The sequence below is a fragment of the Paenibacillus sp. Marseille-Q7038 genome, from assembly GCF_965111595.1.
The window spans coordinates 2,425,074-2,482,744 of the sequence record NZ_CBCOOM010000001.1; the positions used below are offsets into that span (position 1 = coordinate 2,425,074).

66 protein-coding genes, 1 pseudogene, 1 riboswitch and 1 other annotated feature (2 of these 69 cut by a window edge) are annotated in these 57,671 nt (G+C 42.0%); of the genes and pseudogenes, 2 read left to right on the top strand and 65 right to left on the bottom strand.

What is annotated here, in order from left to right:
- The 40 genes and pseudogenes from ACWPWY_RS11455 to ypeB form a co-directional block, all read right to left on the bottom strand.
- Window positions 1-270 carry the 5' portion of a DMT family transporter gene (locus ACWPWY_RS11455; RefSeq protein WP_454191814.1) on the bottom strand. 81 nt of this gene lie to the left of the window's left edge, so only the first 270 of its 351 coding nucleotides appear in the window; it begins with the start codon at window positions 268-270; its stop codon lies off the left edge, out of view.
- A gap of 17 nt (window positions 271-287) precedes the next feature.
- Window positions 288-609, bottom strand: a pseudogene (locus ACWPWY_RS11460) (DMT family transporter).
- Between the two features lie 344 nt (window positions 610-953).
- Complete coding sequence (locus tag ACWPWY_RS11465) at window positions 954-2,063, bottom strand: prephenate dehydrogenase (RefSeq protein WP_454192864.1); 1,110 nt, start codon at window positions 2,061-2,063, stop codon at window positions 954-956.
- Window positions 2,064-2,073: 10 nt separating this feature from the next.
- Window positions 2,074-3,171 (bottom strand): histidinol-phosphate transaminase, encoded by a 1,098-nt coding sequence (gene hisC, locus ACWPWY_RS11470; RefSeq protein ID WP_454191815.1) that lies wholly within the window; start codon window positions 3,169-3,171, stop codon window positions 2,074-2,076.
- Window positions 3,172-3,211: 40 nt separating this feature from the next.
- Window positions 3,212-4,030 (bottom strand): tryptophan synthase subunit alpha, encoded by an 819-nt coding sequence (gene trpA, locus ACWPWY_RS11475; protein WP_454191816.1) that lies wholly within the window; start codon window positions 4,028-4,030, stop codon window positions 3,212-3,214.
- A complete protein-coding gene (gene trpB / locus ACWPWY_RS11480; protein WP_454191817.1) occupies window positions 4,027-5,223 on the bottom strand; it encodes a tryptophan synthase subunit beta in 1,197 nt (398 codons plus the stop codon). The genes trpA and trpB overlap by 4 nt, the downstream gene beginning before the upstream one ends.
- Complete coding sequence (locus ACWPWY_RS11485; RefSeq protein ID WP_454191818.1) at window positions 5,220-5,918, bottom strand: phosphoribosylanthranilate isomerase; 699 nt, start codon at window positions 5,916-5,918, stop codon at window positions 5,220-5,222. The genes trpB and ACWPWY_RS11485 overlap by 4 nt, the downstream gene beginning before the upstream one ends.
- Window position 5,919: 1 nt before the next feature.
- Entirely contained in the window at window positions 5,920-6,717 is a 798-nt protein-coding gene (trpC, locus tag ACWPWY_RS11490; RefSeq protein ID WP_454191819.1) for an indole-3-glycerol phosphate synthase TrpC, read from the bottom strand.
- Complete coding sequence (trpD, locus tag ACWPWY_RS11495) at window positions 6,701-7,750, bottom strand: anthranilate phosphoribosyltransferase (protein ID WP_454192865.1); 1,050 nt, start codon at window positions 7,748-7,750, stop codon at window positions 6,701-6,703. The genes trpC and trpD overlap by 17 nt, the downstream gene beginning before the upstream one ends.
- 21 nt (window positions 7,751-7,771) lie before the next feature.
- Window positions 7,772-9,334, bottom strand: coding sequence for an anthranilate synthase component I (trpE, locus tag ACWPWY_RS11500; protein ID WP_454191820.1), 1,563 nt, complete (start codon window positions 9,332-9,334; stop codon window positions 7,772-7,774).
- Window positions 9,335-9,853: 519 nt separating this feature from the next.
- Entirely contained in the window at window positions 9,854-10,231 is a 378-nt protein-coding gene (aroH, locus tag ACWPWY_RS11505; protein WP_454191821.1) for a chorismate mutase, read from the bottom strand.
- Window positions 10,232-10,237: 6 nt separating this feature from the next.
- Window positions 10,238-11,332, bottom strand: coding sequence for a 3-dehydroquinate synthase (aroB, locus tag ACWPWY_RS11510; protein WP_454192866.1), 1,095 nt, complete (start codon window positions 11,330-11,332; stop codon window positions 10,238-10,240).
- 2 nt (window positions 11,333-11,334) lie between these two features.
- Window positions 11,335-12,504 carry a chorismate synthase gene (gene aroC / locus ACWPWY_RS11515; RefSeq protein ID WP_454191822.1) on the bottom strand — a complete coding sequence of 390 codons (1,170 nt, stop codon included), beginning with the start codon at window positions 12,502-12,504 and terminating at the stop codon, window positions 11,335-11,337.
- Window positions 12,505-12,661: 157 nt separating this feature from the next.
- Window positions 12,662-12,841 (bottom strand): hypothetical protein, encoded by a 180-nt coding sequence (locus ACWPWY_RS11520; RefSeq protein WP_454191823.1) that lies wholly within the window; start codon window positions 12,839-12,841, stop codon window positions 12,662-12,664.
- A gap of 73 nt (window positions 12,842-12,914) precedes the next feature.
- Window positions 12,915-13,709, bottom strand: a complete 795-nt coding sequence (locus ACWPWY_RS11525) for a CheR family methyltransferase (protein ID WP_454191824.1) — start codon at window positions 13,707-13,709, stop codon at window positions 12,915-12,917.
- 34 nt (window positions 13,710-13,743) lie between these two features.
- A complete protein-coding gene (gene ndk, locus ACWPWY_RS11530; RefSeq protein WP_454191825.1) occupies window positions 13,744-14,187 on the bottom strand; it encodes a nucleoside-diphosphate kinase in 444 nt (147 codons plus the stop codon).
- Window positions 14,188-14,266: 79 nt separating this feature from the next.
- A complete protein-coding gene (locus tag ACWPWY_RS11535; protein ID WP_454191826.1) occupies window positions 14,267-15,241 on the bottom strand; it encodes a polyprenyl synthetase family protein in 975 nt (324 codons plus the stop codon).
- Window positions 15,238-16,098, bottom strand: a complete 861-nt coding sequence (locus ACWPWY_RS11540; RefSeq protein ID WP_454191827.1) for a menaquinone biosynthetic enzyme MqnA/MqnD family protein — start codon at window positions 16,096-16,098, stop codon at window positions 15,238-15,240. The genes ACWPWY_RS11535 and ACWPWY_RS11540 overlap by 4 nt, the downstream gene beginning before the upstream one ends.
- Window positions 16,095-16,703 (bottom strand): UbiX family flavin prenyltransferase, encoded by a 609-nt coding sequence (locus tag ACWPWY_RS11545; RefSeq protein WP_454191828.1) that lies wholly within the window; start codon window positions 16,701-16,703, stop codon window positions 16,095-16,097. The genes ACWPWY_RS11540 and ACWPWY_RS11545 overlap by 4 nt, the downstream gene beginning before the upstream one ends.
- Window position 16,704: 1 nt before the next feature.
- Complete coding sequence (locus ACWPWY_RS11550) at window positions 16,705-17,571, bottom strand: UbiA-like polyprenyltransferase (protein WP_454191829.1); 867 nt, start codon at window positions 17,569-17,571, stop codon at window positions 16,705-16,707.
- Entirely contained in the window at window positions 17,564-18,292 is a 729-nt protein-coding gene (locus ACWPWY_RS11555; RefSeq protein WP_454191830.1) for a demethylmenaquinone methyltransferase, read from the bottom strand. The genes ACWPWY_RS11550 and ACWPWY_RS11555 overlap by 8 nt, the downstream gene beginning before the upstream one ends.
- A 42-nt stretch (window positions 18,293-18,334) precedes the next feature.
- Complete coding sequence (locus ACWPWY_RS11560) at window positions 18,335-19,186, bottom strand: heptaprenyl diphosphate synthase component 1 (protein ID WP_454191831.1); 852 nt, start codon at window positions 19,184-19,186, stop codon at window positions 18,335-18,337.
- 94 nt (window positions 19,187-19,280) lie between these two features.
- The gene (locus tag ACWPWY_RS11565) at window positions 19,281-19,835 is read right to left on the bottom strand and encodes a hypothetical protein (RefSeq protein ID WP_454191832.1); all 555 of its coding nucleotides are present in this window, start codon (window positions 19,833-19,835) and stop codon (window positions 19,281-19,283) included.
- A 129-nt stretch (window positions 19,836-19,964) separates the two neighbouring features.
- Window positions 19,965-20,192, bottom strand: a complete 228-nt coding sequence (gene mtrB, locus ACWPWY_RS11570; RefSeq protein WP_454191833.1) for a trp RNA-binding attenuation protein MtrB — start codon at window positions 20,190-20,192, stop codon at window positions 19,965-19,967.
- An 83-nt stretch (window positions 20,193-20,275) separates the two neighbouring features.
- Complete coding sequence (locus ACWPWY_RS11575; RefSeq protein ID WP_191799240.1) at window positions 20,276-20,548, bottom strand: HU family DNA-binding protein; 273 nt, start codon at window positions 20,546-20,548, stop codon at window positions 20,276-20,278.
- 368 nt (window positions 20,549-20,916) lie between these two features.
- Entirely contained in the window at window positions 20,917-22,395 is a 1,479-nt protein-coding gene (gene spoIVA / locus ACWPWY_RS11580) for a stage IV sporulation protein A (RefSeq protein ID WP_213529587.1), read from the bottom strand.
- 403 nt (window positions 22,396-22,798) lie between these two features.
- A complete protein-coding gene (locus tag ACWPWY_RS11585) occupies window positions 22,799-23,560 on the bottom strand; it encodes a hypothetical protein (RefSeq protein WP_454191834.1) in 762 nt (253 codons plus the stop codon).
- A 45-nt stretch (window positions 23,561-23,605) separates the two neighbouring features.
- On the bottom strand, window positions 23,606-23,950 hold the full coding sequence (locus ACWPWY_RS11590) for a 2Fe-2S iron-sulfur cluster-binding protein (RefSeq protein WP_454191835.1): 345 nt from the start codon (window positions 23,948-23,950) through the stop codon (window positions 23,606-23,608).
- A gap of 38 nt (window positions 23,951-23,988) precedes the next feature.
- Complete coding sequence (locus ACWPWY_RS11595; protein WP_454191836.1) at window positions 23,989-24,588, bottom strand: hypothetical protein; 600 nt, start codon at window positions 24,586-24,588, stop codon at window positions 23,989-23,991.
- Window positions 24,589-24,635: 47 nt separating this feature from the next.
- The gene (locus ACWPWY_RS11600) at window positions 24,636-24,815 is read right to left on the bottom strand and encodes a DUF2768 family protein (RefSeq protein WP_191799235.1); all 180 of its coding nucleotides are present in this window, start codon (window positions 24,813-24,815) and stop codon (window positions 24,636-24,638) included.
- Between the two features lie 192 nt (window positions 24,816-25,007).
- Window positions 25,008-25,286: a stage VI sporulation protein F gene (locus ACWPWY_RS11605; protein ID WP_454191837.1), complete on the bottom strand. Its 279-nt coding sequence runs from the start codon at window positions 25,284-25,286 to the stop codon at window positions 25,008-25,010.
- A 96-nt stretch (window positions 25,287-25,382) separates the two neighbouring features.
- Window positions 25,383-26,423 (bottom strand): NAD(P)H-dependent glycerol-3-phosphate dehydrogenase, encoded by a 1,041-nt coding sequence (locus ACWPWY_RS11610; RefSeq protein ID WP_454191838.1) that lies wholly within the window; start codon window positions 26,421-26,423, stop codon window positions 25,383-25,385.
- Complete coding sequence (gene plsY / locus ACWPWY_RS11615; RefSeq protein ID WP_454191839.1) at window positions 26,416-27,036, bottom strand: glycerol-3-phosphate 1-O-acyltransferase PlsY; 621 nt, start codon at window positions 27,034-27,036, stop codon at window positions 26,416-26,418. Before plsY ends, ACWPWY_RS11610 begins: the two co-directional genes overlap by 8 nt.
- Window positions 27,037-27,048: 12 nt before the next feature.
- A complete protein-coding gene (gene der / locus ACWPWY_RS11620; protein ID WP_191799231.1) occupies window positions 27,049-28,371 on the bottom strand; it encodes a ribosome biogenesis GTPase Der in 1,323 nt (440 codons plus the stop codon).
- A 180-nt stretch (window positions 28,372-28,551) separates the two neighbouring features.
- Window positions 28,552-29,781 (bottom strand): 30S ribosomal protein S1, encoded by a 1,230-nt coding sequence (gene rpsA / locus ACWPWY_RS11625; protein ID WP_454191840.1) that lies wholly within the window; start codon window positions 29,779-29,781, stop codon window positions 28,552-28,554.
- A gap of 117 nt (window positions 29,782-29,898) precedes the next feature.
- Complete coding sequence (locus ACWPWY_RS11630; RefSeq protein ID WP_454191841.1) at window positions 29,899-30,489, bottom strand: lysophospholipid acyltransferase family protein; 591 nt, start codon at window positions 30,487-30,489, stop codon at window positions 29,899-29,901.
- Entirely contained in the window at window positions 30,486-31,190 is a 705-nt protein-coding gene (gene cmk, locus ACWPWY_RS11635; RefSeq protein WP_454191842.1) for a (d)CMP kinase, read from the bottom strand. Before cmk ends, ACWPWY_RS11630 begins: the two co-directional genes overlap by 4 nt.
- Window positions 31,191-31,287: 97 nt before the next feature.
- Window positions 31,288-31,521 (bottom strand): DUF5359 family protein, encoded by a 234-nt coding sequence (locus ACWPWY_RS11640; RefSeq protein ID WP_454191843.1) that lies wholly within the window; start codon window positions 31,519-31,521, stop codon window positions 31,288-31,290.
- A 92-nt stretch (window positions 31,522-31,613) separates the two neighbouring features.
- Entirely contained in the window at window positions 31,614-32,270 is a 657-nt protein-coding gene (locus ACWPWY_RS11645; protein WP_454191844.1) for a flagellar brake protein, read from the bottom strand.
- 127 nt (window positions 32,271-32,397) lie between these two features.
- Window positions 32,398-33,759 carry a germination protein YpeB gene (ypeB, locus tag ACWPWY_RS11650; protein ID WP_454191845.1) on the bottom strand — a complete coding sequence of 454 codons (1,362 nt, stop codon included), beginning with the start codon at window positions 33,757-33,759 and terminating at the stop codon, window positions 32,398-32,400.
- A gap of 70 nt (window positions 33,760-33,829) precedes the next feature.
- Here ypeB and ACWPWY_RS11655 point away from each other — a divergent pair, with 70 nt between their 5' ends.
- Complete coding sequence (locus ACWPWY_RS11655) at window positions 33,830-34,078, top strand: hypothetical protein (RefSeq protein WP_454192925.1); 249 nt, start codon at window positions 33,830-33,832, stop codon at window positions 34,076-34,078.
- A 21-nt stretch (window positions 34,079-34,099) separates the two neighbouring features.
- Here ACWPWY_RS11655 and prsW read toward each other — a convergent pair whose 3' ends face one another.
- From prsW to ACWPWY_RS11680, 5 genes are all read right to left on the bottom strand, one after another.
- Entirely contained in the window at window positions 34,100-34,804 is a 705-nt protein-coding gene (gene prsW / locus ACWPWY_RS11660) for a glutamic-type intramembrane protease PrsW (protein WP_454191846.1), read from the bottom strand.
- A gap of 47 nt (window positions 34,805-34,851) precedes the next feature.
- The gene (locus ACWPWY_RS11665) at window positions 34,852-35,469 is read right to left on the bottom strand and encodes a genetic competence negative regulator (RefSeq protein ID WP_454191847.1); all 618 of its coding nucleotides are present in this window, start codon (window positions 35,467-35,469) and stop codon (window positions 34,852-34,854) included.
- Between the two features lie 193 nt (window positions 35,470-35,662).
- Window positions 35,663-36,022: a hypothetical protein gene (locus ACWPWY_RS11670; RefSeq protein ID WP_454191848.1), complete on the bottom strand. Its 360-nt coding sequence runs from the start codon at window positions 36,020-36,022 to the stop codon at window positions 35,663-35,665.
- Window positions 36,023-36,143: 121 nt separating this feature from the next.
- Entirely contained in the window at window positions 36,144-36,566 is a 423-nt protein-coding gene (locus ACWPWY_RS11675; protein WP_454191849.1) for a hypothetical protein, read from the bottom strand.
- Window positions 36,563-37,156, bottom strand: coding sequence for a CPBP family intramembrane glutamic endopeptidase (locus tag ACWPWY_RS11680; RefSeq protein WP_454191850.1), 594 nt, complete (start codon window positions 37,154-37,156; stop codon window positions 36,563-36,565). The genes ACWPWY_RS11675 and ACWPWY_RS11680 overlap by 4 nt, the downstream gene beginning before the upstream one ends.
- Window positions 37,157-37,385: 229 nt before the next feature.
- Window positions 37,386-37,623, top strand: a binding site (T-box leader).
- 201 nt (window positions 37,624-37,824) lie between these two features.
- Here ACWPWY_RS11680 and serA point away from each other — a divergent pair.
- Complete coding sequence (gene serA / locus ACWPWY_RS11685; RefSeq protein ID WP_454191851.1) at window positions 37,825-39,420, top strand: phosphoglycerate dehydrogenase; 1,596 nt, start codon at window positions 37,825-37,827, stop codon at window positions 39,418-39,420.
- Between the two features lie 188 nt (window positions 39,421-39,608).
- Here the strand turns inward: serA and ACWPWY_RS11690 are convergent, their stop codons facing one another.
- The 20 genes from ACWPWY_RS11690 to lysA form a co-directional block, all read right to left on the bottom strand.
- Window positions 39,609-41,075, bottom strand: coding sequence for an ATP-binding protein (locus ACWPWY_RS11690; RefSeq protein WP_454191852.1), 1,467 nt, complete (start codon window positions 41,073-41,075; stop codon window positions 39,609-39,611).
- The gene (locus tag ACWPWY_RS11695) at window positions 41,075-41,791 is read right to left on the bottom strand and encodes a response regulator transcription factor (protein WP_454191853.1); all 717 of its coding nucleotides are present in this window, start codon (window positions 41,789-41,791) and stop codon (window positions 41,075-41,077) included. Before ACWPWY_RS11695 ends, ACWPWY_RS11690 begins: the two co-directional genes overlap by 1 nt.
- Before the next feature lie 79 nt (window positions 41,792-41,870).
- The gene (gene ccsA, locus ACWPWY_RS11700; protein WP_454192867.1) at window positions 41,871-43,130 is read right to left on the bottom strand and encodes a cytochrome c biogenesis protein CcsA; all 1,260 of its coding nucleotides are present in this window, start codon (window positions 43,128-43,130) and stop codon (window positions 41,871-41,873) included.
- Between the two features lie 2 nt (window positions 43,131-43,132).
- Window positions 43,133-44,809 (bottom strand): cytochrome c biogenesis protein ResB, encoded by a 1,677-nt coding sequence (gene resB, locus ACWPWY_RS11705; protein WP_454191854.1) that lies wholly within the window; start codon window positions 44,807-44,809, stop codon window positions 43,133-43,135.
- A gap of 23 nt (window positions 44,810-44,832) precedes the next feature.
- Entirely contained in the window at window positions 44,833-45,360 is a 528-nt protein-coding gene (locus ACWPWY_RS11710) for a redoxin domain-containing protein (protein ID WP_454191855.1), read from the bottom strand.
- A gap of 115 nt (window positions 45,361-45,475) precedes the next feature.
- Window positions 45,476-46,222 carry a pseudouridine synthase gene (locus ACWPWY_RS11715; RefSeq protein WP_454191856.1) on the bottom strand — a complete coding sequence of 249 codons (747 nt, stop codon included), beginning with the start codon at window positions 46,220-46,222 and terminating at the stop codon, window positions 45,476-45,478.
- 118 nt (window positions 46,223-46,340) lie between these two features.
- Entirely contained in the window at window positions 46,341-46,874 is a 534-nt protein-coding gene (locus ACWPWY_RS11720) for a spore maturation protein (protein ID WP_191799212.1), read from the bottom strand.
- A 4-nt stretch (window positions 46,875-46,878) separates the two neighbouring features.
- A complete protein-coding gene (locus ACWPWY_RS11725; RefSeq protein ID WP_454191857.1) occupies window positions 46,879-47,520 on the bottom strand; it encodes a nucleoside recognition domain-containing protein in 642 nt (213 codons plus the stop codon).
- A gap of 27 nt (window positions 47,521-47,547) precedes the next feature.
- A complete protein-coding gene (locus ACWPWY_RS11730; RefSeq protein ID WP_454191858.1) occupies window positions 47,548-48,747 on the bottom strand; it encodes a D-alanyl-D-alanine carboxypeptidase family protein in 1,200 nt (399 codons plus the stop codon).
- A 148-nt stretch (window positions 48,748-48,895) separates the two neighbouring features.
- On the bottom strand, window positions 48,896-49,333 hold the full coding sequence (gene ytfJ / locus ACWPWY_RS11735; protein ID WP_454191859.1) for a GerW family sporulation protein: 438 nt from the start codon (window positions 49,331-49,333) through the stop codon (window positions 48,896-48,898).
- 106 nt (window positions 49,334-49,439) lie between these two features.
- Complete coding sequence (locus ACWPWY_RS11740; protein ID WP_454191860.1) at window positions 49,440-50,123, bottom strand: DUF2953 domain-containing protein; 684 nt, start codon at window positions 50,121-50,123, stop codon at window positions 49,440-49,442.
- A gap of 135 nt (window positions 50,124-50,258) precedes the next feature.
- Window positions 50,259-50,864, bottom strand: coding sequence for an SMC-Scp complex subunit ScpB (gene scpB / locus ACWPWY_RS11745; RefSeq protein WP_454191861.1), 606 nt, complete (start codon window positions 50,862-50,864; stop codon window positions 50,259-50,261).
- Window positions 50,833-51,633 carry a segregation and condensation protein A gene (locus ACWPWY_RS11750; RefSeq protein WP_454191862.1) on the bottom strand — a complete coding sequence of 267 codons (801 nt, stop codon included), beginning with the start codon at window positions 51,631-51,633 and terminating at the stop codon, window positions 50,833-50,835. The genes scpB and ACWPWY_RS11750 overlap by 32 nt, the downstream gene beginning before the upstream one ends.
- 104 nt (window positions 51,634-51,737) lie before the next feature.
- Complete coding sequence (gene ribH / locus ACWPWY_RS11755) at window positions 51,738-52,205, bottom strand: 6,7-dimethyl-8-ribityllumazine synthase (protein WP_454191863.1); 468 nt, start codon at window positions 52,203-52,205, stop codon at window positions 51,738-51,740.
- Between the two features lie 25 nt (window positions 52,206-52,230).
- Window positions 52,231-53,472, bottom strand: coding sequence for a bifunctional 3,4-dihydroxy-2-butanone-4-phosphate synthase/GTP cyclohydrolase II (locus tag ACWPWY_RS11760; RefSeq protein ID WP_454192868.1), 1,242 nt, complete (start codon window positions 53,470-53,472; stop codon window positions 52,231-52,233).
- A 28-nt stretch (window positions 53,473-53,500) separates the two neighbouring features.
- Complete coding sequence (gene ribE / locus ACWPWY_RS11765) at window positions 53,501-54,190, bottom strand: riboflavin synthase (RefSeq protein WP_454191864.1); 690 nt, start codon at window positions 54,188-54,190, stop codon at window positions 53,501-53,503.
- Between the two features lie 6 nt (window positions 54,191-54,196).
- Complete coding sequence (ribD, locus tag ACWPWY_RS11770; protein WP_454191865.1) at window positions 54,197-55,312, bottom strand: bifunctional diaminohydroxyphosphoribosylaminopyrimidine deaminase/5-amino-6-(5-phosphoribosylamino)uracil reductase RibD; 1,116 nt, start codon at window positions 55,310-55,312, stop codon at window positions 54,197-54,199.
- Window positions 55,313-55,556: 244 nt separating this feature from the next.
- Window positions 55,557-55,722: riboswitch (FMN riboswitch) on the bottom strand.
- 128 nt (window positions 55,723-55,850) lie between these two features.
- Window positions 55,851-56,291, bottom strand: a complete 441-nt coding sequence (locus ACWPWY_RS11775; protein WP_191799201.1) for a peptidylprolyl isomerase — start codon at window positions 56,289-56,291, stop codon at window positions 55,851-55,853.
- A gap of 154 nt (window positions 56,292-56,445) precedes the next feature.
- Complete coding sequence (locus tag ACWPWY_RS11780; RefSeq protein ID WP_454191866.1) at window positions 56,446-56,937, bottom strand: nucleoside 2-deoxyribosyltransferase; 492 nt, start codon at window positions 56,935-56,937, stop codon at window positions 56,446-56,448.
- Window positions 56,938-57,139: 202 nt separating this feature from the next.
- Window positions 57,140-57,671, bottom strand: partial view of a diaminopimelate decarboxylase gene (gene lysA, locus ACWPWY_RS11785; RefSeq protein ID WP_454191867.1) — the final stretch only. The gene runs 800 nt beyond the window's last position; only the last 532 of its 1,332 coding nucleotides appear in the window; its start codon lies off the right edge, out of view — the gene reads right to left on this strand; it ends in the stop codon at window positions 57,140-57,142.

The following is a 57,671-nucleotide window of genomic DNA, read 5'->3' on the forward strand; positions in this document are numbered from 1 at the left end:
GACACCCGTTAAAATGCCAAAGGGGTCGTTCCAAATGACAACCCCTATCAGTGCCGTTAAAGCCGTTCCTACTCCAGACCAAATCGCGTAGGCTAAGCTTAAAGGAATTGTCTTTAAACTTAATGATAAAAAATAGAAGGCGAGTCCCATCCCCATGATTAATCCTAGACTAGGTAATAAATGGGCGAACCCCTCTGACATTTTAAGCATGGTTGTACCAAAAATCTCACCCAAAATCGCTATTGATAAATAAATATATCCCTGTCTCATGTACGGATCTCCTTTCATTAATCTGTCGCAAGTTTCATTACAACTACTCCAACAATAATCAATAATATTCCAATCATTTTTCTTGTGGTTACTTTCTCCTTATATACGAAGGTCCCAACTAATACAGTAAGTGCAGTACCTACTCCAGACCATATTGCATAAGCAGTACCTAATGGGATTGTTTTTAAAGCTAAAGATAATCCGTAAAATCTTCATGACCATCCCCGCTATTACCCCAAGCGTTGGGTACAGTTTTTTAAATCCATTAGATAATTTCATCATTGAACTTCCGAACACTTCCGCAATAATGGCAAATGCTAGGATTACATATGCATTCATTTCTAACCTCCACATGTGTGTTTTATAATCTCTTTTCTTATTCTTTCTTTAATAAAGCAATACAATTACTAAACATATTAAGTATACCGTCCGGACGGTTTATTTGTAAAGTTTTTTGTCTTATTTAAATTAGACAAAAAAAGAGCTGTGAACAATGTTCACAGCTTGCCGTAATGATATGCAACCAGTTATTGGATAGGAGTGGAGAGAAACCATACTGTACTTTTATTATATGTATCCGTTTTCATTTTGTCAACCATAATTATACATTTATCTATTTTATTGCATATTTACTTAAATAAAGCGATTTTATAAACAAAGAAGAGAGGGCTTTTCCCTCTCTCTTAGCTTCGTACGGTATATCCCAGATTGGTAAGAAGTTCAATTGCTCTCTCCATATCATCTTCCTGTCGAAAGGACAATCTGAGAATGCCTGGTACATCTTCTCTGCTTTCAATAATCTGCATGTTGCTCAGGTTGATCCGAGCCGTCCCCAGTTCCGTAGCAATTTTGCCAATAATTCCCGGGGTATCCGGAACATCAATATAGATGTCAAATAAAGCATTGATGATTCCTTTTCTTCGCTCTGGTAATTGATCTCGAAATAAACCAGCTTCACGAAAAGCAGCTTCAAGCGCTTCCCCATTGCTTTCCTCCAGCACCTGAGTGAACTGTCCTACTTGCTTATTCCAGTCTCGAAGAAGTCGCAGTAATACATCACGGTTACTAAGTAAAATATCACGCCATACGACCGGATCGCTCGACGCAATACGGGTAATATCACGGAACCCCCCCGCTGCAAGCAGCTGATATAAAGGTTCATTTTGGTTATAGCTGCTGATCTGATTGACCAGGGCTACCGCAATAATATGAGGTAAGTGACTAATAGCTCCCACAATATCATCGTGATGTTCAGGTTCTACCCTGATGACTTGTGCTCTAGTATAAGACAGCAGATTATCAAGCTTATTATAGACGTCTTCCTCTATCTCCGGCTGAGGCGTGAGCACATAATATGCATTTTCGAATAGCAATGGTGAAGCTGCCTCTACACCAGATCGTTCAGAACCTGCCATAGGATGCCCGCCAATAAAATAAACATCACGGAAATCGAGTGTCTTCGCAGCTTCTGTTATCGAGGTTTTCGTACTGCCTACATCCGTAATGATACAGCCTTTCTTTAGCGGAAGTTTATTCAGTTCTTGAAGATAATAATTTAACATGCCGACCGGTACACTTAAAAAAATGAAATCCGCATCCAGTGCCGCTTCTTCCATGGATAAGGTTGCATGATCAAGTACGCCGCTCTTTAGGTATCTTTCTTGAATTTCCGGCTCATGCGCGTAACCAACTACTTCTATTCCCGGCTTCCCTTTAAAACAAAGGGCGAGAGACCCTCCAATGAGTCCCACGCCAAAGATTGCAATTTTGCAATTTATTTCTTTTGTTTTCATTCCCAATGTACTATACTTCCGAGCGTTCAGGGGTAAGCGCATGCTCTAGAGCTTTGATGAACGCTTGATTCTGTTCCGGTGTACCGACAGATACCCGGATGTAGTCAGGATAAACCTGGAACCCAGAACGAATAATGATCCCTTGTCGCAGTAAGATGTCAAACATCTCGGCAGCCGGTCTGCCGATTTGTACAAGTACAAAGTTACCTTGTGAAGGGAAATAGTGAAGACCTAAACGATCAAATGCAGTTTGTAGATAAGTGACACCTTCACGGTTCTTATCACGGCACGCTTTTACAAAATCTTGATCCTGCAACGCAGCACGAGCAGCAACTTGACCAAATCTTGTTGTATTAAAAGGTTCTCTGACTTGATTAATTAATGAGATCACTTCGGGACTCGCGATACCATAACCTATTCGTAAAGACGCAAGTCCGTAAATTTTGGAGAATGTTCGCAATATAACAAGGTTAGTGTATCTCTCCATCATAGGAATCGTCTCCGGATAGGATTTATCTGTAACATATTCATAATAAGCTTCATCAAGAACGACCATCACTTCAGAAGGAACACGATCCATAAAGGAAGTAAGCTCTTTCTCAGTGATAATGGTACCTGTTGGATTATTCGGATTACATACCCAGATGATTTTTGTTTTGGAAGAGACTTTTGATAACATACCTTCCAGATCATGCGTACCGTTAACAAGCGGAACTTCGATACTTACTGCTCCTTCGATATCTGCATTACTTTTATATACTGAAAAAGTTTGATCCGCCATGATTGTCTCGTCACCTTGAACGAAAAAGGCTCTAGCGATCAGGGCAATGATTTCATCCGAACCTGCGCCAAAAATAATTTGATCATTTTTCACACCCAGATGTACGGCCAAATCGGCTGTAAGTTCTCCTGCAGAACCATCCGGATAAATACTCAGATTTGCAAGTTCTGCCTGAATTGCATCCCCCACAAGCTTCGAACTGCCATAAGGATTTTCATTCGATGCAAGCTTAATCACTTCACTGAGTCCCAGCTCTTTTTTCACTTCTTCAACGGGCTTTCCTGGTTTATATACGGGTAAATTACCAATAGTAGATTTATGTTTCATAAGCAAGCCCTCCCTTGTGGATAATGAAAAAAATCCAAAATTATACTTTTAATTGTGCCACAAACTGGCGTATTTGCAAAAGTCCTTCTTCCTTCGTATCTGGTTTTGATAGCAAAGGAATCGTATTCTCGATCTCTCTAACAATTGCACTGCCTACGATAACCCCGTCACAAATTTCAGAAAAATGTTCTACCTGTTCACGGCTGGATATCCCAAAGCCAACAGCAACGGGAAGAGTTGTATATGATTTTACCGTTGTAATAAATTCATCTACTTCTTGGTGGAATGCAGCTCTCTCCCCTGTTACCCCAAGTGATGATACACAGTAAATAAATCCTCTTGCGCTCGAGACGATTTTCTTTATTCTTTCCTTCGATGTCGGCGCAACTAAGGGAATAAGATGAATATTGGCACGATCCGCATACTCACGAATCTGTGCAGATTCTTCAATCGGAAGATCCGGAATGATCATACCGCTAATATCATGCTCTACTAACAAGTCGAAGAAAAGTTCCAGACCTGTCTGAAGCACGGGATTGTAGTATGTAAAGAGTACAAATGGCAGCTTCACTCCTGCTGCACGTGCACGTTTAGCGGTCTCCATACATGTACGAATCGTAATCTGCTGTTTTAGTGCTCGTTCAGAAGCACGCTGAATGACGGGTCCATCTGCAAGCGGGTCAGAATAAGGTACGCCTAGTTCAATCACATCAGCCCCTGCCTTTTCGAGTTCACGAATGATCTCAACAGTCGTGCTCAGATCTGGATCACCCACTGTTATAAAAGGAATAAGTGCTGTTTTTCCGCTCATTTGTAGGGTTTGGAAGGTCTCATCCATCCGGTTTAATCGGATACTCATGCGAGTCCACCTCCGGTATATTTCATAATGGATTCCACATCTTTGTCTCCCCGGCCTGAGAGACATATGATAATGATCTGATCTTTCTTCATGGTTGGAGCTAATTTCACAACTTCTGCAACCGCATGTGCGGATTCAAGTGCAGGAATAATTCCTTCAATTCTGCTGAGTAGCTGTAGTGCATCCAGCGCTTCTTGATCTGTTATAGGAACATACTGAGCACGCTTAATGTCCTTCAGATAGGAATGTTCTGGACCTACACCCGGGTAATCAAGTCCAGCTGAGATCGAGTGAGCCTCTTGAACTTGCCCATATTCATCTTGAAGTAAATAACTCATTGAACCTTGGAACACTCCTTGTGTTCCCTTGCTCATCGTTGCAGCGTGGAATTCCGTATCCACCCCTTTGCCAGCAGCCTCACAGCCGATCAACTGCACTTCTTCATCTTCAACAAAAGGATAAAACATACCAATGGCATTACTTCCGCCGCCAACAGGTGCAACTACAACATCCGGAAGTCTGCCTTCGCTATCCAGGATCTGACGACGGGTCTCATCACCAATCACACGCTGAAAGTTACGGACCATGAGCGGATACGGGTGAGGTCCGACTGCAGAACCTAATATATAGAACGTATCTTCCACGTTACTTACCCAGTATCTTAAGGCCTCGTTGCCCGCATCTTTCAGCGTGCGAGAACCTGACGTAACCGGAATGACTTCCGCTCCGAGTAAGTTCATACGGAACACATTCAGTTGCTGCCGTTTTGTATCTTCTTCACCCATGAATACTTTACACTCAAGACCTAACAGCGCTGCAACGGTGGCAGTAGCTACTCCGTGCTGTCCTGCTCCTGTCTCCGCGATGACTTTCTTTTTGCCCATCCGTTTTGCAAGAAGTCCCTGTGCGAGTGCATTATTAATTTTATGAGCGCCTGTGTGATTCAAATCTTCTCGCTTCAAATAAATTTTTGGACCACCCAAATGATGACTAAGGCGTTCAGCGTAATAGAGAGGTGTTTCTCTGCCTGAATATTGTTTTAACAAATAACGGAGTTCCTCATTAAATTCATCATCTTCGGAAAAACGTTTAAATTCCTCTTCCAGTTCAATCAGGGCATTCATCAATGTCTCAGGTACATAACGTCCTCCAAAAGGTCCAAAACGACCATATACATCCGGTACTAGTGTCATGCCTTCTTCACCCTTTCCACAAAAGCTGTCATTTTATTTATGTCTTTTATTCCATTTGTCTCTACACCGCTTGATACATCAACACCATCTGGTGCATAACCAATAACAAGTTCATGTACATTATCAGGCTCTAATCCTCCGGCTACAAACAGCGGAATTTGCATATACCGTGCCCATAACTGATAGGGAGTGCTTCGTTCCCAGGAAAAAGTTCGACCAGAACCGCCTCCGTATACAGGATCAAAGGTATCTATAAGAATGGCATCTACTACTCCTTCATAGGGAGCGAGACTTACATCTATATCTTCAGCCGCTTGGTTAGGATCGTTATTCAAAGAAAACACTTTGAATACATTTACACCAAACTTAGCTCTTAGTTCTCGGCATAATGCTGGAGATTCATCACCATGTAACTGAATCACATCGAGCGATACTTGACGAAGAATTTCTTCGATCTCCTCCACTGTGGGATTTACGAATACCCCGACAGATCTTGGTAATGGACGCACTTCCCATGCTGATAATACATTCACTAGGTCTGCTGCTTGCGCTGCAGTCACCTGACGCTTTGATCTTGCAAAAACAAATCCAATAAAATCGACAGTTAAGTGTTTCATAGATTTTAGCACTTCAACGTCCTGAAGTCCACATATTTTTACAAGCGGCTTCTCGTTTTCTTTACGAATAGACATCATTTCAGTTCCCCGTTCCCATCATCTCAAGCACGGCTTCACGTACATTTTCGTTACGCATAAACTGTTCTCCAACCAAAATTCCTTTTGCACCTGTTGTTTTTAAAAAATCAACATCCGCCTTTGTTCGTATGCCGCTTTCACTAATCAAAGTGATGCCCACAGGAACCTGTTGCGATAGGAGAGCGGTTGTATTCAGATCCGTTTCAAAAGTCTTCAGATTTCGATTGTTAATTCCAATTAGAGTGGCAACATGTAGATCAAGTACCTGTGTAAGTTCCTGCTCATCATGCACTTCAACTAGAACGTCAAGACCAAGGTCTTTTGCATACTGGTGATAGGCCCTCATCTGCTCTTGTGTCAGAATGCTGGCAATAAGTAAGATCGCATCTGCACCAATCAAGCGTGCTTCCGTAATCTGAAGCTCACTGATGATAAAATCTTTACGAAGTAAGGGAACATTCACTTCGTTTCTAATCTCCGTTAAATAGGCGGCCTGGCCTTGAAAATACAATTCGTCTGTCAAAACGGATATACAATCCGTTCCTGCCTTTTCATATGCTTTAGCAATACGCACAGGATCAAAATCAGGGCGAATCAGACCTTTTGAAGGGGATGCTTTCTTCACTTCTGCAATAAGTCCCATCCCGCAACTGTGCGATCTCGATAAGGCCTGCTCAAATCCTTTTGTGTTTGGCATTTGTGCAATCTTTCTTTCAGCTGCAGTAAGATCAAAGCTTTGCTTAAGCTTTGCTACTTCTTCTATTTTGGTGGCTACAATGCGATCAAGATACGTACTCATGGTCATACTCCCCCGTTTTCTGAATAAGTTGTGTCAGCTTTGCATAGGCTTTGCCGGAATCAATAGCACCCTTTGCCATATGAACGCCTTCAGCCAAACTTCCCGCAAGACCGGTTACATAGATTGAGGCACCGCTATTTGCAAGAACAATATCACGATAAGGGCTTATTTCCCCTGATAAGACATTTTTTATAATCTCTGCATTATCAGCCGCATTGCCTCCAAGCACACTAGTTAGCGGATGTACACGAAGACCAAGGTCATTGGGATGAATGTCATACGTATGAACGGCTCCATTCTTAAGTTCAGATACCTTTGTTTTGTCTGAAATGCTAATCTCATCAAGACCATCATAACTTGCCACCACGAGTGCTCTTTTGAGACCAAGCCTTCCTAGTACTTCAGCAATAATCTCGGTCTTGTTGATATCATATAGTCCTAATACCTGCCGATCCGCTCCAGCCGGATTGGTAAGTGGACCTAGCATATTAAATACGGTACGAAAACCTAATTCTTTACGAGGCGCTGCGGCATACTTCATTGATGGATGATAAAGCTGGGCAAATAAGAAGCAAATATTAATTTCATCTAAACAGGCCTTAGCTTGCGTATTGTTCAGCTGAATATTTACGCCTAACGCTTCAAGTACATCCGCACTACCTGCTTTACTACTTGCGGAACGATTACCATGTTTAGCTACCCGTACCGATACGGAGGAGGCAATGATCGCTGAAGCTGTAGAAATATTAAATTTACTGATACCGGAGCCTCCGGTACCGCAAGTATCGAGCAAATTTTCCTGGTCCGTAATCATCTTATTAGCAGAACTCCGCATAGCCTGGGCAAAACCTGTAATCTCATCCACCGTTTCGCCCTTCATGCGAAGTGCAGTTAACAATCCGCCAATCTGTGAGGAGGTCGCCTCTCCATTCATGATACAAGACATAACAAGCCTTGCCTCTTCCTGTGACAGATGATCCCCACCTAATATCTTATGTAGACCCTGCTGGATGGCAGTCACGCTGCTTAGCATACTCATATGTTCTCCTCCTCCTTATCCTTTTTGATTTGATGACATACAAATGTAGTCTTGGTTAGCATACGCTGGAGCTGATGGCTGTACAGGAAACATCGCTTCTGCGTAGCGAATGGCGGTCAGCAAAGCTTTTGCCTTATTTACAGTTTCTTCATATTCTTTTTCAGGTACCGAGTCCCATACAATTCCAGCCCCTGCTTGCACGTAAGCTTTACCCTCTTTAAAAATAATGGTACGAATTGTTATGCATGTATCCATATTGCCTGTAAAACCGAGATACCCGATTGCGCCTGCATAAGCTCCTCTCGCTTCTCGTTCCAATTCAGCAATAATCTCCATTGCTCTCAGTTTAGGAGCCCCAGACACCGTACCTGCGGGCAGACATGATAGAAATGCGTCAAAGAAATCACGATCTTCTCTGAGTTTGCCAGAGACATTCGATACCATGTGCATCACATGCGAATACTTCTCGATTTCCATAAACGAGTCACATGTGACACTGCCAAACTCACTGACTTTTCCGATATCGTTACGACCAAGATCCACTAACATAAGATGTTCAGAACGTTCTTTCTCATCAGTAAGTAAATCTTGTGCTAATTCAGCATCCTGTGCTTCTGTCTTTCCTCGTGGCCTAGTTCCCGCAATCGGTCTTGTTTGCACGCGGCCTCCATCCACTTTTACAAGCGGTTCAGGTGAAGTACCTACGATGATCTCTTCCTCCATTTTCAGATAATACATATAAGGAGAAGGATTTAGTGTTCGGAGTACACGGTATACTTGAAGAGGTGATACTTCCGTCTCGATATGAAAACGCTGGGATAATACCACTTGAAAAATGTCTCCGGCTCGAATATACTCCTTTGCCTTCTCCGTATTTTCGAGAAACTTTTCTTTCGTCAGATTCGAGTGCACCGTCCCCAGCTCTACACTGTCTGGAATCGATCGACGATTCACATTCTCCGAAGGTCCTTCTTCTGCGAGCTGACTTGCGAGCTGTTCCAGCCGATCTGTCACTCTTTGGTAAGTTTCAAGAATATCTTGATCCAGATCTCCCGGATTCACATGTACATTGCCCACAAGGAGGATCTGCTGCTTCACATGATCGAAGACAATAACTTCATCACAGAACATAAACTGAATATCTTCCATTTGAAGGTCATCCACTTGATGTTTCGGAAGTTTTTCATAATATTGAAGCAAGTCATATCCAAAGAATCCGATAGCTCCACCAGTAAAGGGAGGCAAATCCTTTATTTTTGGACTGCGGTATTGCCTCAGCAGTGCCTTCAATTCTTCAATCGGTTTTCCTTTCATTTGTGATTTTTGACCTTTATGCGTGAGTGTTAATACACCATTTTTCCCTGCTATCGATAAAAAAGGGGCTGTGCCAATAAAAGAATATCGAGCCCACTGGCTTCCTCCTTCAACACTTTCCAATAAAAATGCATATTCCTCATTTGCAAAACGGCTAAACAATCGAATGGGTGTCTCCATATCGGCTAAAATCCGTTTTACAACAGGAATCAGATTATATTCTGTTGCTAATTTTAATACTTGCTGTGCTTCGCTATTCATCATAAAACACTCCTTTTAATTAAAATGGGCAGAGTGTAGATGGATGAAAGTAGTGGGGTGCTTACGCAAAAAAACCTCTACGAGAACGTAGAGGTTCATAAAAACAATAATAAAGTTAAGTGTAAACAGCATGATCCGATCATGGAGGTTTATCTATCTATGTACAAAAAAGAGTCTTATCCCAAGATACTTGATCGAAGGAAGCATATAAACTCTTATTCACAGCATCCATATTTCTATAAATATGGCCCATGCTGTGATTCATAAGTACACGATATCGCTAAAATCCATGTTCATCTCTCCACATTGGTCCATACATTAAAGTATGAATTCAATGATTGTTCCTCACTCTTTATGCTACCCATATGCGCTGCCGCACATAAGCCATAAATCATAGGAACTCGTCTCAGCTCTGCTATACTCTACTCAATTAAAGTTTTATCTAAACTCTAAACTCTTCTCATCTCTGCTAACAATCACTATACATTATATCTACATGTCTTGGCAAGGAGCCATTTTCACCTATGTATTCGATGATTCTGCTAAATCCGGCCGCAAAGCCTTAGCCCCATTTAGATATACGTGAACCATTTCCTTTTGCGTTTTGTCCGTATTCACATGAATCATGAATCGAATACACTTCTCCAGTGATCCCTTGACAGGTACCTCCTGGGAACACATGAGGGGAACCAGCTCCCATCCCTGTAATTCACGAATAGACTTGGCTGGAAATGCAGCATCAAGATCCTTAGTCAGTGTAATCCATACACTGCAGATCGACTCAGGATCAAGTGAATTCTTTTGGACGATTTCTTTTAGAAGTTTACTCGTTTCATTCACAATATCTGCTTCCGTATTACTTACAACGGTTGTTGCACCGCGAATACCTCTTGTGTACATCCGATCTCACACCTCCTTCTTCAGTTCCTCAAGCACCAGTCGAACATCCTCGGCCCGCACATCTTTGGCAATGATGACCTCACCAATTGCTGTTGGAATAATAAAGACCATATGACCTTCTCTGAATTTCTTGTCATGCATCATCGCAGACATAATATCCTCAGTACTCAGATGCTCGGGAAGGGAAGTCGGTAGTCCAATCGCCTTAAGCATCCGCTTTGTATCTTCATATAGTGAAGCATCTGCTCCCCTCATGACACCAAGCTTAGCTGATCCTACCATCCCGATAGAGATGGCTTCTCCGTGAAGGAACTCACCATAACCCGCAATGGCTTCAATCGCGTGACCAATGGTATGACCAAGATTCAGGATAGCGCGAATTCCGTTTTCTTGCTCATCCTGAGAAACAATCTCTGCCTTGATCGCACAACCTTTGAGTAGTCCATACGCTAAGGCATCCTTATCAAGAGATAATAACTGATCCGCATTTTTTTCACACCAATGGGCAAATGCTGCATCCCTAATCAGTCCATGCTTTACCATCTCTGCGAGACCTGCTGATACCTCACGATCCGGTAATGTCATTAGGGTGTCAACATCATAAAGGACTAGCTCCGGCTGATGAAAAGCACCGATCATATTTTTAGCGAGTGGATGATTAATTGCGACTTTCCCACCTACACTGCTGTCATGAGCTAGGATCGTCGTTGGGATTTGTACAAATTTGATTCCTCGCATATAAGTAGCGGCTACAAATCCAGCTAAATCTCCAACCACTCCGCCTCCAAGCGCAAGAATAGCCGAGCTGCGATCCAGCTTTGCTTCAATAGCACTTGTCATCATCTCTTCATAAACCTTCAGCGACTTAGAGGTTTCACCGCTCGGTACCACAGCAAATGCTACTTCATACCCGGCAGTCTTCAGAGAAGTGAGAAGTGTGTCCAGATAATGAGGAGCAATTTTCTCGTCCGTAATAACAAGCAAGGGACTTTTTATGCTGATTCCATGCTTTTGAACATAATCTCCTGCTGTTTCAAGAAGACCACTGCCAATATAGATGGGATACGATCGTTCTCCTAGATCAACCTTTAACTCCCGCATCATTAGTAACGCTCCAATTGTGCATTATAGTTATCGAGGTTAGCCCGGATCTCCTCTATAGAATCTCCACCGAATTTTTCTAAGAATGCTTTAGCTACTTCAAAAGCAACTACGTGCTCCATTACAACGCTCGCAGCTGGTACAGCGCAAGCATCTGAACGTTCCACCTGAGCGGTAAACGGCTCTTTAGTATCAATATCTACACTTTGCAGCGGTTTGTAAAGCGTCGGAATGGGCTTCATTACTCCGCGTACAATAATTGGCATGCCATTCGTTACCCCGCCTTCAAATCCGCCAAGGCGATTCGTTGCACGGTGGTACCCTTTATCTTCTGTATGCAGAATTTCATCATGAACCTGGGAGCCAGGAATCGTACCCGCCTCAAATCCAATTCCAATCTCTACACCTTTAAATGCATTGATTGACATGACCCCTTGTGCAATACGTCCATCTAGCTTCCGATCATATTGAACGTAGCTTCCAAGACCAACAGGAACTCCTTCTACAATACATTCTACGATTCCGCCGATGGAATCGCCTTCTTGCTTAATTTGATCAATGTAAGCTTCCATCTTTTTCTCTGTTGCTTCGTCCGTAACGCGAACCGATGAAGCTTCTGTACGAGCACGAAGTTCTTCGAGCGGAAGATCTTCGTAAGGAGCTTCTATCTCTCCGATCCGAAGCACTCTACCGGCAACCTCTATACCAAACTCCGAGAGTAGTTGACGTGCAAGCGCGCCCACAGCAACACGTACCGCGGTTTCTCTTGCACTAGAACGTTCTAGTACATTACGGAGATCTTTCAAATTATATTTAAGCCCGCCATTCAAATCTGCGTGACCTGGACGTGGACGATGCACTCTGCGCTTCTCTTCATCACTGCCTTCAATCGGTTCAATGTTCATAATATTACGCCAATGCGTCCAGTCTTTATTCTCAACAACGAGCGCCACTGGTGCCCCGGTTGTATATCCGTGACGAATTCCACCAACAAACTCAGCGGTATCTTTCTCAATTTGCATACGACGTCCTCGGCCATATCCTTTCTGACGGCGATGAAGCTGGAAATTCAGTTCCTCAAAATCCACTTTCATATTGCTCGGAAGACCTTCAACGATTGCGGTTAATTGGGGTCCGTGCGTTTCCCCTGCGGTTAAATAACGAAGACTCATAATACGTTCCCCCTTTATACTGTTAAGCTTTAAACTGCTAAAACCTTTAATCTTTGATCATTATAGTATAGCATGATATCTTTGACAAGAAATGTTCTTATTCATAAAAAAACACGCAGATTCAAATTCATGAACCTGCGTGTTTTTCATGTTGACTTTACTTGCTTCCCATCAGACTGGTCTGCCTCGATCTCTTGCTATTTTGCAGAATAATATCGGGCTTTATACTGCCAAGGACCTGTTTCATTTGAGAAGGATCGAGTCCAAGAATCTGAGCACATTCCAAAATACTAATCGTTCCCTGCCGGTAGGCAGTAATCACAACTCGTTTATCCATAACTTTAGCCTCCAGATCTATCCATCCTATCTGATTGCTACAGTATGAGACATTTCAGCTGTTCTTTATGCATTTATTTTTTACGATAAAAGAATGTCTCTGCTCCTTCAAGGCCGTACTCTCCCGGTGAAAAAATTTGTTCTGTACTCCCCACAAATAAAATCCCGCCAGGACGAAGTGCATTTGCAAATTTCTGATAAAGCACATGCTTCGCTTCTTCAGTAAAATAGATCATCACATTTCGGCACACAATCAAATCAAACCCGTCCTCAAAGGAGTCCAATAGCAAGTTTTGTTTACTAAAATGGACAGCTTCCGCAAGTTTAGGATCAATTTTATAATGCAATCCCTCAGGTTTGAAATATTTTTTGACTACCTGCTCAGGAACTTCCTTTAAGGAACGTTCCAGATATGTACCTTGCTCTGCCCTCGCCAAAGCCCCATCATCAATGTCAGTGGCTATGATTTTACTACTTGAAAGCAAACCCGCCATATCAAGAATCATTGCCAGTGTATAGGGCTCTTCTCCCGTAGAACAAGCGGCACTCCATACTTTAAGCGGAAGATGGGAAGTAAGGGAAGGAAGCAATGTGTTTTGCAGTACTTCCCACCGATTCCGATTCCTCCAAAATTCAGACACATTAATCGTCATTCGATCTAGAAAATCTAGAAATAGTGCTTTATTCTGTTCCATCCCTTCAAAAAAAGCGGCAAAAGAATCGTACCCATGTCTTAACCTAAGGGTAGTCAATCGCCGCTTCATTTGAGCTTCTTTATACTGGGCAAGATCAATTCCAGTAGCTGTCTTGATCTTATGAATAAACAGGACATAGTCATCCTGTTCCGAACCTTTTTCAAGCAGTGACATTTGATTCCTTCCTTCTTACGGAAAGATCACTCGTTTATGTCCAGGCAGCAATCGTTTTACTGTAAGTTACCAGTTCATCCTCATTAAAGAAGTTAGAAAGCTCACGAGCTGCACTTTCAGGAGAATCAGCACCATGAATCAGATTATGCGGAGTAACTGCCGCAAAATCCCCGCGAATCGTTCCAGGGAGCGCCTCTTTCACTTTGGTTTTCCCAATGACCACCCGAGCAAGTTCAATTACATCTTCGCCTTCCCATACCATGGCAAAGACCGGCCCAGATGTAATAAAGGACACGAGTTCCTCAAAGAAAGGCTTGCCTTCATGTTCTGCATAATGACGTTTTGCTTGTTCGTCAGTCATCTGTACGAATTTCCCTGCAACCAGTTTAAAACCCTTATCTTCAAACCGACTAACAATTCGTCCGATTAGTCCACGTTGTACGCCATCTGGTTTCACCATCAAAAAAGTACGTTCCATGTGTATTCTCCTCCAGGCTTAGTTATGAATGCGCTGCTTAGGTAAGCTTTCGACTTGGTGAGAACATCTTCCTGCCTGATTAATATGAACGTTTTACGACAAAATGAGCGATATCCCGCAAATTTTTCTTTGTCTTGATGTCAGGAAGTCCTTCCAAGGCATCAAGAGCTTTATTCATATATCGGTCAGCAAGCTCCTCCGCTTTAGTCATTCCCGCACTCTCTTTAATCATACCCACTGCAGCGCGAACACTACCAATATCATTCTGATCACGAATGTTAGCAATCAGCTGCAACAAATCGGGTCTAATCTTCTCATCCTGTAACGCATAAATGACGGGTATTGTAATGTTGCCTTGAAGCATATCACTTCCCGGCGGCTTACCAAGCTGTTTCTCTGTACCTCTAAGATCCAGCAGGTCATCTTGAATTTGAAATGCCATCCCTACATTGTAGCCATAGCTGTATAAACGTCTGCAAATGTCACTGGAAGCTCCCGCAGCCACGGCACCTAGCTGGCAGCTGATTGCAATCAGTAGAGCTGTTTTACGGCGGATACGAAGTAGGTAATTCCGAATGCTCTGATCCGTATTAAAGAAATCTCGGATTTGTTCCATTTCACCAATCGTCATCTGAACCATCGCTTTTGCCATGGTCTGATGAATCAGTGGATTCGGGAGTTCCGTAATCATAAGCATGGCTCTAGCATAAATATAATCTCCTGTGTACATTGCAATCCGATTATCCCATTTGGATTTCACAGTCAATTGTCCGCGGCGTGTCTTCGCGTTATCAATAACATCATCATGGACAAGAGAAGAAGAATGAATGAGTTCTAGCGGAACAGCGATATGTTTGAGGACTTCAATATCGTAGGTTCCGAATTTACCGCCTAGCAAAACAAAGACGGGACGCAGCCTTTTACCGCCCGCTTTCAACAAGTGTAAGGAAGTCTCATCAAGCAGCTTCTGATCCGTTTCCACACTTTTATACAATTCTTTTTCGATATACTTCATATCTTTTTTTAGTTCAGTCAATATATCCAGTAGTTTCATTCCGTCACCCGTATCAGCTTATTCTCATTCCAGAGATCCAGCCGGACCTCATGCTCCATGAGACCAAGCTCATGTGCATAACGGAAATACAGTTGCAGACCCTGCAACTCATTTTCACCAAAATCGTAACATAAATTCGTAAAGTAATCATACCAATAAGATTTTGTTCCTCCGATTTTTTCTATCGCTTCATCGATAACCGGAGTAAGTTCTTTTAAAATCTTTTCTTTACTTGCTATAAAAGCATCTGTGATCTCATGAATCACTTCGCTATGACATTTCGCATAATCAGATGAAACAGCCCATACCGCAAAAGTCATGCTGTGGTTCGTGAAATGGTACCATCTCTCGCCCAGATCGTATACATAATAACCATGATCTGTCCAAGATGCCTGTATCGCAGAATCGCCAATCAATAAAGCTGCATCTGCATGCTCCATCATAGAAGGAAGATCCGGTTCTAACGATATATATTCAGGACTCAATTTATAAAATTTCGTCATTAGTATTTTCAATAAATTCACAGAAGTAGCTGACGTATTTGTCAGAGCGATTGTTCCGCTACCCAGATCTTCTATCTTCTTTTTACTAAAGAGCAAAATCGATTTCACTTCGCCTATACTGCTTACCGATATATCTGGCAATACCATTAGACGCTTTGATTCCATACCATAAGCAAAAGAAGACATGGCACTTAGATCAAGTGTACCTTCCTGTATTCTTTGATTCAGTACAGCAGGGACTTCCGTAACCATCTCGACTGGATGGGTAAGTTTCTTGGGATCAAAGTAATGAAAAATAGGCCAAGCATTGGTATAACTAATTTTACCGAGAACGGTTTTGCTGTGTGTATTCATGTTGTCTCCCCCCATCTCGTAAACAGGTCATGCTCAATATGAAGAGTATCTAGTACTTTTCCAACAAGGAAATTAATTAAATCATCCATCGTTTTTGGATGGTAATAAAAGGCCGGCATCGCAGGAATCATCTTGACTCCAAGGCGAGACAGCTTCAACATATTTTCGAGATGTATCGCATGAAGCGGCGTCTCTCTCGGAACCAGAACTAAGGAACGCCCCTCTTTCATCATCACATCTGCTGCGCGAGCCATCAGATTATCCGAGGCTCCATGAGCAATGGCTGATAAGGTACCCATAGAACAGGGCATGATGATCATCCCGTCCATTAAAAATGACCCGCTTGCGATTGAAGCACCGATGTCATTTACGGGATGATAAACAAGAGAACCGGGACGGCTCCCGAACTTCTCGTTCAAAATCCCTTCCCGGTCCGTAACGTTCCAGCCTAGTTCTTCTTTTATGACACGCCAGCCTGCATTGGATACGACAAGGTGCACTTCATAGGCCTTATCAAGTAAAGTTTCAATCAGCCGTATTCCGTATATACTGCCGCTTGCCCCTGTAATACCAACGGCAAGTCTTTTCAACCGGTTTGCTGTCAAGTTAAAACACCACCACATCAATCAAAGTAAAGACAAAGATTACGATGCTGACTACACTGTTCAGAGTAAAGAAGGCCGTCTGTAAACGACTTAGATCACTCGGTGTCACAATGTAATGCTCATATATGAGCAGCGCACAAGAGATCAAGATTCCTACTGCATAAATCCAGCTTAAACCTGTAATAAAGAATAAGGCAATAAAGCCAGCCGCGGTAATAATGTGAAATATTTTGGCAATCGTCAATGCCCCAGCGATACCAAAGCGCGAAGGAATGGAATACACGCCTTCTTCTCTATCAAATTCAATATCCTGGCACGCATAAATAATATCAAAACCTGCTGTCCAAAAAGCGGCAGCTACAAAAAGAACAAGACTGCTCAGGTTAATTTCTCCTGTTACTGCAACCCATCCGCCAAGCGGAGCAAGGGCAATAGTAAAACCTAGTACGATATGGCAAGCCCATGTAAACCGTTTTGTATAAGAATAAATAACGAGCATGAATACGGCGATCGGAAGAAGTTTCACCGAAAGCGGATTAAGCTGTGATGCTGCCCAAAATAATAAAATAAAAGAGATAATGACAAAAATAACAACTTCACTAATTCTGAGAAGTCCTGCTGGAATGGCTCGTCCAGCCGTTCTAGGATTCTTGGCGTCAATCACTCTATCTATCATCCGATTGAGTCCAAAAGCGGCACTACGCGCACCAATCATAGCGAGCAGTACCCAGCCAATCTGAGCCCAACTCGGTAAATGGCCCGTTATTTCTGTCGATCCAAGCACAGCACCCATAAACGCAAAAGGCAACGCAAACAGCGTGTGCTCAATTTTAATCATTTCTAGAAATATACCTATTTTCTTAAACATGCTGACTCTCCTTGATCCCGATATGTAATGCTGCTATTCCGCCCGTCAAGGCGAAGGAAGTGACGTTTTGTAAGCCGGTCTCTTTGAAAATCTGTTCGAGTTCCGCTCTTCCAGGAAACATCATAAGGGAGTCAGGTAACCATTTGTACTGTTCATAACGCTTTGCTAACAGCTTGGCAATAAAAGGGAGCATATTTCTGAAATAAAAATAATACAAACCTTTAAACGGCTGCCAGGTAGGTTTGGAGAGTTCCAGACAGACGACCTTCCCTCCTGGTTTTACTACCCGCTTCATTTCATTTAATACTTGTTTGATATCCGGCACATTACGAAGACCAAAGCCAATTGTTACGTAATCAAAGCTATTATCTTCATAAGGCAAACTCATCGCATTCCCTTGAACGAGCGTAATCTGCTGTTTACGGCCTAGTTTTTCAACTTTACGCTGACCTACCTCCAGCATATTGCTGCTAAAATCAAGTCCTTCGATGTGACCTGTTTCACTTGCTTCTGCAAGTGCAAGCGTCCAGTCACATGTACCACAGCAGACATCGAGTGCTGTTTGTCCAGGCTGTACATTCATTTTTTTCATTGTAAATTTGCGCCAGGCCTTATGACGTCTAAAGCTAAGCGTGTCATTCATTACATCATACTTACCAGCAATACTCTGAAAAACCGAATGGACGTACTGCTCCTTCGGCTTGTTCCCCCCATGCTGCATGTATAAATACCACCTTTATTCACTTTTCATCGAACAATAAACTTATGCACTTGCCCTATGTAAGAAATAGGGTTCTAAGAGGGTCTTTAGTTCTTCACGAAGCACATGATCGTGCACATGGTTCTCTAATAGACCTTGAACCGAAAGTACGGACTGATCTATCTTCTTCGTCAGTATTTCGATTGTTTTATGCTTACTGATCAGTTCATTCCACTCGGACGGTGTAACCTTTCCTTTTGCCAAGGCAGAGCGTACATCCGAATTTTCATTCTCATAAATGTGTAAATAGGCGAATCTTGATTTTGAACGTTCAACATCGTTTGCAGCTTCTCGTTCTTCAACAAGCGTATCTAAAAGACAAATTGACGTTAGAAGCTGGTCATACAGCTCCGCTTGTTCTTCCGAAATGATGTTCTGAAAAGAAAGAAACAGCTGCTTCTTCAGCTGTACCGATTCTTGTACATATTCTTCGGAGGAAACCTTTTGTTTCTTCATACGGTCATAAAGGCTCATCTTCCGTTCATTTAATCGGCAGATCCCATCACTGAGCGAAGCAATAACCGATATATGACCGGCTTGCGCTAGCAATTGATAAAACCGCGAACTAAAAAAATCGCCTCCAAGCACTTTTAACTGACGAGAACGCATATCTTGCTCTCCAAGATTTTCTTCCTGAACATCAATCATTTCATGCGTATCTAGTCCCATTTGTACAAGTGCTGTAACTAAGGAAAAGAGTTCGCTGTCCTCAATTGAATGTCTCTGCCCTTGGTTCAAAAACGTGTAAAGCAATTGTACACGGCTATTAGGAAACGTCGGCAAATCCGTATGCCGCTGTATCATATCATAATCCGTATATTTTTTTGCGAGATTTGCTACGCGGTATGAAATCATTATAAATCCTCCGAGCGTTCATTCAAAAATATTCAATCATCTTCGTCACAATCTTATCTATTATAACATATGTTTCTTATGCCCGCACAGGGCATCAATAACCGTTTTCAGAGGAAATAAACTGCTCACGCCATAGATTTGTCTCTGTCATATGGAACCTTTGAATCAGTTCGTCAGGTAACGCCGGATTTTTCCATTCTCTTAACTTCATCAATGCTTCTCTGTTCCATTCGGTGCGTTTTATATCTGCAGAGAGGAGTAAATGTCTCTTCCCTGCCCATTCATCTTCCGCAAGTACACGGAGCATAAGCTGATTTACATTGTTCGTTCGTTCCATGGAAAAGGACGCGATACTAGCAATATCTATATAAATGTCGGAGGGTATGATGGAGTTCCCGGTTGCTTTAAGATCCAGAGTCAGCACATTTTCACTCCATTTCACTTTACTGATCGGCGTATGTAAAGAAAGATCATGTAAAGCGTCAACCAAATTTTTATCCGTTAGTGTTAGTTGTTCATTTGCCGAAAGCACTTCTTTTGATTCTTCTGCCATCCACTTCGCACTTTGCCCCGTAACAAACGTGGACAAAAGTACCGCTGCACCAAGCGATACGACGAGAACAAGGGGTAATACTCTTCTCTTTTTCAATAGATAGACCTCCTGTCCTTCTTAGTGTAAACATCTAACAGAAGGCCCATACTCTATTGTACAACGAAAAAAACAGGCTATGCCTGCTTTTTAAAATCAAGAGAAGGGATTCATATCTCCCCATTCTTCTTATTGATCTGATTCAATAACACCGTGTTTTGTCATGACTTCTGCTTTGCCCCGAATTTTAATAGCAGAAGTATGATCTGTAAATTGTGCGATGAGAACTTCACCCTTATCGAGCTTCTCCGTATGGTGGAACCGGGTATCATGACCTCGTGTCAAACCAATGACATGAACACCGTTTTCTTTTGCCTTGATCACGATATAATCCCCGCTGTTGATCGGACCTTCCATGAACTTCACCCCTTCCTAATAAAAAGAAAAAAGCCGTGAACGAATTCACGGACTTTTCGATTACATAAGAGTATGTAGAAATCTTATTTGATTCCGTCTTTGAGCGCTTTACCTGGTTTAAAAGCAGGAATTTTGCTCGCTGGAATTTCGATTTCCTCACCTGTTTGCGGGTTACGTCCTTTACGTGCAGAACGCTCGCGTACTTCAAAGTTACCAAAACCAACGAGTTGTACTTTGTCACCTTTTTGCAATGCTTCAGAAATTGCTTCAAATACGGCATCAACCGCTTTAGTCACATCTTTCTTAGGCAATTCAGTAGATTCAGCTACTTGTGTGATCAGATCAGATTTATTCAAGTCAATTCACCTCCTGAGATTATTATCTAAGTGTTATACTTTGTTCCCGTTTCATCACAAAATATACATAAGATATACCTATCCCCATTGATATTGTTCATAGGTTCATACTTTCTCCGCATGAAATCAAATTTTTCTCTGCTACTTCAAGAGAATCTATAATCCCTCAAGCGGAACAAGGTTTATAGTAATACAGTCAGAACACAATTTCAAGTAGAATCAACGTTCTTGGGTTAAAATTGATAAAAAGCCACACTACTTATTGCTTATTTTCCCTATTTTGGTAGTGACGTAAGATACACAAAATAACCGAAAGGGAGATACCCTTACGGTTATTTTGGTGGTAAATCTATGGGCCAGGCCATGAATTACAGTATTATTGCTATAAGTCCGCCAGAACCTTCGTTGATAATTCGTCCAAGAGTTTCTTGGAGTTTATACCTTGCATTATCCGGCATCATGGCGATTTTACCTTGAATACCTTCCCTTACAATGGAATGCAAGGAACGGCCAAACATATCTGAATCCCATACCTTGATCGGATCATTCTCGAAATCCTGCATGAGGTATCGGACCAGTTCCTCACTTTGTTTCTCTGTACCAATGATTGGTGCAAATTCAGACTCTACATCGACACGGATCATGTGGATCGATGGTGCTGTCGCTTTCAGTCTAACCCCAAATCTTGTTCCTTGACGGATAAGTTCAGGTTCATCCAAAGCCATTTCAGCAAGCGATGGAGCCGCAATTCCATAACCTGTTGTTTTGACCATTTCCAGTGCTTCTGCAAAACGATCATATTCTTTTTTGGCGTGGGAGAAGTCCTGCATCAGTTGCAAGAGATGATCCTTACCTCTGATCTCAATTCCCACTACTTCATATAAAATTTGATCATAAAGCTCATCTGGTGCATAGAGATCAATCTCGGCAACACCTTGCCCCATATTCATTCCACTAAGTCCTGCTCGGTCGATAAATTCGTATTCCATAAACTGAGACACCACGTGATCCACATCTCTTAATCTGCGAATATCTTTTACCGTATCCCGAACTGAATTCTCGTAACTTGCACGCAGCCAGTGATTTTCATTCAGCACCATAACCCAGCTTGGTAAATTAACATTTACTTCGTGAACTGGGAATTCATATAATACCTCTCGAAGTACACCGGTAACATCCTCTTCTGTCATCGTTGCCGCACTTAGCGTCATGACAGGGACATCATATTTTTCAGCAAGTTCAGCACGAAGCTGCAATGCTTCTTCGCCCTTAGGCTTTGTTGAGTTTATGATGAGAACAAAAGGTTTACCTACTTCTTTCAGTTCAGCGATGACTCTTTCTTCGGATTCCACATAGGATTCACGTGCAATCTCTGCAATGGTGCCATCTGTTGTAACCACTACACCGAGTGTAGAATGTTCCTGAATGACTTTTCGTGTCCCAATCTCTGCTGCTTCTTGAAAAGGAATCGGTTCTTCAAACCACGGTGTAGAAATCATACGAGGGCCATTTTCATCTTCATAACCTTTGGCTCCTTCCACCGCATATCCTACACAATCCACAAGACGGACATTAACGTCAAGGCCATCGGCCACTTTGATCTGTACGGCACTGTTAGGAACAAATTTAGGTTCGGTGGTCATAATTGTTTTTCCAGCTGCACTTTGCGGAAGTTCATCGATTGCCCTTACTCTGTCTGCCTCGTTAGTAATGTTAGGTAAAACAATAGTTTCCATAAATCGTTTGATGAATGTTGATTTTCCTGTGCGAACTGCACCGACTACTCCGAGATAAATGTCTCCACCGGTTCGCTCAGCAATGTCTTTGAAAATGTCTACTTTTTCCAAATGAAATCCCCTCCTAAACATACTCCGAAGGAAAAATGCTAAAGAGCATCCGCTTCGTTTTCAATCAGAAGACGTTAATCCCTGCAACGGTAGAGCAGTTATAACGATTGCCCGGAAGTCGTCCGCCGCCGACATATCACATTCTGATGAAAGAAAGATGAGCGGCGTAACTCGTACATGCTTTTGGACTAGTATCATAGTATGTACATGACCTGCGCAGTATGACGTCTTTTCTATTTTTTTAGTGGTTAATCTTGAAGCACTCTCTTTTTTAAGAAGATTCACTATCTTCAAAGACCATCCACACTTAATATATGAATGCTAGCTATCAATTATGACGATTGGGACTCTAATATATAAAAAAACCGCCCCTCAAAGGGACGGTATTCATGCTAGACCATGATTACGGAAGGGTAGGAACAGCAATGGGCTGACCATCAATCCACGTATAAGGAAGTGATTTTACAGGCACAAAATGAGATTCTTCTGTTAGGTATTTCCTTAAGTCTTCAGATGTTTTCGGCTTGATTTCTTTTCGATCAATGAGCTGCATGATGTCAAAAGCATAATCTGCATAAACCGTTCCTTCGGCATCTATGATATAAGGAAGTATTTCACCAGAGTACACACTTGCCAAATCCTCAATCCGGTTTCCCGAGCTTTGAATGGCTTCTGTATCCACTAGATGAATGTTTGGGTACATTTCTTCCTTCGCTGGCCATGTTCCGTGAGAGGCGTAATAAGAATCAACTAGACGCTGAACTAGAGTTACTTTTTGGACGGTTAGGAGATCCATTACTTTAACAATCGGATCGACTTCTTCATTTTGTACGAGAAAATACGCACTTCCGCCTTTTTCAAAGGCCGCCTTTGGAATATCATCAACATATCCCTCTCGTTCAAGTTTGCTCAAATCAATTCGAAATTTCTCATATTTAGGGACTTCTGCCCCAGCAGTAATCAGCGGCAAAATACCGTTCGATTCCTGAAAGGCATCCATTGCACTTTGAACCCTCGAGACACTCCCATCATAATTCGTAGCCCACGCGTCTTTGTTACTTTCACCTGAAGAGTGCATACAGCCCGTCAGTAATAACAGAATCGCAGTCATAGCAGCACATAGAAAAACACGTTGTTTTCTGATGATACCATACACTTTCCTCATTTAAGCCCATCCTTTATTAGAATCTAGCTATCATTTTCAGGAATCTTACCAAAGGGTATCTTCTTCTGCTTGTCTTTCGAGCTGTTTCCGAATTGCTGCTTTTAGCTTGTCCTCAGGTACTTGAACTGTGACCGAGTCCTGAACTGTAGCCTGACAAGCTAGACGTGTCCCATGTTCGAGCCATGTGCCCAGCTTGTTACGTTCAGCTCCTCCTGGTTTACTCAGATGACATTCTTCCCCCACTGGAACGTCGACTTTGCACATCATACATCCAGCCTTGCCTCCGCACCTGGTAGGGATCGTTATCCCCGCTAAACGACTTGCTTGAAGTAAGGTCACTCCCTGCTTCACTTCAACCTGTTTGCCACTTGGTAAAAATGTTACCTTCATTCACTTGCCCCCTTGCCTGTCCGTGCATTCTAGCTGTATCAGAGCCAACCCTGTTCTCGTAGTGAATCGCCATTCAATCCTAGCACATCCTCCAATTGCTCCAGATGTTCTGCTGACCACACATTACGGCGAATCAATTCTTGTAATAAAGGGGTATGGGCTTCTATATTCTCATTCATTTTCTTAGCTATAAGATCATATCGATCTGCCCGCTCACGAAGGATGTTAAACAGGAGCTCATGACTCAGCGGTGTCATAAAAATGGAGTGATGCGTACCTGGAATATTATATTTCTGTGCATAAGGAATCAAAAAAGCAATATCTGTACGATAAAGTGAATCCGAGGTACAAATTTCAAATCCTCCAGATAATTCTAAAGAAGCTTCACCGATCTGATAATGACTGAGCAAAGAAGTATAGGTACCGCTTCGATCAAGACGCTGCTCATCGACTGAATATGAACTGATCTCTTTATGTAATGGTTTGGCGATTTCAAAATCAGCATACACATCAATATCATTTGGCGGGTCCGTTAGTTCTACTCCCTGCAACAGAAGGCTGCAGCTTCCTCCTAACAGCCATTTGTATTGCTTCGGGTTCCATGCCATACCTAAGACGTTTAAAGCTGTATCAAGCACTTATCATGACTCCAATCGTATAATGAATTCAGACTTCCTTGTTATAATTACATAATGGATACCAGACCACTAAGAAGCCCAACCAGCATAATTATAAAAGCAAGCAGAGATAAAACTCCTTTTATTATACCCTTTGTCTTCGCACGTGCAAAAGTAATCAAGAAGACAGACAATCCCATAATTAAAACAGCGATAATCGAAAGCCACATCTTGTCCATTGCATCCATGTTTCATCCTCCAATGCCTCTATAGATCCAGAAAATAATGTATTTCCCATCTTTTCTCAGATATAGTGATTATAACATGAAAACACGCCTATTCCTCTTGTAAAAAGAAAAAAGAACAAAGATTATAGGCAGAAGCCCATCTTTGTTCTTCATCACAAGAAAGAGGTAAAATACTCTTTCTCAGCAGATATATTATTTCTTTTTCATCATCATTTTCATGATTGCTTCCATGTTGCTCGGATTCATACCGCTTTTCTTGATCGCATTCACGATTTCTTGAATCGTTTCTTCACTGACAGGTATTTTCGCCATTGCAGAAACTTGTTTGATCAACGTTCTCAGCTGATCCTCATTTTGTAAAGTTGAAGGTTTCACCGTACTAGCCAGCTTTTTCACTGCGCCTTCCGAGATCTTCTTCCCTGTCTTTTTATTAATTGCATTTAGAGCATCCTTAGAAATATGATCTGCCATTTATTCCCCTCCTTAAGACAAAAACTCAACATATTATATGAGCTGTCTTATCGAAGGGTGATGGAAACTAGAGAAATGAGAAAAGAGCCCATTAACTTAAGTGTGCCACTGTTCCCACGTCTCAAGTTTCATAACTTCCATCTCTGTCTTAGGATCACGGCCCATCAATGCTTCTACCGCAGTACGACTGTCTTTACCTGTAAAAAGCACTTTATAAAGCTGATCAGCGATCGGCATTTGTACTTTATACTTTTGTGATATTGCATGAGCTGCTTCTGTTGTACGAATTCCTTCAACAACCATGCCCATGGCATCCAGTACTTCTTGTAGTGGCTTGCCTTGACCAAGTGAATATCCAGCACGCCAATTACGGCTATGCTTACTTGTTGCGGTCACGACTAAATCCCCTACGCCAGCGAGTCCCGAAAAGGTAAGCGGGTTAGCCCCCATCTCAACTCCAATTCGGGAAATCTCCGCAAGGCCGCGGGTTATGATCGCTGCTTTGGCGTTATCTCCAAATCCAAGACCGTCCGACATTCCAGCACCTAAAGCAATGATATTCTTAAACGCACCTGCTAGTTCAACACCAAGCAAATCTCGATTGGTGTATACTCGAAAGTTCACATTCATGAACAAATCTCTAGCACGATTAGCAAGCTCATCATTTAAAGATGCCACCACAGTTGTCGTCGGTTTTTTCTGAACGACTTCTTCCGCATGACTCGGACCGGAAAGCACTACAATATCTCCTTCCGGACAGCCGAGTTCCTCCGAAATGACGACAGACATTCTTTTGAGAGTTGCCGTTTCGAATCCTTTTGTTGCATGTACAATAAGTGTGCCCTTTTTGTAAAAAGGCTTCAGCTGTTGTACCACGGAACGCATCGCTGATGAAGGAGCTACGATAATAATAGCCTGACTGTCTTCTACCGCTTCTTTCATATCACTTGTAGCCATAATCCGTTCGGATAAGATAATACCAGGTAAGTATCGAGCATTCGTATGCTGTTCATTAATCTCAGCAGCTTGCTCGTTACTTCGTGTCCACATGTACACATCATGGCCATTGTCTGCAAGAACACTTGCCAGTGCAGTCCCCCAGCTTCCAGCTACCAGTAACGTTACTTTGTTAGACAACCCGTTTACCCCCTTTTGATGAACGAGATCCCAGCTTATTTTCTTCCCCACGTATAAGTTTCATGATATTCGTCCGATGCCTCCAGAAGGCAAGTATACAAATAATGAGACTACACCAAAATAAAGGCCATGGATAAAGAAGGATAAATAAGAACAGAGGTGTTAGGAATACAAAAATTAAAGACCCTAAGGAAACGTATCTTGTGATTACAATACACATAATCGCTATAATGCCTGCATATAAAGCTGGTAAGAAACAAAGGGTTGCAAGCACGCCAATAGCGGTTGCAATCCCTTTCCCTCCACGAAAACGGAAAAATACGGGCCAGTTATGACCAACAATGGCAGCGACTCCACACAGAGCTGGAACCCATAGTGATTCACCGCCAAGCCATTTACCGATCCATATCGCTGCGACCCCTTTTGCAACGTCAAGTACAAGCACAAGAATAGCCGGTCCTTTTCCAAGGACACGTAATGTATTCGTTGCGCCTGCATTGCCGCTTCCATGATCCCGTATATCTATGCCTTTTGATAGTTTACCAAGCAAAAAGCTAAAGCTTACGGAACCTAGAAGATAGCTGATGATTATAGCCATAATAGCATAAATCACATTGTTTCTCCCCTAACCTTCGTCGGACTTGCGCCGAGTAAATATACGAATAGGTGTACCTTCAAAATTGAAAGCAGCACGTATCTTATTCTCAAGGTAACGCTCATAAGAGAAGTGCATCAGTTCCGGATCATTTACAAAAACAACAATCGTAGGAGGCTTGACTGCTACTTGAGTTACATAGTTAATACGCAGTCGTCTTCCTTTGTCTGTTGGCGGCGGATTAATAGCCACTGCATCCGATACAACATCGTTAAGTAAATGAGTCTGAACACGCATTACATGCTGCTGTGATACATGCTGTACTACAGGAAGCAATTTTTGTAAGCGCTGTTTAGTTTTAGCAGAAAGGAATACGATCGGTGCATAGGTCATGAATAGGAAATGATCCCGAATGTTCTTTTCGAATTCACGCATGGTTTTGTCGTCTTTATCTACGACGTCCCATTTGTTGACCACGAATAAGGAAGCTTTACCTGCTTCATATGCATAACCAGCAATATGTTTGTCTTGGTCAATGATTCCCTCTTCACCATTAATGACAATTAGTACGACATCAGCACGTTCAATCGCACGCATCGCGCGCATTACGCTATATTTCTCAGTCGTTTCATACACCTTACCGCGCTTTCTCATACCTGCCGTGTCAATAAGGACATAACGCTGGCCATCTTTTTCAAACGGAGTATCAATGGCATCTCTTGTTGTTCCCGCAATATCACTTACAATAACGCGTTCTTCCCCAAGGATGGCATTGACAAGTGATGATTTCCCTACATTCGGTCGTCCGATGAGAGCAACTCTGATTACATCTTCATCGTACCCATCTTCCTCGAGTTCAGGAAGATTAGTAACAATTGCATCAAGCAAGTCACCAATGCCTGTACCATGGCTTCCGGAGATGCCAATAGGATCACCAAAACCAAAAGAATAGAATTCATAAATGAGGTCGCTTCGACCCATATTGTCTACTTTGTTAACTGCAACGATAATCGGTTTACCGGATCGATACAGAATTTGAGCTACTTCTTCATCAGCTTGTGTAACTCCCGTCATCGCATCACACATAAATACGATAACATCAGCTTCTTCAATAGCGAGTTCTGCTTGCATACGGATGGATCTCAGAATGATATCTTCACCATCAATTTCGATTCCTCCCGTATCAATAATACTGAAAGGTTTGCCGTTCCATTCCGCCACACCATACAAACGGTCACGCGTAATTCCCGGTTTATCTTCCACAATGGCCAACCGGTCGCCGATGATCCGGTTAAAAATTGTTGATTTCCCTACATTCGGACGTCCGACTATAGCCACAACGGGTCTTGCCATAAAATACACTCCTCCTGTCACTTCTTACGCTTCATCATAGCAAAAAAAAGATAATTAAGCTAATGCTTTCCTTATCCAAAAAACAGGTTCTAACAACAATCGGCGAACCCCGAAGGGTCCGCCAATCGTGATTAGCAACCTGTTTGTTGCCTGTATGAAGATAAGCTTAACGCGACTTCATTATTTGAATTTACTTAATTTATCTCCGAAAAGATCGCCAAGTGTAACGCTCAATCCTTCGTTGCTCATGGAAACGTTAGGGTTGTCGATTACTTCACGTGGTGCATGTGATTTTCTGGATTTTTCAGGACGAGGCGCTGCATCAGCAGGAGCTTCTTCTGTTTCTTTGATGCTCAGGCTGGCACGTTGCTCAGCAGAGTTCAATTCCAGAATTTTCACTTGAACTTCTTGTCCTTCTTTCAGTACTTCATGCGGAGTACCGATGTGTTTGTGAGAAATCTGGGAAATGTGAACCAGACCTTCTACACCTGGAGCGATTTCTACGAAAGCACCAAATTGAACCAGACGTTTTACTACACCTGTTACGATGTCGCCCGTTTTAAACTGCTCTGTAGCAGTTTCCCAAGGACCTGGTTGTGCTGCTTTAATACTTAGGCTGATTTTTCCTTTTTCAGGATCAACTTTTAGTACTTTAACATTCACTTTTTCACCTTCGGAAAGAACGTCAGATGGTTTATCCACATGGCTCCAAGCAATCTCGGATACGTGAACAAGACCGTCAACGCCACCTACATCAACAAAAGCACCAAATTGAGTCAGGCGCTGTACAGTACCTTCAATTTGTTGTCCTTCGGTAAGTTCAGCAATCACTTTTTGTTTGTTAACTTCATGTTCTGCATCGAGAACATCTTTTTGAGAAAGGATTACTTTATTTGCTTCACGATCCAGTTCTTTAACTACAACGCGAAGAGTTTTTCCTTTGTAATCACTGAAATCTTCTACAAAATGACGCTCAACCATAGAAGCAGGGATGAATCCACGTACGCCAACGTCAGCTACTACGCCGCCTTTAACGACATCAGATACCACAACTTCAAATACTTCACCAGACTCTTGGTATTTAACAAGTTGTTCCCAAGCATTTTCGCTGTCGATTGCACGTTTAGAAAGAACTAGCTTTTCTTTCTCGTCATCGATGCTAACTACTTTACATTCCACTTCTTGGCCAACTTCTACTGCTTCGCCGATATTATCCACTTGTACAGAGGAAAGTTCGCGAACCGGAATTACACCGTCATATTTATATCCAATACTTACATAAGCTTGGTTATCTTCCAATTTGACAATGGTTCCTTTTACAGTATCGCCTTTTTTTAATGATACGAATGAATCCAATTCATCTTGGGTTGCTGCTTCTGTTACTTCTTGATTTTTAGTTTCTTCCGACATAATCAATACCCTCCTCAATTCAAAAACCCCATTTATTTAAACCTGCCGTAGCAGAGTTCAAAACATAACCTGGTAATGCTTAGCTTACCATAAAATATGGTGTGTCATTCATTGGCTTTATGGCTTAGATGGTACACCAGTTCTCGCCATTTCATCAATCTTAGACATAATTTTTTCCGTTGCCCGTTCAAGTGACTCTCCCGAAGGATCATCTCTGAATTCATCCAGGTTAACGGGTTCACCGTAAACAATTTTCATTTTTCTGAAAGGTTTGTATTCACCGATTACAGCAGCAGGTACTACAGCAGCTCCGCTTCGCAGCGCAAAGCTAGCAGCTCCTTTTTTTCCCATACCACCATCATTATGGCGACTGCCTTGCGGAAAGATTCCCAAGACTTCTCCACCCCGAAGAATGTTAAGCGCTGTCTTGATTGATTCCTTGCTCACACCGCCCCGTTTCACTGGGAACGCTCCGAGACCTCTTAAGATCGGACCAAGCACCGGAACTTCAAACAATTCGCTTTTCGCCATAAATCGAATTTTGCGGTGAATCTTAATTCCAAGAGTTGGCGGGTCAAAGTTACTAATGTGATTGCAACACATTACCACGCCGCCTTCGCGGGGAATATTCTCTCTCCCAATGGCCTCTAAACGAAATATAACCGTGTAAATTACGTTTAACAGAAACCGACCAATTGAATAAATCATAATCCAACCTCTCCCCTGACTTCCATACAGCGCGTTACAATGTGTTCAACAACCACATCAATACTCATTGATGTGGTATCAAGAACGATGGCATCTTCTGCTTGACGCAGCGGCGAAACTTCACGTTCCTGATCCAGCTTGTCCCGAGCCGCAATCTCTCTTTCGAGCTGATCGAGTGTTACCTCTTCCGTCTTATCGAGTTCCTTGAACCTACGAAGTGCACGTTCCCTAACGCTTGCGGTCATAAAAATTTTCACTTCTGCATCTGGTAAAACCGTCGTTCCGATGTCCCTTCCATCCATAACAACGCCCTTGCGAAGTGCCATCTTTCTCTGCATTTCAACAAGGTGATGACGCAAATCTTCGATTTGCGAATATAAGGATACTACTCCAGTAACTTCTCTCGAACGGATCGGCCCTGATACATCTTCCCCATTAAGGTATACCTTCTGCCCGCCATCAGCTGGTATTAGTTCAATATCCAGTTTTTTAACGTGCGCAAGTACGGTATCTACCTCTTCCGGTTTAATCTCATGGCGAAGCATATAATAGGTTACAGCACGATACATAGCGCCTGTATCCACGTACACATAAGACAGTTTGCTCGCCACGCGTCTAGCAACGGTACTTTTCCCAGCTCCTGCGGGACCGTCAATAGCCACATTCATTTTCCCGTTCTCTGCTGTATTCTGGCTTGTCAACGGGGCATTCCTCCTCAAACTTAAGCCTCAAGAAAAAAGCAGGCATTGCCTGCGACGAGAAAATTATACCACACAACCAGCACTGATGCAAAAAGGGTCACTCTTTATTCAGCATATTTGAAGTCTGGAAAGAAGCAGGCAGGGGTGTTCCCTCAAGCCGAAACACGCCCGACATATAAGGTGCTGTGTATCTGTTATGAAGCAAAACTTGAAAAACGAGAAGTAACAGAAAAAGACATATCAGCAATTTCTGTAGGCTGCGTTCAACCTGAATACTGAATTTCATAAATAAAGCTTCATATCTGCGGGCTTCCTCACCTGACTGTTTCATTCTCATCTCTCCTGCAGAACAATTTTGTTCATTGTGCCCAGAGAAATAAATAATCATTCCCTGATGAGTAATTTAATACTGTACGAATTCATTTATCTACCTTTAAAATCAAGTTGGCGTTCAAAACAGTATTTTATTATTTTTTGACGCTCCATATCTGAGATTTGTGTAAATTCAAGCATAGCTTTTTGCCGGCCACTTTCGAGGGTCATACTTCGAACCACGACTCCTTCAAAAGGTACATGTTCGAGCTCTCCGTTCTTATAAGGAAGCAACAACCAACAAGAAAGAGTCTGTCCTTCCTTTACTACATGTTTGACGTCTCCTAAAAAAGAAACGCCTCCTCCGCCTACATCATGGGTATAGGTTAGAAACCGTGTAAAATCATGTTTAAACTTAACAGCGAGTTCTAATTCGGACTGGACTCGTAAAAAGTTACGCCGCTGTATTTGAAAAATTTCTTCTGCAGATGGCTTGCGAAACTTCACCATTCTGATTACATCTTCTTTAAAACCAGTCACGTATGTATTAAAGTAATGCTTTACTCCACCCTCTGTTAGAAAGTAGATCGCCAACTCATCGCCCATATGAAGTTTCTTCAGTTGCCCGCTCCCTTCACGAATCGGAACTTCCATATAGATATCATCTTCATCTGTTTCGGCAATTCTCGAACGAAATTCGTAATTCGCTTCTTTCTCACCTTCTGAGGGTAACTGTATGAACAACACATCATTTACTTTCGGATACAAACTTCATTCACTCCCTGTCTATAGTCGCACAACCTTGAAATATAACAGGAATATTATACCATGCGTTTATGAATTTACATTCAGAAAAATGCAAAAAAAAAGCTTCTCCAAAGGAGAAGCTTCCGATCTACATTTTAGATCCTGCGGTTGGTCTAGGGATTTCTTCTACTGCTTCTTCTACACCAGTTTCCGCATTAATGTATATACGGTACATGGTATCATTGATTTTTCCGCCAAATTGATAGCACAACACTTCTTCACTGAATTCATTTTTTATTAACGCTTTCCGTGTAAAGGATACTTTAAAATCAGGATTCAGCTGTGCTCTTGCATCTTTCAGCTTGATTTTCGGCTCTGCAAATTCACGGTCATCTTTATGTTCGTTAAGGAATTCAGATGCTTGAAACCCAATCACCTCTCCGTTATCTAGACCTACACGGACCGTGATTTTCTCAGGATAAACGAGCACATCATCATGTTCTCTTACATAAGTGAAGTTACCTAGATTGTCATATTCATTGTAAGCAACAGCTTTCATCTCGCGATATCCTTTGTTCTCAAGGAAACGATCGGCTTTAGACATTGCTGTATCTCGATTCACTTGTCTTGGACCTACTTCTCTTTCATCGTTATATGAAATCAGCAGGCCGCCATCCACAGTAAAATCCATACGAATCAAATGACCGTCTGGTGCGGTAAGGTTTGCGGTATAGGACCTGTAATCTGTCCCTTTCCCGTTTTGAATAACCTGAATTTCGGGACTATCTATGTCCGTGAACTTTTGTGCTTTTCGTTTAATATCTTCTGGAGTAACCGTTACTCCGCCCAGTTTACGGACAGTACGATGCTCGTAAAGACTCGAGACGGATGGTCCCCAATCCATAGGAGGATAGTTGCCTACTTTTTGATCCAATGCACTAAGACCATCCACTATTACATTCTGCTGCTGATTCTGATTGTTGCCCCCGGCGGTCAAAGCAGCTTCTGCATCGCCCCACTTCAGGTTGTCAGAGAGTACAGAAAATTGTACCTGATCCAAATCTTTATTGATTTCAGCTGAATTCTTGTACAACGTTCTAAGATTCTCTTTTTCTTGAGCTGTTAACGGTTTCTCATGAAGATCTCTTAGTGATGTCTGATACGCAAATTTAGATATGCGAGACAAAAGCTCTTCTGTCTTGTTTACTGGAAGCGATGTGAGTGGAAGATCATTAAGTTCACTCTGTGCCTGACTCGCAAGCATCCATACATTCATAAGCCCTTTTTTATGCATTCCATCAGATGCGCTGCTAACCGCAAGCGTATTCCCTAGCTCTGAATGAATCCGGTCCATGTGGTACGAGAGATCATGAAATGATCGTTGATATTGATTCTCTGATTTTAAAGCTACTGCATTACGTTGTTGATATTGTTGATACCCCCAGATCAAAGAACCAATGAGCAGTATTGATACAATTGGGAATAACACCGAGCTTATCTTTTTATACATCTTTTGTGTTGCTCCTTTCTTCAGGTACGATGACCTTATTGTGACAAGAAGAAAGGAAGGTTATACATGAATGATCGCAAAATCAGAAGCTTTCTTCCTCAATATCAAACATGTCCCTGTTATCACAGACACACTGCTTGAATCCTGTTTCAATTCTTCCCCGTTCTTTTTTACCGCGCAAGACAAACCTTTCACCGCATTGTTTGCAGCGAATCTTCACTTTTACTCTCATGATTCAAATCCTCACTCCCTGGTTGATTTTGGTCATAAACATAAAAAAACACTTGCCTCTACTAGACAGAAAAATACTGCCAACTAGAAACAAGTGTATCCAAATCAATTACAGGTTAACCTCTTCCTCACGTTTTACAAAACGAAACGGAGAACGATTGTTAGCACGGTAAACTTTTCCCATACCTCCATACCAAAGGATGAGCATAACAGGTACGATAAACCAATACCACGCCTGTTCCACACCAAGAATCAGATCGTAAAGTCCATGCCAGAAAATCGGAAGAAGAATCGACATGACAAGAAACTTGCGTTGCAAGTTCTTTTTGTCGCTAAATTTAGCCCTGCCCATATAATATCCCATAATAACACCAAACATCGCATGACCTGAAACAGGGAGCAACGCTCTATAAAGCATGAAACTCATAGAAGCATTTCCAGCCCATGCATATAACAAATTCTCCACTGTAGCAAAACCAAGCGAGATGGCTACCGCATATAATATTCCGTCATAGGGCTCATCAAATTCAGTGTGATGATAGATAACGAAAAATAAAACAAGCCACTTGAGTATTTCCTCAATCCCCGCAGAAACTACGGATGCATGCAGAAACGGCTGATTTCCGATATCTCCAAGAAAAAGCATCAACCCTCGCTGCAGGAACATAACGGGAAATACGATAAGTAGTCCGAAAAAAAACATTCGAATAACCATATGGAGAGGTTCGGCATCGTAACGGTCTTTGAGATAAAAATACGTAAGCAGGGAAAGCCCCGGCGCAATTGCTGCCGTCAAGACCGAGAACAAAAGCACCGAACATCCCTCCAACATAATGGTTTCACATACTTACTCATTAAAATCTAAGAATCATGACGTTTGAAGTGTTCACAAATCGTTCCTACTGCATTTTCTGCCATAACAAGCTTGCCATATTCTCCGAGTACGGCACTCGTAACAGAACTTCCCTCGCCAAATTCAGCAAGAAGGGCAATGAGCGCTCCGTGCTGTTCAGTGTCGACTTCGTCCGGTTCAAGATGCAAGAACCATTTGTCCTTATAATGATACAAACGTCCAGCTTCCGTTACTTTAGCTTTCAGCATGTGAGCAGCCTCAATCAATACTTCAAAATCCTTAAAGACATACATCACAGAATCACTCTGCTCAAGTGTTACTTCCATTTCGTATATTTCATCTGCTATATCATCTTCGTGTAATGCACCATATCGTTCACGATCATATTTGCCTCTTGTGACAATAACGACCATTCCTTGAGCTGGTAACGCGAAGACCTCAACGGCCAAAGGGCCAGTAGCATCAAATCCAAGTTCGCTGTAGGCCTGGTCCATCATTTCCGTAAACAGTTCATGAACTTTAGGTTCTTCCTGCCACATATCTTCCTTCTGGATACCACGCTCGCTTAAATCATCAAAAGTCAGGAAAATCCGTATCTTGTCATTGCTTAAGCGTTCTATTTTCATACAGGATCTCCCCTTTATTAAGCATGTGTTATAAACAGATTATGTTGTATTCTGTGAGTATGTGATCAAAATGGATTATGTAAGTATGTTATCATTTTATACCCACAAATGCACGTAATAAAAACGATAAAAAAGAATCATTTACAGTCCAATAAGGATCTGCAAATGATTCTTTCTTCAAATCCTTATTTCATTACAACCCAGGAATCGCTGTATGGGATTCCGCCAGTACTTTTTCTACTTCTTTTTTCACGTCCGGATTCGAACGGATAAAAGATTTGATCAAATCTAAATTTTCGGCTTTTTGTTCTGGTGTCGATACTTTATTTGCCGAAGATTTAGAATTTGACCCCGCATTCGTTGTGTTCTCATCTGTCAATGCTTTACTCAGCATGCTATCCATGCCCGGAAAGGTGATATCCATCACCTTTTCTTTAGCATCATGCAGATATTTTTTCGCTTGTTTTGCCGTAGGCATATTTCCTTTTTGAGAAAGGACAGAACAAGCTACAGCACCAACAGTTAAGCCCATTAGAAACGAAGAAGTTCTCATTGATAAACCTCCTTGTATGTTAGGATGCATTCCTTATTGTTCACGTAAATAGGAAAAGTCATGCGTCAATCATACAAGAAAACTTTCTAGTGCACCGTATCACGTGATAAATCTAGGATTGCTAAGGGACTAATGTATTCAGTGGAGGAGCTCCTATAATCCCCCAATAAACAAGAAATCCAGTCAGAAGAATAAAAATAAAAATAAGTGAGTTGATGAACCACTTGCTGAGTCTTACTCTTCGAGATGGAAACAGTTCTGCTCTTGTCGGAAGTGTTTCTGCTTCTTGAATACGACCGCTTGCTTCCTTATTTTGCTTTTGTTTTTGTTCAGCCTGGAGTTTGCGCTGCATCCTTGATAACTCAGGAACGGGCTGAGTTTTACTCACAGGCTTCTTGTGTACTGGCTTATTCGTAACTGTTTTACTTTTCGGTTTACTATTCTCAACGACATTATGAAACGACTTAGAAGGTTTTATTTCCTTTCCCTCTTTACGACGACGATGATGACCATACTTTTGTGATCTACTTAGTTGTTGGTTCATGTTTCCCTCCGAAAACGAATGGCGAGTCCGGATATTAAATCAATTACAAAATGGCACAGTATGGGAGCCCATAACGTTCCAGATTGCTCATAAATATATCCTAAACCGTAACTGGATACAAAAACCCAGCCTGTAGGAAGCCAATGATTTAAATATCTAAAGTGAATTAAGGCAAAAATGATACTTGTCCAATAAGGACCGAAGGAATGCTGAATGGCACCTCTAAATAAAAGCTCTTCACAAACGGACACAACGGCAGCGATGATTATGATATGCCATATAGGTCTTTTGCGAAATAACATACGGTTAATACCGCCATCGTCCATACTATCCTCAGGCATAACCGCCGATAACAAGAAATCAACTACGAGCATGAGTGCAGCTAGTCCAAGACCATACATTACAAATTGCCAGCCTTGAGGTAAACTCAGTAGCTCCAGGGGATTTCTCTTTTGAAAAAAAATCCAAATAATACCTATAATTAATGTTAATGCTTGTGTTAAATAAAGGTTGATAAGAAGAAGGCGATCCGTTAGCTGATGAGGCTCAATTTTTTGAAATTTTAATTTCTTCCACTGTTGTTTTTTCATTCTCGCCTATTCTTACTCCTATTCTATAAATGATGTCTCTATCTCTGATGTAAATAAAGGGAATATTTAAATGATATCTAAAATACTTAAGAGATTCAAGAACCTTCAAGATATGGAGGAAAAATTTAGGAGGAAGCGTTGGGTTTTCTTCCTCTTTTTAGTAGATACAACTATTGACATGGCGATGTTACACATGATACATTATGAAAAATTGTTATTTAACAATATCTAAACAACGATGACGGAGAAAAGAACTGTACCGATTGTTCAGAGAACTGATGGTTGGTGAGAATCAGTAATCATACAGTATTTTTTAGCGCTCCCGAGTTACTATATCGAATTTAAAGTAGATATAGTCGCGTGATTCACGTTATGAATCTGGTCTATTGTAGACCATTAAGGCCGTTGCTCTTCTAACAAGAGCGATAGCGAATTAGGGTGGCACCACGACAACTCTCGTCCCTTACTACGGTAGTAGTATGCGGATTGAGAGTTTTTTTGCGTTAATTCCTTCAGGTTCTAGGAACAGATTATTTTGTTACAAAGCTGCACTATGTCACTTCAACGCATTAATTTTTTACCGAGTTTAAGGAAATGGCTTAGCTTTATACGTGAATGCCGCTTCTTATTCTATACATGTTGTTCAAAATCAAGGAGGACGATGATCAATGTTAAAAGTTTTGGTATCTGATCCAATCAGTGATTTGGGAATTCAGCAACTTATGGATGCTGAGGATGTTGTTGTCGACAAAAATACGGGTCTTTCGGAAGATGAACTTATTCAAATTATTGGAGATTATGATGCACTTCTTGTACGTAGTCAAACCCGTGTAACTCCTGCCATTATGAAAGCCGGCACACGCCTCAAAGTTATTGGTCGTGCCGGAGTTGGTGTTGACAATATCAATCTCGAAGCAGCTACTGAACGAGGTATTATCGTTATTAACGCACCCGATGGGAATACAATTACAACTTGTGAGCATACATTTGCGATGATGATGGCTCTAGCGAGACATATTCCTCAAGCTTATGCTAAGACGATAAACGGTACATGGGACCGTAAGACGTTCCTTGGCGTAGAACTTCGCAACAAGACACTTGGTGTCCTTGGTATGGGTAGAATCGGCAGTGAAGTAGCAAAAAGAGCCAAAGCGTTTGGAATGAACATTCTCGGCTACGATCCGTTCTTAACGAAAGAACGTGCTGAAAAAATGGGCGTTACCCTTGCTTCCGTTGACGACATTATTCGTAATGCGGATTTCATGACGGTTCACACACCACTGACTCCAGAAACAAAACACATGATTGCTCGGCCGCAATTCGAAGTCATGAAAAAAGGTATGAGAATTATCAACTGTGCGCGTGGTGGAATTATTGATGAGATGGCTCTAATTGAAGCTATTGATGAAGGGATTGTAGCAGGTGCTGCCTTTGACGTATTTGAAAGTGAACCTCCTGCAGCAGATCATCCATTCTTAAGTCATCCGAGTATCATCGTTACCCCTCACCTTGGTGCATCCACAGTAGAAGCACAAGAGAACGTAGCGATTGACGTGTCTGAGCAAGTGCTTCATATTTTACGGAACGAACCTTTCAAAAATGCGGTTAATATGCCTCCAGTGGCTCCAAGTGTTATGAATATTATTCAACCTTATTTCAAACTTGGTGAAACCCTAGGAAGCTTCGCAGCACAGATGGCAAATGAAGCAATCCAGGAAATTCATATTGACTACTCTGGTGACTTGTCGGAAGTCGATACCCAGCAGCTGACTCGTTATGTTCTAAAAGGCATACTTGAAAGGCATCTTGGCAGTGAAGCTAATATCGTAAACTCCCTGCATTTAGCAAAAACTCGTGAAATTAACGTGGTCGTATCTCAAGCTCCACGTACAAAAGGTTTCACCAACTTGATTACCGTAACGCTTAAGAACCAACATGAGCAAGAAAGACGTATTGCAGGAACACTTCTTGCTGGATATGGTGAGCGTATTGTAAGACTCGATCATTTCCCAGTAGACTTTGCTCCTGAAGATCACCAAATCTTCATCTCTCATAACGATAAACCAGGAATTATCGGCCTGGTAGGTACACTTCTTGGTGAAAATGATGTCAATATCGCCTCCATGCAAGTAGGACGTAAGATTATCGGCGGTGCTGCAATTATGATTCTGACGGTAGATAAAGAAGTACCAAAAGAAGTACTCCAAAAACTTACTGAATTGCCTGAACTGAATACGGCACAGGAAATTGTACTTCAAAAATAATATTAAACATAAAAAAGCTAGCCATAGGGCTAGCTTTTTTATGTTTTGTTTTGTGTTCTACTATGTAATTTGTATTCTACATATGTATTTCGATTCTAACGTCTCCAATTGTTCCACGTTGAACAAGATTAATCGGTACTGTTCAACAAAAAAAGCACCTTAGACAAGGTGCTTTTTCATAGAAAAGATCAAGTAAGCTTTGATTTATCCGATTTGTGTTGTTTTATAGGAAGTAGAATCGTAAACTCTGTACCTTCTCCATGAATACTGTCTACTTCGATTGTGCCTTGATGCGCATCAATGATGTGCTTAACAATGGCAAGCCCAAGACCCGTTCCACGACCTACATCACGAACTCTCGCTTTATCTGCCTTATAGAATCTCTCAAAGATAAAAGGCAGATCTTCACGAGGAATCCCTTTCCCTTTGTCTTGAATACGAATCTCCAGTTCATTCTCATTTTTCGTAGACGAAATAATAGAAATATGTCTCCCTGATGGAGTATGTCTGAAAGCATTATCAAGCAAATTGGTAAATACCTGCTCCAGCTTGTCTTCGTCAGCCGCTTCTAGGATCAAAGGTCCATCTGGATGCTTATACTCTAAGAGTAACCCCTGTTCTTTAGCTGCCACACTAAACTTGCGGTAAACACGATCAAGTAGCTGGTTCAAATCTACTCTGCTAAGGGTGACATCGGTATGCCCTGCTTCCATTCGAGCAAGATCTAGTAAATCCCTAACTAATCTGCCCATCCGCAGGGATTCATCATGAATAACTTGTATGAGTTCTTCGCTTTCTTTTGGAGAAGCCGCCATTCCATCAAGCAACGCCTCGCTGTACCCTTGAATCATCGATAATGGAGTTCTGATCTCATGAGAAATGTTGGCTATAAAGTCACTGCGCATCTTCTCTAGGTGTGCTTCTTCCGTCACATCCCTCAGCACAGCAACTGCCCCTCGGTTCCCTGGTTCTGTATGCAAAGGAGCCATCTGTACGGACCATACACTCTGTTTCACATGCACTTCTGCACTTTGGTCTTCCCCATGGCTTACCACCGCTTTAAATAAGGGTCTCAGCGGTTCAGGGACATCATTACCTGCATCCCCATTCTGTTCCTGAGGAGAGTACCTCACATCGATCTTGTTCCATTCGATTCCTTGCCAGGCAGACATTAATTTCGTTCCTTGCGGGTTCGTAGAAATGATCTTCCCTTCACTATCAAAAGAGACAACCGCATCCCTCATACTGCGCAGGACACTAGCCACACGTTCTTTCTCATGGTTCAAGTTCCGAATGGTATCCTCTAATTCTCCCGCCATATGATTAAAAGTACTCGCAAGCTCACCGATTTCATCGCTTGTAACAAGAGATAGTCTCGTATCATAATTTCCTTTACGAATCTCATTTGTCGCTTGAATCAGCTTCTGCATCGGTTGTGTTATTTTACTTAGAAGAAAAAGTGCAAAAAAAGTAGTTAAACTAAATCCAATAATACAGACAAGCACAAACATCTTTTTAATTTCTCCGGACTCATCTGCCGAGAAATTGATATCAATATAGGGGAGTAGAAATACTCCCAGTGTCATGAGAATACAGGCAACTAATAAAATGATGGTGTACCAAAGCTTACCGACTAGTGACTTCCAGAACTTCACTACTTCGGAACCTCCAGTTTATATCCAACTCCCCATACCGTTGTTATCATGGATGCCGCTTCTGGAGAAACTTTATTCAGCTTCTCACGAAGACGTTTCACATGAGTATCTACCGTACGTAAGTCGCCAAAAAACTCATAATTCCACACGTCTTTGAGTAAATCTTCCCTGGAGAAGACCTTATCCGGCGACACAGCGAGATAATGCAATAGCTCGTACTCTTTTGGAGTAAGACTCACCTCTGCCCCATTCGCTGTAACCCGATGAGCATCATGCTCAATAAGTAAGTGAGGAAACACGATGTTATTGCTTGAATTGCTTTCTTTAGATAGATAAGCGGTTGCAGAAGCTCTACGCAAGATAGCTTTAACTCGGTAGATCACTTCACGAGGGCTGAAAGGCTTCACTACATAATCATCTGCCCCAACTTCAAAACCCTGTACGCGATTGATCTCCTCCCCTTTGGCTGTAAGCATAAGCACGGGAGTTGATTTCACTTGACGCAGCCTAGTACATACTTCAATACCATCCATACCCGGCAACATTACGTCCAGCAAGATCAAGCCATAATCTTCTGATGTCGCTTTACTGAGTGCGGATTCACCATCCTCCGCCTCGTCGATGTCATAGCCTTCTTTTTCCAGATACATCTTCAACAAACGCCGAATTCTTTCTTCATCATCGACGACGAGTATCCGGTTCTCATGATCTGCCATTCGTACGATTCGCCTCACTTTCTTAAACCAGTTCTCATAGTATGCTCTATTTGAATAAAAACATAAACTTCATTTCCAGTTATTCTGTTCCAGCATAGGAATGAAGTCCAGCGATAATCAAGTTCACGCCAACCAGTGTAAACATCACGATCAGGAAGCCGAGTACAGCAAGCCACGCGGAATTACGTCCCTGCCAACCTTTAGACAAACGCAGATGCAAATAAGCACTGTAATAGAGCCAAGTAATAAGTGCCCATACTTCCTTGGGATCCCACCCCCAAAACCGTCCCCAGGCGATCTCTGCCCATATCATGGCAAAGATAAGTGCACCTAAGGTGAAGATGGGAAAACCTATTGCAATTGCACGGTAACTGATTTCATCCAAATCGTCAGGATCAATATCCGCTAGATAAGGACTCAGTGCTCGGCTCAGTGGTTTCCTAATGATTAATCGAAGCACTCCGTATAACAGCAGTCCTGAAATAACAGACCATATGACTGTATTCAGTTTGCGACCTGCATTTACACCATTCATCCATGAAGGTGCTTCAAATAAAGGTTCTTTCATTCCAAGGAATGAAGTATAGCTTTCTGTATCACTGTTATGTGGTGCTACAAGAGGCGGCATGTGATAAATGACTTTCTCTATTTTACTATTATTTGTCCCCCCGGTGTCAACGTCCGTCACCTGCTGTTGAACAAAAACCGCTTCGTATCCGCTTGCACGAAAGGCAAATACGGTACCAATAAATCCTATAACAATAATAATAACAACTAACGTAAATTCAAGCCACTTTTGTTGTCTTCTATCAACTTTCGCAGAACTATCAAATTTAACCGTTCGAAGCAGATACATCAAACCTGCTGCAAAGCCCACTGCAAAGAAAGATTCACCAAGAGCAGCAAGCGTAACGTGGATATTCAGCCAAATTGATTTCAGGGATGGAACTAGAGGCTGTACCTCCTGTGGAAAGACAGCTGCATATGCCATCAGTATAATTGTAATCGGCAGAGCAAAGAGTCCGAGAAGTGATGTCTTATATATCATGTAAAGTACAGCAAAAGCAACAATGACCATCATAGACAAGAAAGTCATAAATTCATACATATTAGATACGGGAATATGTCCTGCGCCTGCCCACCTAGTGAAAAAATAAACGAGCTGCGATACTAGACCGATTAATGTAAGCATCAAACCAAATCTTCCCCATTTTTTAACATGGGCTTCCGGCTCTCGATTACTGAACTTACGACCCATAACGGCGATTGCATGTACGATAAAAGCTCCACAATATAAGAAAAAGGCAATCATAAATGCATTACTGCTTACGTTAAGCATGTTCACGCTTTATTCCCTCCGTTGTCCAGTGACTTTTCATCCACTATAAGATTACCTTTCTTCAGCACATCAGCCACTTCTCGCCTAAGACCAATCCAGTTTTTATTTGTATGGGCACCTAAGGTCAGAGTTCCGTGGTCAATACGAATCCAAATTCTGCGATGTTGCCAATAGAATCCCATAATAAGACCAAGCATAACAATCGCGGCTCCCAGCCAAACAAACGGCATGGCTTTATCTACACGAATATTAAGATAAGTAGTGGAATTTATGATGTCGACATTATCCATTCCATTCACATCAAGTCTAAGCGGCATGATTCCTTCACTTAGTCTTTCATTAATCAGATCCTGCTGAAAGCGTTCCTTATCTATTTCCTTAGGAAAATAAAGATACTTCACCCCATCTGCGGGAAGATCCTTGCCTGTAACTGTAAATAAAAAGGCAGGCGCATTGGGACTCGGAGTTTTGGATACCGGTTCTCCCCGATCATTTAAGCCAAAATCCATAAATTTGCTAGTCAGTTTCAAATGATAAGGTCCAGCTTCATACTCAAGCTGTGGATTGTTCATACTTAGCTCAATCGTTCCATAAGATTCGCCCGTCTTCGTATCGATCACTTCTGGCGAAACAGCTCTCAGAATAGGAGTCAAATCATAATCATACTGATATGCTTTGAGTCCTTTGTAATCTAATGGGTCATTTACTTGAATAAAATGATGATCTACTTGTTTCAGCTGCGGCTCTTTTGATAGATCTGTACAATCGGCTGTACATTCATACAGCTTAGCTTCTGTCTCAAACAGCTTAGGAACAATTCTTCCAACATTCTTAAACTCTACCGGTGTTTCTTCCTCACTGTAATATTCCACTCGGAAATTTACATTTTCGAGATAAAACGTAGTATCCGGTAAATTCACAATCTCACCTTGCGGAAAAGCAACATGCTTGTCCATATGCAGGCCAGGCAGTCCTCGTGCTAATACCGCGAGCAAGAAGATGATTAGTCCAATATGTATAACATAAGGACCCCACCGGCTAAAACGGTACTTTTCTGCAAGCAGTGCAGATTCGTCTGTTTTTACACGATATCCTTTTTTCTTGAGCGGAGTAACCGCTTTCTCTATCCACTCTTTTGCTTGATCTTCAGGCATTTCTGTCTGGTAGGTAATTCTTTGTCTTGTTAGAAACTGCATATGTTTAGGAATACGTTGCTTGTTCAGTGCCTTGTAAAGAGGTAACACTCGATCTATGCTACAGATAACAAGAGAAGCACCGATCATAACAAGCAGTAAAATAAACCACCAGGATTCGTATGTATGTGAAAGTCCTAATATGTAATAGATGTTTCCTGGTAAACCATACGTTTCTTTGTAGTAAACAGAAGGATCTAGATTAATAAAAGCATTCTCCTGAGGATAAATCGTTCCAAGCATGGCTCCAACCAAAGTAAAGACGATCAGATAGATCGCCACTTTAACAGATGAAAAGAAATTCCACACTCGGTCAATCGCATTTGGATTACTTCGTTGTGAACGCCTTGCCCTGCCGTCATAACGCATTTCAAGCAGTTCAGTGGAAACAAGATCTTTTTCGTCTTGCGGTTTGCCGCAGGCTTCGCACAGTACGGTACCCACTGGATTCTGGTGGCCGCATTCACACTTTGTGTTTTGAATCATGGTGACGTTAACCTCCTATCCCCTCAATTTGAATTAACTAGCTGCTTGATTTTGTACTCCAACGTGTCCAAATTCAGCTGACCTTCAAATTTCTCGGAGATTTTTCCGTCTCTAGATACAAAAAAAGTAGAAGGCATCGGTGCAATACCAAACTCACCCGTCACTTTTCTTCCCTTGTCATACATAATTGGAAAATCCACACCGACTCCGTGAACAAACTGATTCACCGTCATCTGATCTTCCCCTACATTTACGCCGATGAATACCACGCCTTGTTCTTTCCATTTGTCCCATTGTTTCTGCAAGGCGGGCATTTCATCGACACATGGCTCGCACCAAGTTCCCCAAAAATTGATAACCATGACTTTATCCTTGTATTCTGCAAGGGTATGAACTTTACCATCCATTCCAAGCAGTTCAAAATCAGGCACACGATCACCGACACCGGGTTTTTCATCCGAACCAAAAACAGACGAGCCAATGGCGTAGGCACCCAAGATGACAATGAATATCAAAATAATAACCTGAACGGTTCTTTTTGATCTTCCCATCGTTAATGCGCTCCTTTTATGACAATTATGTCTAATTATCCAGCCTATGGATAATTATAACGAAAAATGTCACAAAATTTCGTCTGTTTTTTGAAAATTATGTGTCCTTACGGATTTATTTTTTGTTATTCTTTTCTGCTCCGGATTGGGCAGATTGCATCAAGTTATTGATTTCTTCTTTCGTCAAGTGGCGATATAATCCCCGTTTTAAGTTTTGAAGGAGAAGTCCGCCAAAAGATATCCGTTTCAGTCTTGTCACCGGATGGTTGATTGCTTCAAACATACGACGAACCTGACGATTACGTCCTTCATGAATCGTAATACTAATGACCGCTTCTTTCTTGTCAGTATCTACATCCTTATATTCCACTTCTGCAGGATGTGTCATTCCATCGTCCAGCATAATCCCTTTTCTTAACTGATCCAGTGCAGTTCCGTGCGGAACTCCTTTTACTGTAGCCAGATAAGTCTTAGGTACATGATGTTTTGGATGCGTTAGCAGATGTGCAAATTCACCATCATTCGTTAGCAAGAGCAGTCCTTCGGTATCATAGTCTAGTCTTCCTACCGGATAGACTCTTTCTTTGATCCCTTTGAGATAGTCTGACACAATTTTTCTGCCCTCTGGGTCAGAAGCACTTGTGATGACTCCTTTTGGTTTATTCAGCATGACATAAATTTTCTTCTCACTACGAATCGGTCTACCGTTTACCGTAATGATATCCTCATCGGGATTTGCTTTCGTACCAAGCTCGGTCACTACTTCTCCGTTGACTTCAACCTTACCGGACAAAATAAGCTCTTCGCTTTTACGTCTGGAAGCAATCCCTGCTTGTGCAATAATTTTTTGTAATCTCTCCATATTCAATAAGTCACCTCAGGAATTAATGATACCCATCAGAAGGAGAAATAACAAGGTTATGAAAAGGAAATAACCCTCAGAGCACTCTCCAAGGGCTTGATCTCAGCGTAAACGGGGTTTAACCAAAGACAAGAAGACATATAAAGATAGCTGCTACAAAGCCGACAAGATCAGAAAAAAGCCCTACTTTGAGTGCATATCTGCCGTTTCTAATACCGACAGCTCCAAAATAAACAGTGAGTACATATAGCGTCGTATCCGTGCTTCCTTGCACCGTTGAAGCGATTCTTCCAATCATGGAGTCTGGACCATATGTTCCAATTAAATCCGTTGTAAAAGCAAGAGAACCCGTCCCTGTCAGCGGTCTGAGTATACCGAGAGGTAATATTTCAGAAGGAACCCCCATCCACTGAAACAAAGGAGTAAAGAAACTCATAAAGAAATCAAGTGCCCCCGAAGCGCGAAATACGCTAATCGCCACCATCATAGCCACGAGTTGAGGAATGATAGAAATCGCAGTGCCAAAACCTTCCTTGGCTCCTTCTACAAAGGATTCATAAACAAGGACCTTACGATAATAGGCATATAATGGAACAAAAGCGATAATGATCGGAATGGCCCATGTAGAGATTAGATTAATAAAAGATAACATGTGCTCACCCTTTCACACTTGTTTCCGCCTGCGGTGGCTGTTTTCTATTTATTATGCGTTTAGGTGTCCTCGGTAATCTGCTTCGGTAAAACCGATCCAGTATAATGGCTGCCGCCGTTGCAAAGGCTGTAGCAACCAGGGTAGTCCCCACAATTTCAGCGGGATTCGCAGAATGATAATTCAGCCGGATTGCAATCAGTGTGGTCGGGATCAGCGTAATGCTCGCTGTGTTTAAAGCTAGTAATGTGCACATCGCAGGACTTGCTACTTGTTTATCCGGATTCAGTTCCTGAAGTTGCTGCATCGCTTTAATTCCCATTGGAGTAGCCGCATTACCAAGCCCCAGTAAGTTAGCACTCATATTGGAGAGAATATATCCCATGGCAGGATGATTTTTAGGAACATCTGGAAATAAATAACTCACAACGGGTCCTAAAAGTTTGGCGATCTTAGACAGCAGGCCAGCATCTTCCGCCATCTTCATCATCCCCATCCAGAAGACAAGAACACTAATGAGTCCAAAACAAACCGTTACACCGGTAGCGGCCCCATCAAAAGCTGACTGAGTAACCACTTCAATGTTCCCTTTTGCCGCTGCAAAACAAAATCCAATCACAATCATGGCAAGCCAAATGACATTTATCAACGTGAACCCCTCCCGCTTCGGATTCCTTTATTCTCTTGTGAATAGTTGGCCGAGAACTTCTCGGATCGAACTTAAAAATGTACTCTTATGGACCAGATTATAAGATAAGACAGAAGTTTCGGCTGAAGTATCTTTAGGAATAAAGCTTACCTTTTTATACACAGGGATATGACCGATTTTCACTCCATTTAGCATAAATTCTACGCGTCCTTTAAGTCCAAAGTTTGCATCTTTATCCACAATTTTTTTAGCTTCTTCCAGTTGCTGATCATAAAGAATCAGCTTTGTTTTGATATTTTCCGCTTCGGATACAAGTAATGGATATTTAAATGAGTTACCCGTGACATATTGATATTGTTGTATCGACTGACCTTTTCGCGCGAGATCCACAAGTGGATAGTACTCAAATCCATAGTTCAACATTTTAGCGTGATCGTTCCAATCATCCCCATCATTTAAAGTTACGGCTGCAAGTTGTTGCCCTTCGCGAGTTGCAGAACTCACAAGACACCGAAATGCCAGCTTCGTATACCCAGTTTTGACTCCGTCAGCTCCTTCATAAAGCCGTAGCATCTTGTTTTTATTCAGCCAATTATAATCCCAGGTTTCATTTGGATTAGGTACTTTTTTTTGCGGCGTACCGACAATGCGTTTGAAATCCGCATTATGAAGTGCGTACGCGGTTAGCTTGGCCATATCATTGGCTGTAGAATAGTGACCTTCGGCATCAAGCCCGTGGGGGTTCTTAAACTGGGTATGGCTGAGCCCGATTTCCTCAGCTTTCAGATTCATTAAGTGGACGAACCCTTCTTCTGACCCCCCAACGTGCTCCGCAATAGCGGTAGCCGCATCATTTCCTGAGCGGAGCATCAGACCGTACAACATATTCTCCAGAGACATTTTCTCTCCTAGTTTTAAATACAAAGAGGAACCTTCTTTGCCGGCTGCTTTTTTACTTACGGTTACCATACTTTTTAAGTCCGTTTTTTCCACGGCAACTAGAGCTGTCATGATTTTGGTTAGACTCGCAATTCTCATTTCCTTATCTCCGTCTTTGCTGTACAGAATGCGACCAGAACTCACATCAATGAGCGAAGCGGTCTCTGCATTGGTATGAAGTGCTGGGGGTTCCTTATGGTCTAGTTTATGATCAGCATAAGCGGTAAGAGGTGATAACATAAGTGTTACTACTAGCGGCAACACAATACATTTTTTCAATAGTTTCATAAGTTCTCCTCCGGGTCCTTTTGCAGAATCTTGTACTATACTATGTTCTTGTCCATCGAAGTATGTCCTCGTTAGGACAATCTGCTTGTCGTTACCAAAACAAATTCCCTTCCATCACAAGACTGGAAGGGAATTTGTTTTTTTGTTGCTACTGGGAAGAAGATGCAGTCGTTGTTGAGTTTGTTTGATTATTATTGAAAAGTTGCTGCATTTGATCGATTAATTTAGGCGCTTGATCAATAATCTTCTCAAACAGATGCGTATTGTTATCTAGAGGAACGATTTTAACTCCATCTTTTCCTACAACGAGAAAGGCAATCGGATGTATGGATACACCGCCCCCGCTACCCCCGCCAAAAGGAACTGCTGAAGACGAATGAGCGCCACTGCGATCATACTGCTGTTCTGCTTCTAGATGAAAATCACTGCCTCCTGCTGCAAAACCAAAACCAACACGGCTAATCGGTAAAATAACGGTACCGTCTGGTGTTTCTACCGCATCGCCTACAATGGTATTTACATCAACCATCGCTTTAATATTTTCCATGGCTGTTTTCATTAGACCTTGAATCGGATGATCTGACATAGAATACATACCTCCTGCTTATCAATAGTTTGACATAATATAGGTTTCCCAACTTTCAGTCTCTCTATGTGTGTATTGATGAAAAAAAATTGTTTGTTCTTTTCCATTACTTTAGTTCACGGTGCCAAGCCCAAATTCCGCCATGCGCATTCACGATACCACGACTTAGCGTACGGAAGATTTTCATCAACCTGAAAAATCGAATGTAAGCCCGAAACTCCAGAAGGGTATCAAGAGCCCACTGTTCCTCCCAAATCGCATTCACTTTTAGATCAGGTCCGTCAGTAAATTTCACTTTATAAGACATCCATCCGAGCATCGTATTTTTAATCCCCCATAACAATCCAGTCAATACAGAAGTGGTTACCACATCCTCTGTACCAAGCCTTGTTTGCCAAGTTAATTTCGTAATACGTAGCATCGAAAAATCTTTTGTGTCCCAAATACGGAGCGCATAAGCACTTTTTATTAGCTCCTTGATTTGATAATGGAATCCTTTTTGACCTCGCTTATTGGTGGAAGCAGCTTCTTGAGATCCATCGTCACGCTTTTTTTCATTTATTTTCTTCTTTACAGATTGAGCAAGCTGTATCTTCAACTCTTCAAAACTCTCAGGTGGAAGTTCATAATGAAAACGGACTATGCCGTATATCAACTTCACCTGAAATTCCATTTCTGCTTGGGTGTCTCGCGTCTTTATACTAGCTTCAATATGTATATTGGATAACAAGACCAAGATGAGGAGTAGAATAATAACAGCTAAAAATATCAATCCAATCCAAATCCACACACGGTTTCCTCCTGTTTTATAAGTCTCTGCTTACTTCCCTGCATACATTAGTCTAGTATGTTCATAAAAATTGGAAAGCATTCTGCTGTGAACAAAAAGAAACCGATCCTCTATAAAAGAGCATCGGTTTCTCATTTAACTATTTTGTTGATTGTCTTCATCCAGCAAATTCTGTTCAAGCTTAGTAAACAGAAGCTGTGTTTCTTCTTCTTGCGGGTCGGCTTCCTCAAATAAATTGGGTTCCGGCAGATCCTTAATTGTTCCAAGACCAAAATAATCAAGGAATGCTTTCGTTGTCCCATAGAGAATTGGTCTGCCAATGGCTTCCGCTCTTCCTACTTCGTGTATCAAATCCTTGTTGACCAGCGTATGAATCGCTCGTTCCGATTTGACTCCTCGAATTTCCTCGATCTCAATTCTTGTGATCGGTTGGCGATACGCAATGATGGACAGCGTTTCAAGTGCTGCCTGGGATAGAGAAGAGCGTGACGGCGAATAGGCTAGTTTTTCAAAATATGGAGCATGATCCGGAAGTGTACCCATTTGAAAATTGCCGGCAATTTTCAGAATCTGTAGACCCCTCTGCTGTTCTGTATATTCTTGTTTTAGCTCCTCGAGGGCACCAGCCACGATATCTTGAGACTCGTTAACGATTTCCGAGAGCTGCTTAACACCCAGCCCTTCCTCTCCCGCTAAAAACAAAAGTCCCTCAATAATCGATTTCAATGTTCGCAAGTCCATCGATCTGTTTTTCCCCTCTCCATTCCATCACGATATCTTCAAACAATCGTTCCTGGTAACATACAATTTTTTTCATTTTCATCAACTCCAAAATCGCTAAAAACGTTACTACAATTTCTTGACGAATCATTTCTTCATGAAACAACTTGGAAAAAAGCATCTTCCCGCCATATCCTTTGGCTTGCAGTGCTCCTGCCACATCACGAATCCGATCTTTGACCGAAATTTCATCCCGATGAATTTTAGCCACAGCTGGCTGCCTAGAAGATCTGCTTAGCGCTTTTTGAAAAGCCGCTATTAAATCCGAGGTATGCAGTCCCTGCACCGGATTACTTGGTTCTACCTGAACATATGGAGTCAGATCTTCCGGTTCCTTCGAGAAGATCAAACTTCTCTCCGATTCCCTCTCGTGCAGATGACGGGCAATTCCTTTGAATTTACGGTATTCCATAAGTCGCTGTACAAGTTCAGCGCGAGGATCGTACATTTCCTCTTCCATGTAATCATCATAGATTTCATCATCCGCAAACACTGGTGGTTTCGGAAGGAGTATTTTGGATTTAATCGCAAGCAAGGTTGCCGCCATGACAAGAAATTCACTTGTAATATCAAGTTCTAATTCCTGCATGGAATGAATGTAGTCCATATATTGATCTGTTATATGACTGATCGGAATATCTTGGATGTCAATTTCATGTTTGTCAATCAAGTGCAATAAAAGGTCCAAAGGTCCTTCAAACGTTTCAAGCTTATAGGTTACAACCGTCAATGGACGCATCCTCCCGCTACAGTTACAAAATACAAGAACCCTGCCCCCGCATCTTTTGTATTGTAACAAAAGATGCGAGTACAGGGCACTACATTAAATAAGCACTATTTTAGCTGTTTCGTCAAGTTTGCCATTTCAATCGCTGCTACTGCAGCATCCCAACCTTTGTTGCCTGCCTTGGTTCCAGAACGCTCAATCGCTTGTTCTATATTCTCTGTGGAAACCAGACCGAAGATTGTAGGAACACCTGTTTTTAGGTTAATCGCGGCAACTCCTTTGGACATTTCATTACATACATAATCATAGTGCGTTGTTGAACCTCGAATTACGGTAGCCAGCGTGACAACGGCGTCATATTTGCCGCTCTCCGCCATCTTTTGGGCTACAAGCGGAATCTCAAAAGCACCAGGAACCCATGCGACATCGACTTCATCATCTTGTACTCCATGGCGTTTGAAAGCATCAAGTGAAGCGGATAATAACTTACTTGTTAAAAACTCGTTAAACCGTGCTACCACGACTCCATATCGTAATCCCTCAGAAACTAAATTCCCCTCAAAAACATTTGCCATAATCTACATCTCCCTTTCGTGTCGTTTACAACTCTTTATTCTCGTTCTGTTCAATATCATCAAACGTTAACATATGACCCAGCTTTGCCTGCTTCGTATGGAGATAGGAAGTATTTTCTACGTTCTCTGCAATTTGAATGGAAATTCGTTCCACAACTTCTAGACCATACCCTTCCAGTCCCTTGATTTTGCGCGGATTGTTAGTAAGAAGTCTGATTTTACTAATTCCCAGATCTTTTAGAATTTGTGCACCAATGCCGTAGTCCCTTAGATCAGCCGGAAAACCAAGTTTTAAATTAGCATCAACGGTATCGAGTCCTTGTTCCTGCAGCTTATAAGCTTTTAATTTATTAATAAGTCCAATTCCTCGTCCTTCTTGTCGCATATAGAGCAGTACGCCGCTTCCATTCTCGTGAATTTGCCGAAGAGCTGCTTCAAATTGGGGACCGCAGTCACATCTGTGAGAGTGGAAAACATCACCTGTCAGACATTCGGAGTGGACCCGAACCAGAACAGGTTCATCTGTATTCAGCTCTCCTTTGACAAGAGCAATATGCTCTTTGTTATCTACCTCATTGGTATAAGCGATGGCCTGAAACACACCAAAATCGGTAGGCATCCGAACGCTAACTTCCCTTGTTACAAGTCTTTCTTGCGAGTTACGATAAGCAATCATATCTTTAATGGTAATTAGTTTCAGATCATGTTTTTTAGCCATTTCAACCAGATCAGGCAGACGTGCCATTGATCCATCTTCTTTAATAATCTCACATATCACACCAGCTGGATAAGCTCCGCTCATTCGCGCAAGATCTACCGCGGCTTCCGTGTGTCCAGCTCGTCTTAATACCCCGCCTTTTTTCGCAATTAAAGGAAACATGTGCCCTGGTTTTCTGAAATCTTGCCCTACAGCCTCAGGATCAATAAGCGATTTCACCGTCATCGAACGTTCCTGCGCTGAAATCCCTGTCGTTGTCAGCTTATGATCTACAGATACCGTAAAGGCTGTACCATGAAAATCGGTATTATGCTGTACCATTGGTTTTAATTCCAACTCATTTGCACGTTCTTGTGTAATCGGAACACATACAAGGCCACGGCCCTCAGTAATCATAAAATTAATGACTTCTGGCGTAGCAAGTTCGGCCAGGGCAACAAAGTCCCCTTCATTCTCACGGTCTTCATCATCTACGACGATAACGACCTTTCCTTTTTGTAGATCCTGAATTGCTTCTTCTACTGTATGAAACAGGAATGTATTTTCCATCATGATTACCTGCTTTCACTTGTTAGTCTTATAATGATGTATGAATTTTTTTATTTATGAAAAACCATATTAAAAACTCATAACTGAGTGCAACAGATTTCCCCTTCTGTGAAGGTCCATTATTTTCGTGATATCGGAGTAAATGGTTTACATATTTTCCGATGACATCACATTCAATATTGACAAGATCACCCGTATTTCGATAAGCCAGCACCGTCTGATCTAGCGTATGTGGAATGATGGAGACTGTAAAATCACTTCCCGTAACATCCACAACGGTTAAGCTGATTCCTTCCACAGTGATCGATCCTTTGGGAATAATATAGCGAAATACTTCTGTACTCACCGGAGCTATTTTAAATACGACCGCATTTTGATCTCTTCTAATAGAAGTAATATGGGCTGTGCCATCAACATGACCTTGCACAATGTGACCACCAAATCGACCTTTTGCAGACATGGCTCTTTCGAGGTTAACTGGGCTTCCATTTCCCAATAATTTCAGATTCGTGTGTCTATAAGTCTCAGGCATCACATCGACTAGAAATCCGGAAGCTTCGATCGACGTAACGGTTAGACATACTCCATTTACAGCTACACTGTCACCAATGTTTAAGTCCTCCGTTACTCGCTTAGCTGAAATACCAAGCACCATCGCTTCTCCCTTCCGGCCTATACTCCGCACTTTCCCTATTTCTTCAACTAAGCCGGTAAACAAAATACATCACTCCTTATCCACTTTCCGCCAGACGGGTAAACCTGAAATACGGATATTGTCATCCAGTATCTCTACCTCAAGATTCCTCAGCGTAATCGCTTCACTCATGCGTTCTACTCCTTCAAAACGGAAGCTGCCGAGGTTGTTATATCCACCCACAATTTTGGGAGCCATGAACATAACGAGCCGATCCACCAGTTTGTTCTCCAGCATAGCACCGTTTAATGTACCCCCGCCTTCGAGCAGGATCGAACCAATTTCAAGTTCACTCAGTTTACGAAGTGCTGCCAAGAGATCAACCCTTGGTCCTGTACCACAGCGAATGACCTGAACCCCTTGTTTCTCAAAATAATCAGCACGCTCCTTATCTGCTCCCTCCGTTGCAATCAGTATGGTGGGGGCAAGGCCGTCTTGCACTATTTTCGCGTCCCGAGGGGTTCGAAGCTGTGAATCTATAATGATTCGCACGGGATTTATCCCATCCACATCTAACCGGGTAGTTAACTCGGGATTGTCTGCTATTACGGTCCCTACCCCGACCATAATTCCTTGGTGGCGATGCCGGAGCAAGTGAACATGTTCCCTCGCTTTTTCATTCGAAATCCACTTACTATCTCCACTTTTGGCAGCTATTTTCCCATCTAGAGTGGAAGCAGTCTTGAGCGTTACAAAAGGAAGTCCTGTCGTAATATACTTAAAAAACTTTTCGTTAAGATATCTCGCACGGTCTTGAAGTAATCCTACTTCAACCTCAATTCCTTGGCCCCGAAGCATAGAGATTCCTTTACCCGCAACCTCATGATTCGGATCCTCACAGGCTATGATCACCTTTTTTACCTTGGCTCTGATCAGCTTTTCACTGCAAGGAGGTGTTTTACCGTAATGAGAGCAAGGTTCTAACGTAACGTAAACGGTACTACCCTCCGCTTCTTCCCCAGCCATCTCTAGAGCATGTACTTCCGCATGGCCCTTACCTCTTTGCAGATGAGTACCGAGACCAACCATTCGGCCATTTTTGACAATAACACAACCTACAACCGGATTAATTCCTGTCTGTCCCTGTGCCCTTTCTGCCATTTCGAGTGCAAGTGTCATGTAGAATTCATCATTCATCACGTCCATACTTATCACCTCATTTCACTGCGCCTCTTACATACACTAGAAAACAAAAAGACCCTCAACCGATACATAATATCGGACGGGGGCCCTGAGAGAACAACGAATAAAAGCATAACAAATCAAAATCGCTAATAAGCAGCTCTTCATCAAAGATATGTCAAATAAATAGACATAGCAAATAGAAAAACTTCTGCTAACTCAACTGATTTGAAAGCCAGTAAATAAACATATAACGTCTATGTACTTTCTATTCCTTCTCTCATCCAGACTATACTGTCGGTTCCGGAGTTTCACCAGATCCACCGTAAGCATACGCTTAACGGGTCACGGACTTAGACTGATCAATAATACGATTACGTACCATAGAGGTCATCACCGCCGGTAGGGAATTTCGCCCTGCCCCGAAGGAAAATCGATATGAAATTGTAAAAAGCTTAATGAAATAGTAGCACCGTAATCTACAAAAATCAACAGGATCTATAAAAAATTCATTCCATAAATGAAAAAACACCCCTGAGCAGGGGTGTTTACGGGTTAGATCCTATTCAACATCAAATACTTTAACCTCTACCATCTTGTCCCCATTTTTCATGTTAAGGGCTGTTTCAAGACCTGAGGTTACTTTACCAAATACAGTGTGAACACCATCTAAATGTGGTTGTGGTTCATGTACGATGAAAAACTGACTGGAGCCAGTATCCCTACCTGCATGAGCCATAGACAAAGAACCTGCCTCATGTTTATGAGGGTTTCCTGCAGTCTCACATTTGATCGTAGTTCCACTACCTCCCATACCCGTACCTGTAGGGTCTCCACCTTGACTAACAAAGCCTGGGATTACTCTATGGAAAATAACTCCATCATAAAATCCCTCGTTAGCCAATTTCTCAAAGTTTGCTACTGTGTTAGGAGCTTCATTTGGGTAAAATTCAAGTTCCATTTTCTCCCCATTTTCCATAACAATATATCCTTTTTTAGCCATTGTAATTCCTCCTACAAAATAAATTGCCTCCAATAGCATACTATGAGTAAACACTCTAAAGCAACTTTGATAGTCCATATAATTAAAAAGATAGAACCTGTAAAGTCAGGATTCATGGTGTGAACACTCAGATACTATTTTTTCATTCGTGTCTTTACATTACATCTCCAGTGAATGGCATCTTAGGCATTTGGATAAAGTCATAATCAGCAACTGCCTCAGCAGTTTCTAGGTAAGCATGACAACTTTGGCTAATCATCAAGTTAACAATACCTGACTTTTCATGAACAATTATAACAGGCTTCCCTTTAGCAATGGCATATCCAATCTCAAAGGCTGTACCACTGTCAACATGTCCATGTCTTGCTCCATGTAGCTCCGTCTCTCCTTCATAGTCAATCACGGCTACTACAACATCAGCCCAATCAACATGATGAACATCATTACGGTAAACTGCATCTGCCCACTCTGCTGTATACATGGTTAGATGTGTTAGCTGCTCAAGTCTTGGAGAGAAAAACTCTCCGACAAAAGGATTATTCTCCAGTGCTTTCTCCACTCTCTGCACTCTGTCTACTTGCTCCTCACTAAAAAACGGACTTGCAAGGTATACTTTAACCTTATTCATTTCTTGTTTCGTCATCATTATCAATCTCCTCTGTTATAGTCATTATTTTAGTTTGTTATTATACCCAAATCAATACTTTAAGCTTTTCATCTCTTCACTCTATTTGCAACCTCATGTAAACCTGTTTGTTAAAAGTGTGACAGGCACATAAAAACAAAAAAAGAGAGCTTTTCAGCTCTCTCTCATCTGCTGTCTATGTTTTAAACGTGACACACCTGAACTATGAAGTCACCGTTTGCTTATTCATACGTGCGGGAATCAGATCATTCCGAACGATATCTTCGTGACTCTCTCTACGAACAACCAAATCGCTTTGTCCATCCTGTACAAAAACAACAGCCGGCCGGCGGATGCGGTTATAATTGCTTGCCATTGAATAGTTATAGGCACCCGTACAAGCTACAGCTAAGAGGTCCCCTGTTTCAACTTTAGGTAGCGCCAAATCCCATATCAGCATATCTCCACTCTCACAAGCTTTTCCTGCAATGGATACCGTCTCCGCTACAGCTTCATTCGCACGGTTAGCAAGCATAGCTTCATACTGGGATTCATATAATGCAGGGCGAGGGTTATCTGACATGCCGCCATCGACAGCAACATATTTACGAACACCCGGAATATCTTTACTTGTACCGACTGTATACAGTGTAGTTCCTGCTTCCCCGACAAGACTGCGACCAGGTTCAACCCAAATTTCAGGAAGTTCTTCCCCAATACCCGCAAAATGTTTTTTTACACCATCCGTTATTGCT

What these genes read in the sequence shown, in the direction of transcription:
- ACWPWY_RS11680 (WP_454191850.1), bottom strand. Translation starts at nt 37,156, where the DNA reads ATGAAAAAACAACAGTGGAAGAAATTAAAATTTCAAAAAATTGAGCCT.
- ribH (WP_454191863.1), bottom strand. Translation starts at nt 52,205, where the DNA reads ATGGCAAATGTTTTTGAGGGGAATTTAGTTTCTGAGGGATTACGATAT.
- trpA (WP_454191816.1), bottom strand. Translation starts at nt 4,030, where the DNA reads ATGAGTATCCGATTAAACCGGATGGATGAGACCTTCCAAACCCTACAA.
- ACWPWY_RS11520 (WP_454191823.1), bottom strand. Translation starts at nt 12,841, where the DNA reads ATGGATAAACGAGTTGTGATTACTGCCTACCGGCAGGGAACGATTAGT.
- ACWPWY_RS11535 (WP_454191826.1), bottom strand. Translation starts at nt 15,241, where the DNA reads ATGAAACTACTGGATATATTGACTGAACTAAAAAAAGATATGAAGTAT.
- aroB (WP_454192866.1), bottom strand. Translation starts at nt 11,332, where the DNA reads ATGCGGGAGTTAAAGGTTGATCTAGGAGAACGATCGTATCCCATCTAT.
- mtrB (WP_454191833.1), bottom strand. Translation starts at nt 20,192, where the DNA reads ATGGAAGGTCCGATCAACAGCGGGGATTATATCGTGATCAAGGCAAAA.
- trpE (WP_454191820.1), bottom strand. Translation starts at nt 9,334, where the DNA reads ATGATGAATAGCGAAGCACAGCAAGTATTAAAATTAGCAACAGAATAT.
- ribD (WP_454191865.1), bottom strand. Translation starts at nt 55,312, where the DNA reads ATGGACGTGATGAATGATGAATTCTACATGACACTTGCACTCGAAATG.
- ACWPWY_RS11605 (WP_454191837.1), bottom strand. Translation starts at nt 25,286, where the DNA reads ATGGCAGATCATATTTCTAAGGATGCTCTAAATGCAATTAATAAAAAG.
- ACWPWY_RS11560 (WP_454191831.1), bottom strand. Translation starts at nt 19,186, where the DNA reads ATGATTTCATACCGCGTAGCAAATCTCGCAAAAAAATATACGGATTAT.
- ACWPWY_RS11655 (WP_454192925.1), top strand. Translation starts at nt 33,830, where the DNA reads ATGATCGCAAAATCAGAAGCTTTCTTCCTCAATATCAAACATGTCCCT.
- ACWPWY_RS11550 (WP_454191829.1), bottom strand. Translation starts at nt 17,571, where the DNA reads ATGTTTAAGAAAATAGGTATATTTCTAGAAATGATTAAAATTGAGCAC.
- scpB (WP_454191861.1), bottom strand. Translation starts at nt 50,864, where the DNA reads ATGGACTTGCGAACATTGAAATCGATTATTGAGGGACTTTTGTTTTTA.
- ccsA (WP_454192867.1), bottom strand. Translation starts at nt 43,130, where the DNA reads ATGCTTAACGTAAGCAGTAATGCATTTATGATTGCCTTTTTCTTATAT.
- ACWPWY_RS11465 (WP_454192864.1), bottom strand. Translation starts at nt 2,063, where the DNA reads ATGAAAACAAAAGAAATAAATTGCAAAATTGCAATCTTTGGCGTGGGA.
- resB (WP_454191854.1), bottom strand. Translation starts at nt 44,809, where the DNA reads ATGATTCAAAACACAAAGTGTGAATGCGGCCACCAGAATCCAGTGGGT.
- hisC (WP_454191815.1), bottom strand. Translation starts at nt 3,171, where the DNA reads ATGAAACATAAATCTACTATTGGTAATTTACCCGTATATAAACCAGGA.
- trpD (WP_454192865.1), bottom strand. Translation starts at nt 7,750, where the DNA reads ATGCTAAGCAGCGTGACTGCCATCCAGCAGGGTCTACATAAGATATTA.
- ACWPWY_RS11590 (WP_454191835.1), bottom strand. Translation starts at nt 23,950, where the DNA reads ATGAAGGTAACATTTTTACCAAGTGGCAAACAGGTTGAAGTGAAGCAG.
- aroC (WP_454191822.1), bottom strand. Translation starts at nt 12,504, where the DNA reads ATGAGTCTTCGTTATTTAACCGCAGGGGAAACGCACGGACCCCAATTA.
- ACWPWY_RS11555 (WP_454191830.1), bottom strand. Translation starts at nt 18,292, where the DNA reads ATGCAGCATGGGGGGAACAAGCCGAAGGAGCAGTACGTCCATTCGGTT.
- ACWPWY_RS11600 (WP_191799235.1), bottom strand. Translation starts at nt 24,815, where the DNA reads ATGGATGCAATGGACAAGATGTGGCTTTCGATTATCGCTGTTTTAATT.
- ndk (WP_454191825.1), bottom strand. Translation starts at nt 14,187, where the DNA reads ATGGAACGTACTTTTTTGATGGTGAAACCAGATGGCGTACAACGTGGA.
- ACWPWY_RS11760 (WP_454192868.1), bottom strand. Translation starts at nt 53,472, where the DNA reads ATGGAAAATACATTCCTGTTTCATACAGTAGAAGAAGCAATTCAGGAT.
- ACWPWY_RS11675 (WP_454191849.1), bottom strand. Translation starts at nt 36,566, where the DNA reads ATGAACCAACAACTAAGTAGATCACAAAAGTATGGTCATCATCGTCGT.
- ACWPWY_RS11665 (WP_454191847.1), bottom strand. Translation starts at nt 35,469, where the DNA reads ATGAAAATAGAACGCTTAAGCAATGACAAGATACGGATTTTCCTGACT.
- ACWPWY_RS11695 (WP_454191853.1), bottom strand. Translation starts at nt 41,791, where the DNA reads ATGGCAGATCATGAGAACCGGATACTCGTCGTCGATGATGAAGAAAGA.
- ACWPWY_RS11485 (WP_454191818.1), bottom strand. Translation starts at nt 5,918, where the DNA reads ATGATGTCTATTCGTAAAGAAAACGAGAAGCCGCTTGTAAAAATATGT.
- aroH (WP_454191821.1), bottom strand. Translation starts at nt 10,231, where the DNA reads ATGTACACAAGAGGTATTCGCGGTGCAACAACCGTTGTAAGTAATACG.
- ACWPWY_RS11630 (WP_454191841.1), bottom strand. Translation starts at nt 30,489, where the DNA reads ATGATTTATTCAATTGGTCGGTTTCTGTTAAACGTAATTTACACGGTT.
- ACWPWY_RS11730 (WP_454191858.1), bottom strand. Translation starts at nt 48,747, where the DNA reads ATGAAACTATTGAAAAAATGTATTGTGTTGCCGCTAGTAGTAACACTT.
- ACWPWY_RS11775 (WP_191799201.1), bottom strand. Translation starts at nt 56,291, where the DNA reads ATGGCTAAAAAAGGATATATTGTTATGGAAAATGGGGAGAAAATGGAA.
- ACWPWY_RS11710 (WP_454191855.1), bottom strand. Translation starts at nt 45,360, where the DNA reads ATGGGAAGATCAAAAAGAACCGTTCAGGTTATTATTTTGATATTCATT.
- der (WP_191799231.1), bottom strand. Translation starts at nt 28,371, where the DNA reads ATGGCAAGACCCGTTGTGGCTATAGTCGGACGTCCGAATGTAGGGAAA.
- ACWPWY_RS11715 (WP_454191856.1), bottom strand. Translation starts at nt 46,222, where the DNA reads ATGGAGAGATTACAAAAAATTATTGCACAAGCAGGGATTGCTTCCAGA.
- ACWPWY_RS11540 (WP_454191827.1), bottom strand. Translation starts at nt 16,098, where the DNA reads ATGAATACACACAGCAAAACCGTTCTCGGTAAAATTAGTTATACCAAT.
- ytfJ (WP_454191859.1), bottom strand. Translation starts at nt 49,333, where the DNA reads ATGTCAGATCATCCGATTCAAGGTCTAATGAAAACAGCCATGGAAAAT.
- serA (WP_454191851.1), top strand. Translation starts at nt 37,825, where the DNA reads ATGTTAAAAGTTTTGGTATCTGATCCAATCAGTGATTTGGGAATTCAG.
- ACWPWY_RS11720 (WP_191799212.1), bottom strand. Translation starts at nt 46,874, where the DNA reads ATGTTATCTTTTATTAATCTAATCTCTACATGGGCCATTCCGATCATT.
- ACWPWY_RS11525 (WP_454191824.1), bottom strand. Translation starts at nt 13,709, where the DNA reads ATGTCACTGCTTGAAAAAGGTTCGGAACAGGATGACTATGTCCTGTTT.
- ypeB (WP_454191845.1), bottom strand. Translation starts at nt 33,759, where the DNA reads ATGTATAAAAAGATAAGCTCGGTGTTATTCCCAATTGTATCAATACTG.
- ACWPWY_RS11780 (WP_454191866.1), bottom strand. Translation starts at nt 56,937, where the DNA reads ATGATGACGAAACAAGAAATGAATAAGGTTAAAGTATACCTTGCAAGT.
- trpC (WP_454191819.1), bottom strand. Translation starts at nt 6,717, where the DNA reads ATGAGTACGTATCTTGATCGCATTGTAGCCACCAAAATAGAAGAAGTA.
- trpB (WP_454191817.1), bottom strand. Translation starts at nt 5,223, where the DNA reads ATGACACTAGTACCGGATGTATATGGTCGTTTTGGACCTTTTGGAGGA.
- ACWPWY_RS11640 (WP_454191843.1), bottom strand. Translation starts at nt 31,521, where the DNA reads ATGAAACAGTCAGGTGAGGAAGCCCGCAGATATGAAGCTTTATTTATG.
- ACWPWY_RS11670 (WP_454191848.1), bottom strand. Translation starts at nt 36,022, where the DNA reads ATGAGAACTTCTTCGTTTCTAATGGGCTTAACTGTTGGTGCTGTAGCT.
- rpsA (WP_454191840.1), bottom strand. Translation starts at nt 29,781, where the DNA reads ATGTCGGAAGAAACTAAAAATCAAGAAGTAACAGAAGCAGCAACCCAA.
- ACWPWY_RS11585 (WP_454191834.1), bottom strand. Translation starts at nt 23,560, where the DNA reads ATGAGGAAAGTGTATGGTATCATCAGAAAACAACGTGTTTTTCTATGT.